This is a genomic window from Acinetobacter brisouisimilis (assembly GCF_000368265.1).
In the GTDB taxonomy this organism is placed as follows: Bacteria; Pseudomonadota; Gammaproteobacteria; order Pseudomonadales; family Moraxellaceae; genus Acinetobacter.
Map to the genome: position 1 here is coordinate 848454 of NZ_KB851219.1, position 57671 is coordinate 906124.

The following is a 57671-nucleotide window of genomic DNA, read 5'->3' on the forward strand; positions in this document are numbered from 1 at the left end:
CTTTTTTAAACTGCCTATATGGCAGTGAACCTGAACAAAGCATGTATAGAAGTATCGTTAAGTTTTTAAACTGCCTATATGGCAGTGAACTTTGAATTGTTCCAACATACTCAGCTGCACGCTTTTTAAACTGCCTATATGGCAGTGAACCATAAAAATATTAGAACAAGATCAGAAATAACAGTAGCTTAAACCCTAAAAGTAAAGAAATACTCAAATTTTTTAACTTAGTTATAACTAATTGATTTTATTAAACTGTTAAAGGGTCTTAAAAATATTGGGTCAAAATCATTCATCTGTCAAAGCAAAAATGATGCAAAATCCTTTTCTATTCAAATCTGAAAAGGTTTAAACATCATACAGGCATTAAAAATCAAGCTAAAACAGGGTAGAATACCGAGCATATAAATTTATAGATTTGGAGTTCTGAGTGGAGCGATTGACGATTAGCCCTGAAAGTTTGAAAGAAGCGGCTGAAAACTTAAGCACGATTCGTGATTTTATTCGCTTTGGGGTCACAGCACTGCGTCAATACGATGCTCATTTAGGGCAAGGTACAGAAGACTTTTTTGCAGAAAGCTCGGCATTGGTGCTGCAAACATTGTCTTTAGACTGGGCGGCAGACAACGAAATTCTCGATGCAAAACTACTACCAAGTGAAAAAGCAGAATTTTTAAGTCTTTTGGAACGCCGTATTAATGAGCGCGTCCCAACTTCTTATTTATTAAACCTTTCTTATTTTTGTGGTAAACCATTTTATGTCGATGAACGTGTGCTTATCCCACGTTCACCAATTGCAGAACTCATCGAACAGCGCTTTGCACCATACTGTTTGGATGAAAATGGGCAAATGCGTGAAGCATTAAACAACTTGCCTGAAAATGCAAACCCACAAACTCCACGCCGTATTTTAGATATGTGTACAGGTTCAGGCTGTATCGCAATTGCACTCGCATATGCTTACCCAGAAGCGGAAGTCGATGCAACTGATATTTCTCGTGAAGCACTTGAAGTGGCTGCAATTAATGCTGAACATCACAACATGCAATATCAGGTCGCACTATTAGAGTCAGATTTATTCTCTAAAATTCCTTCAGAAAATAAATATGATCTCATCATCAGTAATCCGCCATATGTGGATGCTGAAGATATGGCAGATTTGCCTGAAGAATTTTTGCATGAGCCAGAACTGGCGCTTGCTGCTGGTCAAGATGGTTTAGATTTAGTACGTAAAATGTTGGCACAAGCAGCAGATTATTTGACTGAAGATGGTCTGATTGTGATTGAAGTGGGCAATTCTGAATGGGCAATGCGTCAGAATTTCAATACAGTTGACTTCCACTGGTTAAAATTCCAAAAAGGTGGTTCGGGTATTTTTGCTTTGACCGCTGCACAATGTCGTCAATATCAACAATTATTTCAAGATTCAGTAAATGCATAAGGAATTGTCATTATGGCAGGAAATAGTATTGGGCAACTTTTTCGTGTGACAACTTGTGGTGAGTCGCACGGTGTTGGCTTAATGTCAATTGTCGATGGTGTGCCACCAGGTCTTGAATTGGTTGAAGAAGATTTACAAAAAGATCTTGATCGCCGTAAACCAGGTACATCTAAATTTGCGACTCAGCGTAAAGAACCTGACCAAGTTGAAATTATTTCGGGTGTTTTTGAGGGGAAAACCACAGGTACTCCAATTGGTTTATTGATTCGCAATACAGACCAGAAATCAAAAGATTACGGTAATATTGCCCAGACTTTCCGCCCTGGGCATGCTGATTATACTTACACACAAAAATACGGTTTCCGTGACTACCGTGGCGGTGGACGTTCAAGCGCCCGTGAAACTGCGATGCGTGTCGCTGCAGGTGCAATTGCTAAAAAATATTTGGCTGAGAAGTTTGGTATCGTGATTCGTGGGCATGTTACCCAAATCGGTACAGAAGTCGCAGAAAAACTGGACTGGAATGAAGTTCCAAATAACCCGTTTTTCTGTGGTGATGTCGATGCTGTTCCTCGTTTTGAACAACTTGTCACGTCACTGCGTGAGCAGGGAACAAGCTGCGGTGCAAAACTGGAAATTCTGGCTGAAAATGTACCAGTCGGTTGGGGTGAGCCTGTATTTGATCGTTTAGATGCCGACATTGCACATGCCATGATGGGTATTAATGCTGTCAAAGGTGTAGAGATTGGTGATGGTTTTGCCGTTGCAGGACAGTTTGGTCATGAAACTCGTGATGAATTGACTTCACAAGGTTTCTTGGCAAATCATGCTGGTGGTATTTTGGGTGGGATTTCAAGTGGTCAAAACATTCGTGTGGCGATTGCACTCAAGCCAACTGCGAGTATTACCACTTCAGGAAAAACCATCAACTTAAACCGTGAAGATACGGACGTATTAACCAAAGGTCGCCATGACCCTTGTGTTGGTGTTCGTGCTACACCGATTGCAGAGGCGATGCTTGCAATTGTGTTGATGGATCATTTCTTACGCCATCGTGCGCAAAATGCCGACGTAGTTGCACCATTTGCGCCTATAGCACCTTAAAAAACCAGCAAAATCGAGATGGCTTCATGAATATGAAGCCATTTTTTTTAAGTGCTATTTATTCAGGCGATTTATACATAAATAGCGTTTCATTTCTTATTTAAACCTGTTAAAACAAAAATAAAGCCTAAAGGAAATGAGTTGAAGACAATGAAAACTATAGTGAAATATATTGCGTTAAAAAATAAAGATTATCAGTTAGGTCATCCACTTTTTGAAGAAGAGCTTGAAGAAACAGGTGATTATTTTGAGCGTATTCCAAGCCATATTCAGTTTCAAAATGTACAGTTTAAAGTAAAATCTAAAGAACTGACGCGTAAACAAATATTCGATGACTTTGAGGAATCCCAAACAATTATTGTCAAGGTGATCGCAATGACTGAAGCCTAAGTCAATATTGATGCTGACTTAAATAGTAAAAATACATCACATGACACGATTCAAATCAAAGCAGGCTTATTACTGATTTATCGCGCTAAACTTAACTTTAAAGTGTGGTGAAAATGTGATGTAAGTTTAGTATATTCTTAAATTTATATTTAAAAACAATATTTTAAGATATGTGTATGGTTTCGGAATAAGCGATACAGTCTAATCTTGCGGTATCAAAAGGGTAAGGGGGAAATGAAATCGTAGAATATCATCCCTAATTGATTGATGTGATGTACAGGATATTTCCCTAGTTCTGTCGATTTAATTTTGAAATTGTCCGAATCAAAAAGAAGCGAACGCAGTGCTTCTTTTGCGCTTATGTATAGTTATTCTTAAAATAAGCAGATATTTCCTAAATTGGTTGGGTGGGGGAGTTTTGTGGAATCAAATAAGCAGACTCTAACCTGATGAGTATCTTGTTTTTAGTAAACAGTGACACTTGCAAAACAAGTTGAAAAAACGCATAGGATCTATCAGTAAACTCAAAGACTGATATGGGTTTTAAGCAGTTTAATAGTTTTATTGATACTTAAAATAAAACGCCCGATGAGGTTCATCAGGCGTTTTTAACTGAAATAAGAATAAGCTTATTAGGCAGGTTTCTTTTCTTCAGTTGCAGGCTCAAGTTGCTTTAACAAATGAGTCTCAAGATAGTGAATATCCATCGCTGTTTCACAGAAATCTTTATCTTGTAAGATCAGATCTTTGTGCAACGGAATATTGGTTTTCACGCCTGTGAGGATCATTTCATCTAGCGCTTGTCTCATACGTGCAATCGCAGTACTACGATCTTTACCATGCGCAATCAATTTTGCAATCATGGAATCATAATACGGTGGAATGCTGTAACCTGAGTAGATATGAGAATCTAGACGGATACCCGCACCGCCTGGCGCATAAAAAGTCTCAATGCGACCTGGAGACGGCAAGAATGTTGTTGGATCTTCAGCATTGATACGACATTCAATTGCATGACCACGAACTTCAATGTCTTTTTGCTCGAGGTTCAGACCTAAACCAGAAGCAATACGGATTTGTTGTTCGATAATGTCAACACCAGTGACCATTTCAGTGACAGGGTGTTCTACTTGAACACGTGTATTCATCTCAATAAAGAAGAATTCACCATCTTCAAATAGGAATTCAAATGTTCCTGCACCGCGGTATTGCATGAGTTTACACGCATGCACACACGCTTCAAGAATGTCTGCACGTGCTTGTTCTGGCAAGTCTGGTGCTGGCGCTTCTTCAAGAACTTTTTGATGACGACGCTGTAAAGAACAGTCACGGTCATATAGGTGAATGGCATGACCATTACCATCAGCCAAGATTTGAACTTCAACGTGACGAGGTGTTTGTAAGAAACGTTCCATATAGACCGTATCATCACCAAACCACATTTCAGCATCACGTTGAGCTGCTTGTACAGACTCAAGCAAAGTGTCGATGCGTTCAACAATACGCATACCACGACCACCACCACCTGAAGCTGCTTTAACAATCAGTGGAAAACCGATTTTCGCTGCTTCTTCTTTGGCATTCGCTGGAGTTACTGCATGTTGTGAACCTGGTACAGTAGGTACACCCGCTTTACGCATTGCTGTAATTGCAGAAACTTTGTTTCCCATGAGGCGAATATGCTCTGGGCGTGGGCCGATAAAAACATAGCCCGAAGTTTCGACCATTTCGGCAAATTCAGCATTTTCAGACAAGAAGCCATAACCAGGGTGAATGGCATCTGCACCTGTAATTTCAGCAGCAGTTAATAATGCTGGAATATTTAAATAACTTTCGCTTGTTGAGCCTGGACCAATACATACAGCTTCGTCGACAAAACGCAAATGCATCAAGTCTTTATCAGCGCTAGAATACACTCCAACGGTTTTAATCCCTAGAGCTTTACAAGCGCGGGTGATTCGCAAGGCGATCTCACCACGGTTTGCAATCAGTACTTTTTGCAACATTGTGAGTCCCTGTAATTATGCGCGGTAACGGAATAATGGTTGACCAAACTCAATCACTTCGCCATTTTTTACCAAGATTTCTTCAATCACGCCGCTTTGAGTTGCTTCAATCGGGTTCATAATTTTCATTGCTTCGATAATACCTAGAGTATCACCAGCAGAAACAGTTTGACCGACTTGAACAAATGGTGCTTCGCCTGGACTTGGAGCAGCATAATAGACACCAACCATTGGTGAAGTTTCAACAACGCCACGTGGAGTTTTTGCTTTTGGTGCAGATTCAGCAGACGGAGCAGGCATTGCAGCAACACCCATTTGAATTGGTGCTGGGCTGCGGCGGGTTAAAGCAATCGATTGATCACCTTCTTTTACTTCAATTGCCTGAAGATCAGATTCAATCATCAAATCGATGAGCTTTTTGATTTTACGAATATCCATGGTGTTCGTATTCCTTATGAAGATTAATGAGAAGGTTGAAGCTTAGAAACAGCATAATTGAGTGCAAAGTGATAACCTTGTGCACCTAAACCACAAATCACACCCACAGCTTTGTCGCTGAGATAAGAATGGTGGCGAAAGGTTTCACGGGCATGCACATTAGATAAATGCACTTCAATAAATGGGATATTGACCCCAAGCAATGCATCACGTAGCGCCACAGAAGTGTGGGTGTATGCAGCAGGATTAATGATAATAAATTGCACAGCTTGTTCTTGTGCTAAATGAATACGGTCGACAATCGCACCTTCATGGTTGCTTTGAAAAGTATCTAAGTCGCAATCTTGTTGTTTTGCTTGTTCAATGAGGCTTTGGTTGATGTCATTTAAGGTGAGGTGACCATACACTTCAGGTTCACGCTTTCCGAGCAAATTCAAATTTGGCCCATGAATGACCAAAATACGTGAAGTCATATAGTTCACTCCAATCTAAAATTGCAGTCATTTTCTGCAAGATCTTTACAAAGTTGGCGGATTTTTGCTTTGAATTCTGTAATTATTTTGCAAGTTGTACTTATCTATGCAGAATAAACAAATCAAATTATGCGTATATCTTGTAAATTTTTGGGAAAATTAACAATGTTAAAAAGTTCCATTTTAAAAACTTAAAACTTGCTTGGATTGACAGTTTTTCTTAAATTTCACTTGGTCTGGTCGCTGCTTACACTACCACTAAACAAATGCAATTGGAATGGATGATTTTATAATAAAGTCATAGAAATATGCGGGTTAAAGATACTTGCCAAATTTTTTGTGATTTTTATTTAATTGTATGAATTTAAACAATAATATAAATTATGAACAAAGATTTCTTTTGAAAAATTATACAGGTAAATTATGGTGATTACATGATATATTTTTCTTGAATAGCCTAAGTTTGACTACATTGTATGTGCGTAGATTAGATAAAAAACCGCATATAATTTGGTTTTCTTTGGGTGAAATTTGCAAAGAACAGTAAAAGGCATTGACCATTTTGTTCAGATTGGCAGAGGCTATAGAATAAAAACGCAATATAACTGCTTATAGAATACGCAATAAGTTGTTACATCTGAACTAAATTAGGTTCTTATATTGGATTAACTGATAGTTGTTTTAAATATATGGCTGATTTTTTGATAGATTTGAGCTATTACACTATAATTTTATAGTACAGGGTAAAATAAAAAGTATAGATTACTGATCGTTTACTTATTCCAGTTTTTTTGTATGTCTATATGTCATTGCAGGCAAGCACAGCGCTCGTGTTGCCTGTATTGAGCAAATCTTTAACTGGCTGAGAATTTTTTGGCATAGCTTACACAGCCAACCACCAATAAACTGGTGAGAAACATCGACCAGCCTACAGGTTCATGCAAAAGAATTGCTGATAAACCCAGACCCAAAAAAGGTTGTAACAACTGTAACTGACCGACAGCAACTACGCCGCCTGTGGCTAGGCCGTGATACCAAAAAATAAAACCGATAAACATGCTAAACAGTGAAACATAAAGTAATCCTAAAGAGGCGCTCAATGTGACATGGCTAAAGTCTTCAGGGTAATAATAAAAGCTAGCAAATAGCATGAACGGTAGGGTTAAGATAAGTGCCCATGAAATCACTTGTAAACCGCCTAAATCTCTTGATAATCGCCCACCTTCCGCATAGCCTAAACCACAAAGTAAAATTGCGATCAGCATGTATATATCGGCAGAAAAAGGATGTTGTTCCTGAGGTGACATGTAAATAAAAGCAATAATGCTGCTGCTCCCTAGCACGGCAAATAGCCAAAATTTATGCTGTGGTCGTTTTTCACCACGTAAAATTGCAAAAATAGCCGTCGCTAAAGGCAGTAAGCCAATAAATACAATGGAGTAGGCGGCACTCATCTGCTTGAGTGCCAATGCTGTAAATAAAGGAAAACCCAGTACGACCCCAATCGCAACCAGAGTCAATGATTTGAACTGAGAGATAGATGGTAAACGCTGCTTCATACAGAGTACCGTGCATAAAGCCAATATGCCTGCAATTAGGGCACGAATTGAGGTTAGGAATTCTGGGCTAAAGCCTGTTACAGCAATACGGGTTGCAGGCAATGAACCTGCAAAAATACAGACACCACATAAACCACTCAACCAGCCTCGCGAAATATTCAACATGTTTAGCACTCTTCATGGATCTAAGAGATTTATAAAGAATGCTGACTTGCTGAAACAGCTACAGGACAATACAATTTAATCAAACTGTTAGGGTGTGAAAAATAAAACTGTTATGGAAAAATCAGCACCATCAGGCAAAATTGAACGTGTGATTACTTTTGTTCAGCAACAAATTGATGATCGCGTCTTGGTTGCAGGCGCGCGTTTACCTTCGCTTCGTCAGCTTGCTCAGCAGTTAGAAGTATCTATTTCAACAGTTATAGAAGCCTATGCGCGGTTGGTCACGGCGCAGCGTATTGAGGCAAGAGCGGGCGCAGGCTATTTTGTCACAGGCATTCGGGCATCGTATGCCTTTACAGCCATTGCGCCACGTTTAGACCGAGAGGTCGATCCACTATGGATTTCTCGGCAGTCTTTAGAAGCCAATTCAACCCATTTAAAGCCAGGTTGTGGTTGGTTGCCTGAACACTGGATGCCAGAAGATTTAATTCGAAAAGCGTTAAGAGTTGTTTCGCGTTCCACAACGTCACATCTGGTGGGTTATGGTCAGCCTTTAGGTTTTGCGAAGCTGCGACATTTAATTGTACAGCGAATGCAAATGACAGGTGTCGTGGCACATCCTGATCAAATCTTACTGACCGATAGTGGCACACATGCAATCGATTTGGTTTGTCGCTTATTTTTAAATCCAAATGATGTGGTGCTGATTGATGATCCTTGTTATTTTAATTTTCATGCCTTACTCAAAACTCATCAGGTCAAGACGATTTCGATTCCTTGGACAACGACAGGACCTGATGTTGAAAAGTTTCGTGCGGCTTTGGCACATAAACCTCGACTGTATATCACCAATTCAGGCATTCATAACCCAACAGGCGGGCAGTTGTCGTTAGCAACAGCGTATCAAATTTTAAAAATGGTCGAGCAAACTGATTTGGTCATTGTTGAAGATGATATTTTTGCTGATCTTGAATATGTGCCTGCACCGCGTTATGCAGCACTCAACGGTTTTGCTCAGGTGATTCAAATTGGAAGCTTTTCCAAAACCCTTTCAGCATCTATACGCTGTGGTTATATAGCGACTCAAAATCAATGGATTGAACAGCTGATTGATCTAAAAATAGCGACCTGTTTTAACAATAATCAGTTAAATACAGAGCTGATTTATCATGCATTAACTGACAATGCTTATCGTAAACATGTCGAATGGCTGAAACAGCAGTTAGCATTGGCCGTGAGTAGAACCATACAAAATTTGCAACCACTGGGAATTGATCCTTGGATTATTCCTCAAGCTGGTATGTTTTTGTGGTGTCGTTTGCCTGATGGATACAGCGCTAAAGAAATTTCAAAAATATGTTTATCTCAAGGTGTGATTTTGGCGCCTGGAAATGCCTTTAGTACCCATCAATCTGCTGAACAGTTCTTACGTTTTAATGTGGCACAATCCGCAGATCAGCGTATTTATCAGGTCTTGCAACGTGCAATAAGGCAATTAAACTGATAGAAATCTAATCCCTACAAATGGTTAGCGTAAGAATAAACGGAAAATCAGTTTCTGTAGCCATGTGCCATACGGCGGGTAAATCAGTTTCATTAAACTGAATTTTGGACGGACAAAGACTGATTTGGCATGACTAAAAGTCAAGAAACCTTCATGTCCATGATAGTGCCCAATCCCAGAAGCTCCAACCCCACCAAACGGTAAATCATCCTGTGCGACATGTACCAAGGTTTCATTTAAACAGATGCCACCACTATGTGTATGCTTTAAAAAGTGCTGTTGTTCCTGTTGATCATAGCCAAAATAATACAGTGCCAATGGGCGATCATGCTGGTTGATGTAAGTCATGACTTCATCAATATTTTGGTAAGTCAAGATCGGTAAAATTGAACCAAAAATCTCATTTTGCATCAGCAGCATATCATCATTGATATCGCAAACCAGATAATGCCCAAAATGCGCTTCATCTTCAGGATAAATACAAATTACCTGTGCGCCTTTGGCTTGAGCATCATCTAAATACAATTTTAAGCGTTGTTTTTGGCGTTGATTAATGATTTGAGTGCAATCAGGATTATTGGATAACTCGGGGTAAAATTGACGAATGGTTTTAATATAAAGATCAATAAATTGTTGTGATAAATCTTGTGGCACAAAAACATAGTCAGGCGCGACGCAGGTTTGTCCTGAGTTAATGGCTTTACCAAAAACAATACGGCGCACAGACTCTTCTAACGGCGCATCTTTACCAATTACACTTGGAGATTTTCCACCAAGCTCAAGCGTTACAGGTGTTAAATGTTCCGATGCTGAACGCATTACTTGCCGACCAATTGATGTTGCACCTGTAAAGAGGAGATGATCAAAGGGCAGTGCAGAAAACTGCTGTGCAACATTATGATCACCTGTTACGACGCTAACTAAATCTTCAGGGAAAACCTGTGCAATTATTTTTTGGAAAAGCGCAGAAAAATGCGGGGTAAATTCACTCATTTTCAGCATGACCCGATTGCCTGCGGCCAATGCTTGACATAACGGACCAACGGCTAAAAATAATGGGTAATTCCACGGTACAATAATACCGACGACACCGAGTGGTTGATACATCACATAGGCTTGAGCAGGTTGAAACAGAATACTGACCTGACGGCGACTAGGTTTCATCCATTTTTTTAAGTGTTTGAGGGTATGTTGAATACCCATCACACTCGGTAAAATTTCAACCAAATGAGTCTCATCTGCACTACGATGCCCAAAATCTGCTGAAATCGCATCAATAATGTATTGCTGATGTTCAATTAACAGAGTTTTTAACTGTTTAAGCCACATACGGCGTTGTTGCAAGCTTGGATATTGGGTGGTTAAAAAAGCCTGTTTTTGTTGTTGTAGCAGGTGATTTAAATACTCGGCAGAATCAGTCATTAGTTTCTTTATTATTCCTTCAACGTTCAGACGTCATGTTAACTGAAAATTCTGAACTGCAAAATTTAAGTTGTGCATTTCACGGTCAATGATTTTGTTTGTAGCCAAAAAATACCAATCTTTGGTTTGTAAACATGATTTTAGACTAAAGTCGCAAAGCGTTCGCAGTTTCATCGCAACATGTTTCATTCGTTTTATATGTTTCTGATATATCAGTGTTATTTAAAAGACAAATGGCTGTATTGTTGTAGAGAATACAGGAAAATTAAAATAATATTGGTCAGACCATTATTAAAATATTCAGACCAATATTGATCTTTAAGTTGGCATTATTTACTATTTGATGACAAATAGGTGCTTTTTAATTTAAATTGGTATGACCATTTTATAAAAAAGCATTCTGGAATTCACGAAAAGTATCGCCGAAGCATTTCAAGGAGAAGAGAATGCTACAACAATGGCAACAAATTTATGACCCTATTGGTAATATCTGGCTATCTAGTTTGGTCGCTTTGATTCCAATTATTTTCTTCTTTCTTGCGCTCGCTGTATTTCGCCTGAAAGGCAGCGTGGCTGGAACGATTACTGTTGGACTGGCATTATTGGTATCGCTTTTTGCCTATCACATGCCAACCAGTATGGCTTTCGCATCAATTATTTATGGATTCTTTTATGGGCTTTGGCCAATTTCATGGATCATTATTGGTGCAGTATTCCTGTATAAAGTCTCTGTAAAAACAGGCCAGTTCGATGTAATTCGTTCGAGCATCCTATCTATTACGGAAGATCAGCGCCTTCAAATGCTATTGGTCGGCTTTGCTTTTGGTACTTTCCTTGAAGGTGCTGCAGGCTTTGGTGCGCCTGTTGCAATTACCGCAGCGTTGCTCGTGGGTTTAGGCTTTAAACCACTGTATGCAGCGGGTTTGTGCCTGATTGTGAACACGGCACCAGTTGCGTTTGGTGCAATGGGGATTCCGATTATTGTGGCTGGTCAGGTTTCAGGTGTAGAAACGCATGAAATTAGCCAAATGGTTGGTCGTCAATTACCGTTTGTTGTGCCAATCGTATTGATTTGGATCATGGCGATCATGGATGGCTGGCGCGGTGTGAAAGAAACTTGGCCTGCAATTTTGGTCGGTGGTGGTGCATTCTCATTGGCACAATACCTGACTTCAAACTTTGTCGGTCCTGAGCTTCCAGACATTACTGCGGCAATTTCTTCTTTGATCAGTTTGACGATTTTACTTAAGTTCTGGAAACCAAAACATATTTTCCGTTTCACTGATGAAGATGGTACGGTTATTGATAGTGCGGTTCTAGAGCAACAAAAGCAAAAACATACCGCAGGCCAAATCTTTAAGGCATGGTCTCCATTTATGATTTTGACTGCAATGGTCACTATATGGAGTATCAAACCATTTAAAAGTTTGTTTGCCAAAGATGGTACTTTGCATGACTGGATCATTGCGATCAAAGTCCCATACTTGCATCAATTGGTACAGAAAATGCCACCTGTAGTTGGAAAACCAACTGATTATGATGCTATTTTTAAATTTGACTGGTTCTCTGCAACAGGCACAGCGATTATTTTTGCGGCAATCATTTCAATTATTGTCTTAAAAATGCGTCCTGCTGTAGCTGTGGCAACTTTTGCGGAAACTGTAAAAGAGTTAAAAACACCAATTTACTCAATTGGTATGGTGTTAGCGTTCGCGTTTATTGCTAACTACTCGGGCATGTCTGCAACATTGGCGTTGGCATTAGCTCATACAGGTCGGGCATTTACCTTCTTCTCGCCATTTTTGGGTTGGATGGGTGTGTTCCTTACGGGTTCTGATACTTCTGCAAATGCGTTGTTTAGTGCTTTACAAGCCACTACAGCACATCAAATTGGTGTACCAGATGTGTTACTTGTCGCAGCCAATACTTCTGGTGGTGTGACAGGTAAAATGATTTCACCACAATCGATTGCCATTGCGTGTGCTGCCGTTGGTCTGGTTGGCAAAGAGTCAGATTTATTCCGCTTCACAGTGAAGCACAGTATCGCATTTACTGTGATGATTGGTATTATCATTACCCTTCAAGCCTATGTTTTTCCATGGATGATTCCATGATTGCAGATTGACCGAAGGAAAATGAGATGAAAATAGCCGATCGCGTAGTACAAAGTTTGTATGATTTGATAGAACAGCAAAGCATGCAGGTGGGTGATCGGCTGCCTTCGGAGCGTCAACTGTGTGAACAACTGAGTGTTTCGCGTTCATCGTTACGTGAAGCATTGCAAAAGCTCTCAAGTTTGGGCGTGGTTTCCAGTCGTGTAGGTGCAGGAACTTACCTTGCAAAACGCCCACAGAGCGACTGGTCTGACCAGTTTATTCTTCAACCGTTGAGTGACTTGATTGATCAAGATCCTTTATATCGTTTTGATGTTCAGGAAGCGCGTCTGATTTTGGAAGGTGGGACAGCATGGTACGCCGCCAAGCGCTCAACCGAAGAAGATCGTGCCAAGATTCATTATTTCTATGATCAGGTTTTGTATTTCCAGTCGATTGGCGATGCAGATAAGGCTTCGGCATCGGATGCCAACTTTCATTTGGCGATTGCGGAAGCCTCTCACAATATTGTGCTGACGCAAATGATGCGCAGCCTGTTTGATTTACTGCAATACAACGTCGTACTCGGTCGACGCAAAATCTATACCGATGTCCATCAGTTTGGGCAACTCCATTTACAACACTTTCAGGTGATGGATGCCATTGATCGACAAGATCCAGAATTGGCACGCTCATCGGTGTGTGACCATATCGAATTTATTATTCAACAAGTGCGTGCGATTGACGAAGCAGAAGCTCGTCTAAAACGCTCGTCTCGCTTAAAAAGGATCGATTTAAAATGATCATTTCTTCTTCTAATGACTATCGTGAAGCAGCACGCCGTCGTCTACCACCATTTTTATTTCACTATATCGATGGTGGTGCTTATGCAGAATATACTTTAAAGCGAAATGTAGAAGATTTATCGAAAATTGCGCTACGTCAGCGTGTATTAAACGACATGTCGCAGTTGAGCCTTGAAACCAAGATTTTTGATGAAACACTTTCTATGCCTGTCGCATTGTCACCTGTTGGTTTGACAGGCATGTATGCACGTCGCGGTGAAGTGCAAGCTGCGGTTGCTGCAGACAAAAAAGGCATTCCATTTACGTTGTCTACCGTATCGGTATGTCCAATTGAAGAAGTGACGCCTGCCATTCAGCGCCCAATGTGGTTTCAGTTGTATGTGTTGCGTGACCGTGGCTTTATGAAAAATGCTTTGGAACGTGCCAAGGCAGCAGGCTGTTCAACCTTAGTGTTTACGGTTGATATGCCAGTACCTGGCGCACGTTACCGTGATGCACACTCAGGTATGAGTGGCCCAAATGCTGCAATGCGCCGTTATTTACAAGCTTTTGCACATCCGCATTGGGCATGGAATGTGGGCTTACTCGGTCGTCCGCATGACTTGGGCAATATCTCTAAATACTTAGGTAAGCCAACAGGTTTAGAAGATTATATTGGCTGGTTGGGTACGAACTTTGATCCATCTATTTCATGGAAAGATCTGGAATGGATTCGTGATTTTTGGGATGGTCCAATGGTCATTAAAGGCATTTTAGACCCTGAAGATGCTAAAGATGCCGTACGTTTTGGTGCAGATGGTATTGTGGTGTCCAATCACGGTGGTCGTCAGCTAGATGGTGTGTTATCAACCACACGTGCTTTACCTGCAATTGCCGATGCTGTTAAAGGTGATCTGAAAATCTTGGTTGATTCAGGTATTCGCAATGGTTTAGATGTTGTGCGTATGCTGGCAATGGGCGCTGACTTATGTATGTTGGGGCGCGCTTTTGTCTATGCATTGGGTGCAGAAGGTGGGCAGGGCGTATTGAACTTACTGGAACTGATTGATAAGGAAATGCGCGTTGCCATGACCTTGACGGGCGCGAAAACCATTCAGGATATTAACTCAGACTGTCTTGTTCATTTAGATCATCTAGCCAAATAAAACTAAGAGAGCTCCTATGTCACAGGCAAAGCATAACAATACAATTCAGCAGTTAAAAAACATTGTTGGTGAACAGCACGTATTGACAGATGATCAGCATACGCGCATGTACCGTCAAGGACGCCGCTTTGGTGAAGGTAAGGTTTTAGCCGTAGTTGTGCCAGGGAACTTGCTAGAGCAGTGGCAGGTTTTGCAAGTCGCAGTGGATGCTGATTGTATTGTGATTATGCAGGCAGCCAATACGGGGCTAACAGGTGGCTCAACGCCTTATGGTGCAGATTATGATCGTCCTGTCGTACTCATTAGCACCCGACGTTTGGCAGGAATTCAGGTAATTAATCAGGGTAAACAAGTGATTTGTTTACCTGGCGCAACCCTTGATGCTCTGGAACGTGAACTGGCGCAATATAATCGTGAGCCACACTCGGTGATTGGCTCATCGTGTATTGGTGCTTCGGTTCTAGGCGGTGTGTGTAATAACTCAGGTGGTGCATTGGTACGCCGTGGGCCTGCCTATACCGAGCTGGCACTGTATGCGCGGGTGAATGAACAGGGCAAACTCGAACTGGTCAACCACTTGGGTGTCAATCTGGGGCAAACTCCTGAAGAAATTCTGACACGTTTACAGCAAAACAATTATCAGGCGACAGATGTTGAAAACTCGGAGCATCGCTGTGCTTCTGACCAGCATTATGTCCATGATGTATGTCAGGTCGATGAAGAAACGCCTGCACGTTTTAATGCTGACCCAAGTCGTTTGTTTGAAGCTTCAGGTTCGGCAGGCAAAGTCTGTGTCTTTGCAGTGCGTTTGGACACTTTTGAAAAGATCAAAAGTCAGGTGTTTTATATCGGTTCTAATTCAATTCATGACTTGACTGAAATTCGCCGTTACCTGTTGCAAGATTTGCCACGTATTCCAATCGCAGGTGAATATATCCACCGCGTTGCTTACGATATCGGGGCAAAATACGGTAAAGATACCTTTGTCTTTATTGAAAAATTCGGGACAGCTAAAGTCCCTCAAGCCTTTGCCATGAAAGACAAGGTTGATGGCTTTTTGGAAAAATTTGGTGTGCGCGGCTTGACCGATAAGGTCTTGCAAATGATGACGCATTTCTTACCAGATCATTTGCCAAAACGCATGAACCAGTTTCGTGACCTGTATGAGCATCATTTGATTTTACGTATTGAAGATCAGGATGTGGTTCAGGTTCAGAAATTTCTAGCGGACTACTTTGCTCAAAATACTTCAGGTAGCTATTTCTTGTGTGATGCTGATGAAGGTCGCAAGGCATTTTTGCACCGCTTTGCAGTGGCAGGTGCAGCAATCCGTTATCGGGATACGCATCGTAGTGAAGTGGAAGATATCGTGGCGTTAGATATAGCACTGCGTCGTAATGACCGTGAATGGCTAGAAACTTTGCCAGAGGAAATGAATCAGAAAATTATTCATAAGTTGTACTATGGGCATTTTTTGTGTCATGTATTCCATCAGGACTATATCGTGAAGAAAGGTGTTGATCCTTTAGATATGGAACATCAGATGTGGAAACTGCTGGATCATCGCGGAGCAGAGTATCCTGCAGAACATAATGTCGGGCATTTGTATGTGGCTAAGCCTGCATTGAAACAGCATTATCAAAAACTAGATCCGACCAATAGTTTTAATGTCGGGATTGGACATACCTCTAAGTTGAAATACTGGAAATCTTAAGCCTGAGAAAATAAAAAACCGAGTCTTGACTCGGTTTTTTATTATGGTTTTTTGAGATAGCCTGCTTCGGCGGATTTTGGATATTGTTTCAGTAGTTGCTGGCGATATAGGTTGGCAGAAACACTATTGTGGTCGACATTCTTGGCAATACTATAAAGCTGATATAGCGCTCGCGGTGCTTTGGCAGATTGTGGATATTGTTTATTCACAACCTCATAATTCTTCTTGGCTTCTGCATAATTGGCAGGTTCAATTGCTAAATAAAACTCGGCAAGCCAAAAGTGTGCATTACCAATATAGATGCTATTAGGATACTTTTTAATAAAATCCTGCATAGGCTTGATTGCCTGTTTAGCACCACCTTGTTTGTAAGCATCGAGTGCTAAGGTATAGGCATCCTTCTCATTTAACGGCTTTTTTGCCGGGGGTGCTCCCGTAGATGAGCTAGCCTCATCATTAGCTGGAGCAGACGGTGGTGGTGTGGTGCTATTGGTTGCTGTTCCAGACTTACTTGAAGCATCTTCGCTACTTGCAGTATCGGATGCTGCCGAGCCATCATCACCATCCACTTTTTGTTGAAGTAGCTGTAAACGCTGGTCTAGGTCGTTGTAGTGATTGTCTAGATCTTGGCGTTGCTGGTCAATGGTATGTTGCTGTTCTTCAATGACGCCACGTAAACTACGTACTTGATTTTCAAGTTGATCAACACGTTGCATTAGTTCCCAGTTGACATTGGTTGGAATGTTGCTACTTGGTGAATTGGTTGTTGTATTGTTGCTTGATCCGCTACTATTGTTTTGGCTAAGTGATACATTTTCAATGGGTGCAGCCAACGCAGCATATGTTGTTGTACATGCCAGCAATCCAAGCGCTAACTTTTTAAGCTTCATAATGAAGAACCTGAAGAAATCGAAATGAGAATGACAAGCCTAAGAGGTTTGTACAAGATTCTAGCGTTTATTTATCAACTTTACTTTGTTGAAAGCAAGCAAGCTTTACAATATTTCAGCATTTCTTCTGTAAATTTTCAAAGAAATTTTCTTGTAAGTGTCATGAATTGATCAAAATGTTTCTTTAATAATCAAACGCATCGCTTTTTATAGAAATCTCTTATTTTCATATTGCATGTTAAATAAAAATCTCTATACTTGTCCTTGCAATGGTAGCCCTGCTGGTAGCCTCGCAATTATACTCTGTGAACCCCGCCAGGACCGGAAGGTAGCAACGGTAGCAGATCTATGATGTGCCGAAGTTTTGCTAGTAGGGTTGCCACCATTATTCTTCTTGCGTTTCTCGACGCACTGCTTTTAAAATCACATTCATATCAAAACCACGATACTGTAAAAATCGAATTTGTTTTGCCTGTAACTTTGGGTCTCTTGTCACTTCAATTCCATATTTCTTGACTTTTAACTGATACGCTTGTTCTAACCAGTCAATCTCTTGTACCTGTTCTTGGATATAATCCTGATCCACCTGTTTTTGTTGTAAGGTTTGATAAATTCGTCGTGGCCCTTTGCCTTTACGCATTTGGCTCACAAGAACAAGTTCAGCAACGCGTTGATCACTTTGATATTGATACTGACCAAATTCTTCAAGTAGTTTTTCTACTTCTTCCGAGTCTAAAGCATAGCAATTTAACTTTTCGCGTAGCTCAGCTTTTGAGTATTCACGTTTACAGAGTAAGGCATAGGCATAACTACGCAAACGTGTGCCTGTTAATGTCTTTTTTACTTGTTGATCGGTCTCAATATTTTGCATAAAGGTTTTCCATAAAAATCAAAAAACGCCCCGTAGGGCGTTCTATTGTCTGGTGAATTAGCTTTCTAAAAGTTCTGCTGGTTCTTCAGTGTCCTGACTTGCAGGTGCATTAGAAGTCGTCAGTAACTGCTCGCGAATTATACGTTCAACTTCTTGAGCAATTGCAGTATTTTCTTCCAAATAACGGATCACGTTATTTTTACCCTGACCAATTTTATTGCCTTGATAAGAATACCAAGCGCCTGCTTTTTGAATGATTTCTTGTTGCACGGCAAGGTCAATGAGTTCGCCAAGCTGGTTCACGCCTTTACCATATAAAATCTGGAACAATGCTTCTTTAAATGGAGGTGCCATTTTGTTTTTGACGACTTTGACTTTGGTTTCAGAACCAATAATCTCGTCACCTTCTTTGACCTGACCAATACGGCGAATGTCTAAACGTATAGAGGCGTAGAATTTTAGCGCATTACCACCTGTTGTGGTTTCTGGGCTACCAAACATGACTCCAATCTTCATACGAATCTGGTTAATGAAAATCACCATGCAGTTTGAGCGTTTGGCATTACCTGTGATTTTACGCAAGGCTTGGCTCATCAAACGCGCCTGTAAGCCCATGTGAGAGTCACCCATTTCGCCTTCAATTTCGGCGCGTGGTGTAAGCGCAGCAACGGAGTCGACGACGATAAGGTCAATTGCGCCTGAACGAACCAGCATATCTGCAATTTCAAGGGCCTGTTCGCCATTGTCAGGTTGAGAAACCAAAAGATTGTCAATATCTACCCCAAGCTTACGGGCATATTGCGGGTCAAGTGCATGTTCGGCATCAATAAAGGCACAAGTGCCACCTACACGTTGACATTGTGCAATCGCTTGCAAGGTCATGGTGGTTTTACCAGAAGATTCTGGTCCGTAAATCTCGACAATACGCCCTTTAGGTAAACCGCCAATGCCTAGTGCAATATCTAAAGTCAGTGAACCTGTTGAAATCGCTTCTACTGCCTGTACGGTGTTGTCACCAAGGCGCATTACAGTGTTTTTACCGAACTGTTTTTCAATTTGGCTTAAAGCTGCATTGAGCGCTTTACTTTTATTCTCATCCATCTTACAACCTCAAAACGATGTAAATGTCACTATATACTCAAAGTGGATGTCTTTCATCAATCTCGTTTCCACAGGGTGCATAGTGACAGAAATAATCTGCATTTTCTATGTTAAATTACGATGCCGCGACATGGTATGTCGTGCTAGGCACCATCCTGATATGACCAGTATTCATCATAATGTTGATCATTTTCTTGTTTAAATTTACCAATTTGCCGCCGATCTTTTTTGTTGGGGCGATGATCTGGTCTTGCTAAGTTATTCATTTTTCGCTGGGCGGTAATCAGTTCCCGACGAGCAACACTCACAACTGTCTCTTCATAGAGTTGTTGTGCAATCGGTGCAGAACCGCGTGTTCCAGAAAGAGCAAGAACGACAACGGTTTTTTTATCAAAGCCTTGTTGAATGGTGAGTTCCATACCAGCTCTGATTTCTTTGGAAACTTTGACGCGTTCGCCTTGATGATGAACTTTACCACCTTCAATAGCAGCTTTGGCTAAAGAGCGGGTTTTAAAAAAGCGTGCGACCCAAAGCCATTTGTCAACACGCATACTGTCAGCAGGAGCAGTTTCATGCTGTTTTGTCATGGATATCCTTGTATGCATTTAATGAAAACAAATCCAGTAAATCAGGCAGGTGTTGAATGACTGGATAACCTAGTGTAGCACTCTCTCGTGCAGGCTCAAGACTAGAGGGTTGAGCAATGCTATACAGATGTTGAATTCCAAAGCGTTTGGCGCTGTCGAGGACGCGAACGGTATCATCAATAAATACGGTATGTTCTGGTGTGAAAGGGTACTGCTGTTGTAGAGTTGACCAAAATTCAGGATGCTCTTTTGGAAAACCGATACTTTCACTACTGATAATTTTTTGAAAATATTCACTTAATCCTGTCATTTGCATTTTAAGCGCAAGGCTTGAGCAATCGGCATTGGTCACAATCCAGCATTTTTGCTGATGCTGTTTTAAGGCTTTAAGTAGTTCATGGCAACCAGATCGAGGTTGAATCTTATGGCGAAACTGATGCTGTAATTGCATAACGTCACTGCCGACCACTTCAGACCAGAATTTGGATGAATACCAGTTGAGCGTATGCTGATGTTGCTCATAAAATTCATATAGCTGTGTTTGGCTTTCTTCTAGAGAGCATTGGTGTTGTGTCGCATAATGCTGTGGTAAATGCTCATTCCAGATAAATTGGTCAAAAGCTAAATCCAGTAAAGTGCCATCCATATCAAACATGAAGATGTTTTGATTCATTTAACGAACCTCAAGAGATTTTAAAGTTCAAAAAACCTCTATAAAAATTATGTTAGTTATTGAATAATAAAAGAATTGCTATAAATTTTAACTCTCAAGATTATTCAAAATCTAACTAAGAATTTCATGTTCCAAAGTTTTTTGTGTACATATTCGTGTACATATTTAAGCAAAGATATACCTGAATTCAAATTATATATCATTTCATTATGACAAAATTAATATGGCATTCAGGGCCGTTTGATTAAAAATGCATTACAGCAGAGGGTAAGATAAATACAAGCTGGTTGATAGATTTATATTGTGACTTTGGGCAGTGATTGCAATGCAGTCGTACAAGTTGTCTTGAGATTGATTGGAGGCTATCAGCAAGCTTCAACAATGTCAGAAATCAAATTTTTAAATATTAAGCTAACCAGATTTTCATCATGATTTTCTTGCATAGAAGGGTGTTAAATGAGCTGGTAATAAAAGAAATTCTAGTGAGGTGAAAGAAAATCTGAATTGTTAAATTTAAGAAATATTTATATGTGTGAGCCTGATATCAAACAGCTTTTATCATCGTTGATATACTCACTACTTTTCTTTGTTTTATAAAGATATTGATCATTTTACATATAGGTGATCCGATCTTTTTCAAAAAGATTTCGTGAGTTGGGTTTTTGTTGATTGAATTTAACCTTGTATAATTTTTTTTAAATTATTTTTTTTAAGAGTTAAATTGTGAGATGTGTATTATTTTTTCTTAAATGTCTAAAACATTCTACATGAGGTCTCGAGTTGATTTAGAGCATAAAAATATGATTTTTTTACGTTAAATAACTAAATTTAATTTTAAAAGAGTGAGTGAATTGTATACTATTTAATTAGGACTTTTTTGTAGGTTTTTTGACATGAGTAATATATTAATTGAATTAATTCAGCCAATCAAACATGAAAAAGAAGGCTATGAGCCGAAACTTTATGATCAAGGGACACTGTTAAAAGTAATTCATGAAGCACATGATACTTATTTGGTTAAAGGTGATGATGAATTTTCATTTTCTGTACGTAAAGCAGATGAAAATGTTAAATGGATTAAAATTTAAAAACACGTCAGATCAGCATTTTGACCCTTTATCTTGTATTGAGTTAAAGGGTTTTTTTGTGTCAATTATATTTTTATTTTTCTTATGAATTGTCGACAATCTTGGTTTTTAGATTGAATAAAATAAGAAAAAATCGTGTTTTATAGCACATTAGTCGTAGATAAAATTTATATTGTTGACAATAGTTTGATTTTTGCTAAAAAATAAGCACCATTCAGTGATCTTTGATAAGAATTGTCAACACTATGCAGAATTTGCTCGAAAATAATACAGCAAAAGTATATCAAACACTTACAGATCAGATTTTTTATAAAATCCAGTCTGCCATTATCTGTGGTGATCTTCCCGCAGGGAGTAAGATTTCTGAGCCTGAACTGGCGCGTGTTTATGGCATTAGCCGTGGACCATTGCGTGAAGCCATTCATCGTCTGGAAGGGCAAAAACTGGTAGAACGCACGGCGCATGTAGGTGCGCGTGTGGTGTCATTGTCTCATCAGCAGCTTTATGAGCTGTATCAGATTCGAGAAAGCCTTGAGGGGCTGGCTTGCCGTTTGGCAGCACAACATATCGATAAAAAACAAATCCTGATTTTACGAGACATTTTAAAGCGCCATGCCGAAGATGATGCTTTTAAAGCAGGTAAGGGCTATTTTTTGCAAGAAGGTGAAGATGATTTTCACTATTGCATTATCAAAACCAGTTGCAATAAAACCTTGGAAAAAATGCTCTGTGATGAGCTATACCACCTGATTCGAATGTATCGCATTCAATTTTCAAAAACCCCCAATCGTCCGCATCAGGCATTTAACGAACATATTCGCATTTTAGATGCAATTGCCGATGGCGATGCCGAACTTGCCGAATTACTGATGCGACGACATATCGCTGCATCGTATAAGAATATTGAATCCAACTGGATCCAAGCACAAGGAGAATCACATGTCTAATTTATCTGCGGGTCAGCGTTTCCGTGATGCCGTCGCGGCTGAAAAACTGTTACAGGTTGTCGGAACCATTAACGCTAACCACGCTTTACTGGCAAAACGAGCAGGCTATAAAGCCATCTATTTATCAGGAGGTGGGGTTGCCGCAGGCTCATTAGGTTTGCCTGATTTAGGCATTAGTAACCTCGATGATGTTTTGACTGATGTGCGTCGTATTACTGACGTATGCGACTTACCGTTATTGGTTGATGCCGATACAGGTTTTGGTGCATCAGCATTTAATATTGCACGTACGACCAAGTCTTTAATTAAGTTTGGCGCAGCAGCTATGCATATTGAAGATCAGGTTGGAGCAAAACGCTGTGGACATCGCCCAAACAAAGCCATTGTTTCTCAACAAGAAATGGTAGATCGTATTAAAGCCGCAGTCGATGCCCGTGGTGACGACAAATTTGTGATTATGGCACGTACCGATGCCTTGGCAGTGGAAGGTTTACAAGCTGCAATTGACCGTGCAAGTGCTTATATTGAAGCAGGTGCAGACATGTTGTTTCCTGAAGCTATTACTGAATTGTCGATGTACAAACAGTTTGCCGATGCCGTACATGTGCCAATTTTAGCCAATATTACCGAATTCGGTTCTACGCCGTTATTTACCACTGAAGAACTGGCTTCTGCCGACGTGAGCATTGCCTTGTATCCACTGTCAGCATTCCGTGCCATGAATAAAGCTGCGGAAAATGTTTACCAGACCTTGCGTAAAGAAGGCACACAAAAAAATGTGGTCGATACCATGCAGACTCGTCAAGAATTGTATGACCGTATTAACTACCATCAGTTTGAACAGTATTTAGATGCCTCATTCGTTAAAAATAAATAAGCATCTAACGGCTGAGCCATCCCAATCATTTTGACAATAATATGGAATAGACAAAAGGAAACTGTCATGAATACACAAGTTGAAAAAACAGAATTCAAACCAAAAAAATCAGTTGCGCTCAGCGGTCAAGTCGCTGGGAGCACGGCGCTATGTACCGTAGGACGCAGTGGTAATGATCTGCATTACCGTGGTTACGACATTCTTGATTTGGCAGTACATTGCCAGTTTGAAGAAGTGGCGTATTTGCTGGTACATGGAAAATTACCCAATACAGCAGAGTTAAGTGCTTATAAAGCCAAGCTTAAATCACTGCGTGGTTTGCCAGCAAGCTTAAAGACAGCATTGGAACAACTACCACCGTCTGCTCACCCAATGGATGTAATGCGTACAGGTGTTTCGGTTTTGGGCTGCTTAACGCCAGAACATGATGACCATAACTATGCAGGTGCACGTGATATTGCTGACAAGTTGATGGCAAGTTTGGGTTCAATGCTGCTGTATTGGTATCACTTTAGCCATAATGGAAAACGCATTGAAGTTGAAACTGACGATGACTCGATTGGTGCACACTTCCTGCATTTGTTACATGGTGAAAAACCGTGTGAACAATGGATTCAAGCGATGCATACATCTTTGATTTTGTATGCTGAGCATGAATTTAACGCGTCAACATTTACCTCACGCGTGATTTCGGGTACAGGTTCTGATATGTATTCGAGCATTGCAGGGGCGATTGGTGCATTGCGTGGACCAAAACACGGTGGCGCGAACGAAGTCGCATTTGTGATTCAGCAGCGTTACAACACTGCTGATGAAGCTGAAGCCGATATTCGTAAGCGTGTCGAAAACAAAGAAGTGGTGATTGGTTTCGGACATCCAGTCTATACCATCGCTGACCCGCGTAATGACGTGATCAAGAAAATTGCTTCTGAACTTGCCGATGTACAGCAGAACAAAAAAATGTATCTGATCGCGGAGCGTTTGGAAGCCGTGATGAAAGAAGTTAAAAACATGTTCCCGAACCTTGACTGGTTTAGTGCAGTGAGCTATCACCTTATGGGTGTGCCAACAGCAATGTTTACCCCATTGTTTGTAATTGCACGTACAGCAGGCTGGTCGGCACATGTGATTGAACAACGCCAAGATGGCAAGATTATTCGACCAAGCGCACATTATACAGGTCCAGAGAACCTTAAATTTGTGCCACTTGCGGAGCGTGATGCATGAACACCCAGTACCGTAAAAAGTTGCCCAATAGCAACTTAGATTATTTTGATGTGGTACAGGCAGTTGAAGACCTGCAAGCAGGTGCTTGGGTAAAACTGCCATATATCAGCCGTGTGCATGCTGAAAATATTGTGCGCTGCGCTGAACCTGAAAAAATCAAAGATTATTTGCTCCAGATTATACAAGGCAAACAGGAACTGGACTTTCCGTGGTTTCCTGCGCGCGTGGTTTGTCATGACATTTTAGGGCAAACTGCACTGGTTGACCTTGCAGGTCTACGTGATGCGATTGCCGATAAAGGTGGTGATCCCTCTAAAGTTAATCCTGTCGTGCCAACCCAGTTGATTGTCGATCACTCTTTGGCAGTGGAATATGGTGGTTTCGACCCTGATGCGTTTGCTAAAAACCGTGCAGTCGAAGATCGCCGTAACGAAGACCGTTTTCACTTTATTGAGTGGACAAAAACTGCCTTTAAAAATGTCGATGTAATTCCTGCGGGCAACGGCATCATGCACCAGATCAATCTGGAAAAAATGTCACCTGTCATCCAAGTGCGTGATGGCGTGGCATTTCCAGATACTTGTGTCGGTACAGATTCACACACGCCACATACCGATGCTTTGGGTGTAATTTCGGTGGGTGTCGGTGGCTTAGAAGCTGAAAATGTCATGCTTGGTCGCGCTTCTTGGATGCGCTTGCCTGACATTATTGGGATAGAGTTTGTTGGTCAGCGTCAAGCGGGCATTACTGCAACCGATATCGTTTTGGCACTCACCGAGTTTTTGCGTAAAGAGCGTGTTGTTGGTGCATATCTGGAATTCTTTGGTGAAGGTGCGGACAGTATGTCTGTTGGTGATCGTGCCACCATTTCCAATATGACCCCTGAATATGGCGCAACTGCGGCAATGTTCTATATCGACCAGAACACGATTGATTATTTGCGTCTGACTGGTCGTGAAGATGCACAAGTCGAGTTGGTCGAAACCTACGCAAAACAAGTGGGTTTATGGTCAAGCAGCCTAAAACAAGCCGAATATCCACGCGTTTTACGCTTTGACCTGTCTAAAGTGACCCGTAATATTGCAGGCCCATCTAACCCGCATGCGCGTGTGTCTACGAGTGATTTGAAAGAAAAAGGCATTGCAGGTGTGGTGGAGCATCGTACCGATGGTTTAATGCCAGATGGTGCAATTATCATTGCTGCGATTACCTCATGTACCAATACCTCGAATCCTCGAAATACAGTTGCTGCTGGTTTGTTGGCACGTAAAGCCAATGAATTGGGTCTAACCCGTAAACCGTGGGTGAAATCTTCTTTTGCTCCTGGTTCAAAAGCGGCTGCATTGTATTTGGAAGAAGCAGGCGTGTTGCATGACCTTGAAAAGCTCGGTTTCGGTATCGTGGCATATGCGTGTACGACCTGTAACGGCATGTCTGGTGCATTAGATCCTGTTATTCAACGAGAAATTATTGACCGTGATTTGTACGCTACAGCAGTGCTTTCAGGTAACCGTAATTTTGATGGTCGTATTCATCCGTATGCAAAACAGGCGTTCTTGGCATCGCCACCGTTGGTTGTTGCATATGCGATTGCAGGAACGATTCGCTTTGACATTGAAAAAGATGCATTGGGTACAGACAAAGACGGCAACCCGATTTATCTGAAAGACATTTGGCCAAGTGATGCTGAAATTGATGCCTTAGTTAAAGAAGCTGTCAAACCTGAGCAGTTCCGTAAAGTCTATATTCCAATGTTTAATTTGGGCGAAATTGAACAGGCGAAAAGCCCGCTGTATGACTGGCGTGCAAAAAGTACCTATATTCGCCGTCCACCATATTGGGAAGGAGCTTTGGCTGCACCGCGCACTTTGACTCACATGCGTCCGTTGGCAATTTTGCCTGACAACATCACCACCGATCATTTGTCTCCGTCTAATGCGATTGTGAAAAAATCGGCAGCAGGTGAGTACTTGGCAAAAATGGGTGTGCCAGAAGAAGATTTCAACTCTTATGCAACCCACCGCGGAGATCACCTCACTGCACAGCGTGCGACTTTAGCCAATCCGAAACTGTTTAATGAAATGGTGCTTAATGAAGATGGCTCAGTGAAACAAGGTTCACTTGCCCGTGTTGAGCCTGATGGTAAAGTCATGCGCATGTGGGAAGCGATTGAAACTTACATGAACCGCAAGCAGCCACTCATCATTATTGCAGGTGAGGATTATGGTCAGGGTTCTAGCCGTGACTGGGCAGCCAAAGGGGTGCGTCTGGCAGGTGTGGAAGCGATTGTTGCCGAAGGTTTTGAACGTATTCACCGTACTAACCTGATTGGTATGGGTGTGTTGCCATTGCAGTTTAAGGCAGGCACAACTCGCAAGACTTTAGTGCTTGATGGTACTGAAATGTATAGCGTGATTGGGAATATTGCGCCGCGTGCGACTGTGACTTTGGTGATTGAGCGTATTAACGGTGAAATCGTTGAAGTGCCTGTGACCTGTCGTCTAGATACTGAAGAAGAAGTGCATGTGTATGAAGCGGGCGGTGTATTGCAGCGTTTTGCACAGGACTTTTTGGAAGGTGAAGGTCAGGCAGCGTAAATGCCGAGTTTTAGTTAAAGTTTATTGATATTGTTTAAAAAAAGCCCTACTGTGAAGTGGGGTATTTTTTTGGAATTTATATGGAATTTAATATAGTAGTTTCAGATGACTTTATAGATATATGTTCGAATGAAAAAATTTTAATTAAAGAAAATAAAAAAGTACTTTCTTTTTTAAATGACTTTGAAGATGGTAAGTGGAGAACGAGTAAATTCAATAGCTTTATATGGGATAACATTGCTGAAACGGCTTTAAATTACCAAGAGAGGAAAGCTTTATTTGATAAAAGTCAGCAAAAGATGGTTGCAGCTGCAAAAAATCTAAGATTAGCAAGTGAGAGTGATGAAATAGGGCGGGGCAGTGAGATTGCGGAGATCATGCTTTATGCAATAATGAAAAATTATTATAAGGCTTTACCAGTTGTTCCTAAAATTTATTACAAACAGAATAGTCAGGATAATGCTAAAGGTGCTGATAGTGTTCATATAGTAGTTAATGGAGATGAATATAGCCTATGGTTCGGTGAGGCAAAGTTTTTTAATAGCTTAAATGATAGTAATTTTTACCAAATAACAAATTCTTTGTATAATGCATTGCAAACTGAGAAGTTGAAAAAAGAAAATTCCATAATTCTAGGAGTTCGAGATCTACAATATTCTGGCTTAGATGAGGATCTTATTGGTAGAATAACAAAAGATTTATCCTCACAAAATAGTATTGATAATATCAAAAAAATTATAAATGTACCAATTATGATTATACATGAGTGTGATATAACGAAAGGTGAAACTACTTATAATGAGGACTATATAGATGCAATCAAAAAAATGTATCGAGATAAAGCAAATTCATATTTTATTAAACAATTTAATAAGTTAAATGAAATACATTTATATAATTTGATTAATTTTCATTTGATATTATTTCCTGTACCTGAGAAAAAGAGAATTGTAGATAAATTTGTTAAACAAGTTGAATTTTATAAAGAAGAGGCTGAAGATTAATGGGGGCATTCGAAGAATTACATCTAATTAATGAGTTGTTGATAGAAGGTGATGAGGCAGGTGCAAGAGAAAAATTAATAAGGCTTATTGATTATCTTACAGAAGAAGAAAAAATAAGATTATTGCACCTTTAAATAACTTAATTAGACAAGTTGGTTTATACCCATATATGATTAAGGATAAAGCAACATGGCAAGAAAAGTTCTTACTGGAAGCTTTTACTGTGGATATTGGTGGTAAAGAAGTTGTACTGCATAGGGAACAATCCAAATTATTGTCTGGATTATTAGATGGAAAGAATTTGGCTGTTAGTGCTCCAACTAGCTTTGGTAAGAGCTTTATTGTAGACGCTTTTTTACAGTTGAGAAAACCAAATACAGTAATGATGATTGTTCCAACGATTGCCTTAGCTGATGAAATAAGACGGAGATTACAGCCTAAATTTGGTAAAAATTATAAAATTATAACTACAACAGATATTGAATTAGCCGAAAAAAATATATTAATCTTGCCTCAAGAAAGAGCTTTAAGCTATCAAGGTGTAGTAGATCATATTGATTTGTTAATAGTAGATGAGTTTTATAAAGCTAGTAAACAAGAAAAAGATAGTAGAAGTATAAGCTTGCAAAGAGCAATGCTTGAGTTTCAACAAATTGCAAAACAAAGATATTATTTAGCCCCGAATATAAATAGCCTTACAAGCAATATATTTACTAAGGGAATAGAATTTGTAAGTATTGATTGCAATACAGTTGCTTTGGATATTGATCATACCTATGAAAGAATTAATAGGAATTTTGATAAAAATACAGCTTTATTCGAAATATTAAGTAAAGCAGATGGGAAGACTTTGATCTATGTTAATTCGCACGCATCATTAAATGATGTTCTTACCTTGCTTTCAGAAAATAAAGATCCAATAGATCATGCTTTTTTAACTGAGTTTTCAAGATGGATCAAAAAAAATTATTCCAGTACATGGAGATTAGGTTATTTAATACAAAAGGGAGTTTGTACTTATAATAGTAACTTACATAGATCCTTATCACAAATACAATTAAATGTATATGAAAATGATTTTCCTTTAGATGTAATGGTTTCCACTTCATCAATTATTGAAGGTGTTAACACCAGTACAAAAAATATTATTTTATGGAGTAACAAACTAAGCACATCATTATTAAGTTTTTTCACTTATAAAAATATTATGGGTAGAAGTGGGAGGATGTTTAAATATTTTATTGGAAAAGCTTTTTTATTAGAAAAGCCTCCAGAGAAGACTGACTTGGAATTAGATTTGGTACTTCAAGATGAAGCATCTTTAATGGTTGATGACGAGTATCTCAGAGAGGAATTGAGTAATGATGAATTGCAAAGAATTATTACATTTAAACGTGAAATGGCAAATTTGCTTGGGGTAAAATATTCAGATTTAATTGCCTTACAGGACTTAGATGCATCAGATGCTTCTACATTACAAAAAATTGGCCATGCAATATTAGTGAAGAAATTTAGCTCTAAGAAATTGAATTTATTAAATGCAGATTCTAATTTTTGGGAAAGCCCTCTAAAAGATATACTTTTAAATGTCAGGCCTGCAGGTCTGGGTGGGTCATATACAGATATTATTCATTATATTTTAGTGGTTAAAGATAACTGGACTAAAAATATTCCAGAATTATTATTAGAATTGGAAGATTATGATTTGGGTATTGATGAGTTCTTTAAATTTGAAAAAATTATTTCTTATAACCTAGCTAGTATTTTGAAATCGTTTGAAACTGTTTATAATAAAAAGTATGGTAGTCAATTAAATATTAGTGGTTTTATTGATAGACTTTCACATGTTTTTCTTCCTAAAAATGTTTTCTATTTAGAAGAATATGGATTACCAAGGTTTATTTCAAAGAAAATAAATGACTTTAAATTGATAGATTTAGAAAATAATGAATTAGAAATTAATGAAATTATAGATCATTTTCTTCAGATAGGATATGAAAGAATAATTGATCAGATTGATAATTTAGATTTATTTGATGAGTATGTTTTAAAAACATTCTTTACAGGTATAGAAGTCAAAAAGTAAGTAAGCTTCCCTTATTCTCCAACTGTTTGCCAAAAAGACGTTAAATTGATCAGATTTGAAATGAATTTTACTTTAGGTCCTATTTGTAAAATAAAGCCTTCTGAGATCGGGCTTATTTGTATTAAAATTTAAGCCTTTCATCTTATAGCAAAAACACAGCATCAAATTCCCACTGATCAAGAAAAAATGGTTTTTGCGCATAAGTGCATTAAAAGTAAGAAGAATTGTCTAACGCAAGCAGGCTTCGGTTGTTCAAATTTAGCAATCCAGTATTTTTTTAAATTATATAGTAATTTTAATTGGAAATAGTGTGTAGACAAGCCACTCATTTTGTCTATACTTTGAACACCATTTCTAAAATCTATGGAGAACAAAGATGGTAACTGCTGGCTCTCAACCTGGAACAGGCTTCTATTTTTGTGTCCAATGCGGACATCGCGTTTACTTAGAAATTGGTACAGACCGTTTACCCCAGTGTACCAAATGCCTTGGCAATAAATTTAACAATAAAATTGCTTAAGGCTGCACATATAAAAACAGCTACTCTCTGTTTTTAAAAAAGCCCTATCGTGTGATAGGGCTTTTTACATTTGTGTACGCGCCAATAATAGTTAAGCTTTTGAAGCTTAATTATCCACTCATAGATTAAGCATAAACTATTAACACTCAATCGAATTGACTGCTAAACCACCTTTTGATGTTTCCTTATACTTATCTGACATATCTTTACCTGTTTCTTTCATGGTCTGAATCACTTTATCGAGTGAAATAAAATGTTCATCTTCATCATGCAACGCCATCTGTGCGGCATTAATCGCTTTCACCGCCGCTATTGCATTTCGTTCAATACATGGAACTTGCACCAATCCACCCACAGGGTCGCAGGTGAGTCCCAAATTATGTTCCAGTCCAATTTCAGCCGCATGTTCAACCTGATCTGGCGTACCACCTAAAATTTCGGTCAACCCCGCAGACGCCATTGAACACGCTGAACCGACTTCGCCCTGACAACCGACTTCAGCTCCTGAGATTGATGCTTTTAATTTACATAAAATACCCACCGCTGCCGCGCTCAAGAAAAAACGGACAATTTTTTCTTCGGACAAATCTTGTGAAAAAGTGACGTAATAATATAAAACAGCAGGAATAATGCCTGCCGCGCCATTGGTTGGCGCAGTCACCACGCGACCGCCTGCGGCATTTTCTTCATTGACTGCCAGTGCAAATAAATTGACCCATTCCATGGCTGTAAATGTCGTATCGATTAAATTAGAGTTTTTCTTTTGCAATAACTGTTGATGAATCTTTTTAGCACGGCGTTTGATATTTAACCCACCAGGGAGAATACCTTCATTTTGCAAGCCATTTTGAATGCACTCTTGCATAACCTGCCAAAGGCTTATAATTTTTGCCTGAATTTCAGCTTCGCTACGCCAGCTTTTTTCATTTTCTAGCATGAGTTGACCGACACTCAAGTTGTGCTGCTTGCATAGAGCTAAAAGTTCTTTGGCACTACTAAACGGATACGGAATCTGGGTGTCATCTGCGACCAATGAACCTTGCTGGATATTGCTTTCATCGACAATAAAACCGCCACCAACTGAATAATAGGTGTTTTTGTAGAGCACATTACCTTGATCGTCATTGGCTTCTAAGTTCATGGCGTTGGGGTGGTAGGCCAAAGGCTCATCGGTAAACATCACATCGGTCATATAGTCAAAAGCGACAGGGTGAGTCCCGTTTATGATCAGAGTTTTTTGTGCTAATGCTGTTTTTAATAAACCATCACTCTGTTGGGTATCTATGCTTTCAGGGTCAAAACCCATTAAACCCAGTAAAGTTGCTTTGTCGGTATTGTGGCCAATCCCTGTTGAGGACAAAGAACCATATAGATGAATGCTGATCTTTGAAACCGATGTTAAAAGTTGGTGTTTTTCGAGATATTGACTAAAGCTATATGCTGCCCGCATGGGTCCAACCGTATGTGAGCTTGATGGTCCTACGCCAATTTTAAATAAATCAAATACACTAAGCGCCATATATTACGTCCTTGCTGGCTTAAAATTGGGGAGAGAAAATTAACTTTAAAAATAGATTGTTAGCATGATTGTGATATGAAATCTATAGCATAAATATTGAATCTTTTATTTATCTTAAATAAAGATTTTGCAGCGTATAAACTTTGAACTGTGTAAGGAAAATATTCTTAATCTTGTAGGGTCTTGGGGATTCTGTAGCTAGGTTGTTGCACTGATCTTCAAACTGAGTTTGTTTTGCTCAATTAGATTACTCAGTAAAGTATGTTTTATAAAATCTAAGTAACAGTAGTGGTAAAAAAATGATAAATCAGGCAGAAATATGCAATGGAATGAAGATTAATTTTTCTAATATAAGAATAATTTCTTAAAATATTTTATTTTTCGGTAAAATTTTTCAAAAAATCTAAAAATGCGTTTATCTTAGAAAAACAATCCCATCATGATCTGACTAAACTGTGTTGCAAGGGTGTGATGGGGATCGAAAAGAGTAGCATGCACCGAAGCGTATAACGCAAGTGTGTACTCACCCAAAAGGTCTCGATTCGGCTTAGGACGCTATAAATCAAGAGTTTATAGGCATAAGGTCATCATTTATCAAGTCATGATTGTTGAAGTAAACCATAGAGTTTTCCCTTGACACCCTAAAAAATTCTCACATTCTAATAAATTTTCTATAGCTTATTTTTCTTCATCAAATTGCAATTCTTGAGATATTTCATTTTTCACATCTCTGTTTCTCTCATCGTCCTAAATATCTAAACACAGCTAAAATTCTGAATATTGAGCCTGTCTATGCTCAGATCATGACGACATGTGCATATCTAAAACCATAAAACAGTGGCTCAGTTACAAAAAAGTTTGGGCAAAAATGTAAATTATGCGATTTTAAAATATGTAAAAAATTGCGAATTTCATCTAATTTGTAGCCAATCTAATGAATGGTCAAGAAACAGTCTATTATTATAATTATTTCTAAATGATACCATCATGAAATTTGATACTTGGATCGTATAAAAGCTATAAAGTCATTACGACTATCGCATGGCTTTTTTTTAATAACAAAAACAGTAGATTAGAACACAGCGGGATTTTTTGTTTAAAAAAACGACAACGATCTGCTTTTTATTTTTTGGTATTCAAAGGATTAGAATATGAAGTTTTTAACAAATAGCGCAGTTGCTATTGCCGTTTATTTAAGTTTGAGCCATGCCTATGCGGTCGATTTAGACGCGGGGGATTATGACTATGCGCCAACAGGTACAAACCTCGCAATCTTGTATTATCAGCATGCTACCCGAGATGCTTTATATAGTGGTAGTGATAAAGTTGCAGGAAACTATAGCCTGACTTCCGATGTAGGTATTGCTCGTTATGTGCATTACACCGACATAGCAGGGATTCATGTTGCACCACAAATTTTGATTCCTTTCGGGCGTTTGGATGCAGGTAAAGATATTTCAGATCTAGGCTCAAGTAGTGGCTTGGGTGATATTATTTTAGCCAACACCTTCTTTTTTTATAACAATGCCAGCACACACAGCACCTTTGGTATTACGCCGTATTTGTTTTTGCCAACGGGTCAATATTCTTCAGACAAAGCACTTAATCTTGGGGAAAATCGTTACAAGTTGAATATACAGGCGGCTTATACCACACGTTTGACGCCAAAACTGGCGTGGGATGTATCTGCGGACATGACGATTTATGGTAAAAACACCGATGCAATCGGCGGTGACAAGAAGCAGGATACTGGCTATCAGGTACAAACCAATGCGCGTTACTTCCTGAATGATAAAGTCGATTTACGTGCAGGTCTTTCTTATAGCGATGCAGGGGATACCAAGCAGGCAGGTGTGACAACCAACGGGACACAGCAAACCAAATTTTGGGTAGGAACTGGAATTAACCCAACACCGACTACGCAAGTTATTGTGGCATATGGGCGTGACCTAAAAGTTGAAAATGGTTTTAAAGAAGACAATCGTATTAATTTACGTTTCTTAAAGGCTTTTTAAAAAGTAATTTAGCCTAAGCAAAAACGGCATTTCATATTTAGTGTAAATTCTCATCAAATATGGAATGCTAAAGAAATATTTTTAATATTTTATTTAAGACACTGTTTTTAATATTTTTATTTTTGTGGAATTAAACTTGTATTTTTATTTTCTGCTGATTTTTTGCGCTATCATATTAACTATGGCCCACAAAAATAAGGCACTCTCATGAGTTATGAAGCTATACGACAAGTTTTACTTTATGCCACTCTGATTAACTATGCCATTTTAATAATTTGGTTTTTACTATTTGTTTTTGCGCGCCAGTTTTTAAAATGCTTACAGAGTAGTTGGTTTAATTTACCAGACAATACGTTTGATGTGATTCATTATTCAGGTATCGCTTTTTATAAAATTGCAATCATCATGTTTAATCTGGTGCCGTGGATTGCGATGACGCTTGCAAGAAATTCATGATTTAGATAAAAGAAAGAAGGGTAAAGCAAACAATTCAACAGTTGCCATAAAATAGTCAAATCTTGCTATCATCATGGAGATAAGATTAAGAATATCGGGGAATTATGGACAATAATAGAAACACGATGCATCAATGTGCAGTATGCAAAAAACTGTTCCCCTTAAAAGATTTGACTCCGAGTGATACCATTCGTGATGTGATTGCCGATGCGATTTTTAAAGACTATCCAGAATGGTCTGAAAAGAGTTTTATTTGTCGTTCTGACCTAACGCATTATCGTATTCAATACGTACATTCATTACTCAAGTCGGAAAAAGGTGAGCTGACCGACTTGGAGCAAGAAGTCATTCTTAGCATGCAGAATCATGAGCTGATTACTAAAAATGTCGAGGTTGAGCTTGATGAGAACTGGACATTTGCAGAAAGGTTAGCCGATAAAATTGCCAGTTTTGGTGGAAGCTGGACGTTTCTGATTTTGTTTTTCATTTTTTTAGCAGCATGGATTGTTATAAATACAACAGTGGCGATGCTACATCCGATTGATCCGTATCCATTTATTTTTCTGAATTTAGTATTATCCTGTATTGCAGCCGTTCAGGCACCGATTATTATGATGAGCCAGAACCGTCAGGAAGCGAAAGACCGTTTGCGTTCCCAACATGATTATCAGATTAACTTAAAGGCAGAGCTGGAAATTCGACATTTACATGAAAAGATTGACCATTTACTGTCGCATCAATGGGAGCGCTTGGCACAGATTCAGGAAATTCAGCTCGATTTGCTTAGTGAAATGAATAAAAGGCGTTAGTTGTCAGTTGAGTTGACGCTGCAAAATTGACAGGTGAAAGTGTCATTGTTATGTTGTCTGCATTGTTTTTTGTTTGAATTGTATTATGTCTGCCGATGTTGCGTTTGTGTATCGCCCACCACAAGAACCATTACATACTATTTATGAAGATGATGATTTGCTGGTGATTAATAAGCCTGCGGGATTATTGTCGGTGATGGGACGTTTACCAGAACATCAGGACAGCGCATATTTGCGGATTTTGCAGCAACATCCACAAGCCAAAGTCACACATCGTTTAGATATGGCAACTTCAGGGCTGTTGATGTTTGCTAAACACCGTGATGCTGAAGTTGCAGTGAGTAAAATGTTTCAGGCACGTCAGGTCACTAAACATTATGTGGCATTGCTTCAAGGGGAAATTACAGCAGAAGGTTGTGTTGAAGTTCCCCTAATCACCGATTGGCCCAATCGCCCGAAACAAAAAGTTGATTTTGATGTAGGTAAACCTGCCAAAACATTGTATCAACGTATAGATTATGATCTTGAGTTGGATATCAGTCGTGTAAAGCTCACGCCAATTACAGGGCGTTCACATCAACTTCGTGTGCATATGGCACATATTGGGCATCCGATTATGGGAGATAACTTATATCACCCTAAACCGAGACAATTTTCTTTGCCACGCATGGCGCTTCATGCCGCATATTTGGCATTTAAGCAACCCTTAACTCAACATGAAATTGAGTTGGATGTACCTGCACCATTCTAGTCTGTCTATTTATGTTTAATAGTCATATTGTCGACAATATTTTTTGTTTGACATATCGTTAAACTGCAATAAAAATGGGTTAGGCTGTATTTTATAACAATAGCCAGCAGACAATAAGGACACAACAATGACACGCGATTATCAGCAATTCCCAGACGATGAAAATGGCAACTTGCTTTGGCAGATGGTTGAGGACGGTAGCGACCTCACCGAACCTCATGAAGTTGAATTTTCAATGGCTTTTGAACACAAGGAACAAGCAGAAAAATGTGCTTTGAATTTGTTGCATCAAGAGCAAAAAATTTCGTTATATCAAGAAGATCAGCATACTGATCAAGAAAATCTATGGATATTAAACGTACATATAAATATGATTCTGGAACATCAGGACGTGGTGGATCTGGAAGAATGGCTGACTAAAATTGCCAAAGAATTTGGTGGTCAATATGATGGTTGGGGATGTATGAGTTACTTGTTTGAATATGAAGAAGACGAAGAGTAATCCATCTGATTTAAACATCTGAACAGATAAAAAAGCCCAAGGTGAGTTAAAACTTGGGCTTTTTTATTGAGTAATTAAATCTAAAAGAGGTTTTTAAAAAAAAACCGAATTCCCCCATAGTCGAATAGAATTGTCGACAATTTTGATTCATGATGTCATTCAGATTCATGCAAGGTGAGTCGTTTTTAAATATAGAGAAGATAGGAAAATAAGGAAATGGCTGCCCAAAAACAAATGACGATTCCAGCAACGTATATGCGTGGTGGAACCAGTAAAGGTGTATTTTTTAACCTGAATGATTTGCCTGAAGCTGCACAGGTCGCGGGCGAAGCGCGTGACAAAATTTTACTGAGAGTCATTGGAAGTCCAGACCCGTATGGCAAGCAAATTGATGGCATGGGTGGTGCAACTTCAAGTACCAGTAAAACCGTGATTGTGGCAAAAAGCCAACAGCCTGAACATGACGTTGATTATTTGTTTGGGCAGGTGTCAATTGATCAGGCTTTTGTTGACTGGAGTGGCAACTGTGGCAATTTATCTGCGGCAGTAGGACCTTTTGCCATTCGTCAGGGATTGGTCGATGCCAACCGAATTCCTGAAAATGGAATTTGCACGGTACGCATTTGGCAGGTGAATATTCAGCAAACCATTATTGCCGAAGTTCCAATTGTTGATGGTGAAGTGCAGGAACTGGGTGATTTTGAACTCGATGGCGTGACTTTTCCTGCGGCTGAAATTTCACTGGCATTTTGTGAAGCAGTTGATCCTGAAGCAACCACAGGAATTTTTCCGACAGGAAAACTCAAAGAACAGCTTGATGTGCCTGAAATTGGCTCATTTGAAGTGACCATGGTTCAAGCAGGAATTCCAACAGTATTTTTACATGCTGAAGATTTGGGTTATCGCGGAACCGAGTTACAAGATGATATTAACAATGATCCACAAGCCTTAGCCAAACTTGAAAAAATCCGTGCTTATGCAGCAGTAAAAATGGGTTTAATTAGTGATATTGCAGAAGCTGCAACGCGTCAGCATACACCGAAAATTGCATTTGCAGCTCAATCTCAAGACTATGTCAGTTCAAGCGGGAAAGCTGTTGCCGCGACAGATATTGACTTGCTTGTTCGCGCAGTGTCTATGGGGAAATTGCACCATGCCATGATGGGAACCGCTGCTATTGCCATTGCAGCCGCAGCTTGCGTTCCAGGCACGATTTTATATGAAAAGCGTAGCTCAAAAACAGGCAATAAAGTCTGTTTTGGTCATCCATCGGGAACTTTAACTGTTGGTGCTGAACTCATTGAAAAACAGGGAGTATGGCAAATGCAACAGGCGATTATGAGCCGTAGTGCACGTATTTTAATGAAAGGTGAAGTGTATTTGCCTGCCAATACATTTTAATCTATTGAACTAAGTTCAAGGCAAGCATCAGAAATATGATCTCATGCTTGCTTATGAGATTATTTTGCGGTCGGAGCTTGATACAAACCGTGTTGAATCAAGTGCAAACGTAAAATCCGCCGTAACTCCAAAACTGCTTCAGGAGTTTCCTGAATAGAATGCCCCCCGTGAATAATTTTCTCTGACGCGGCACCCTCTAAATGAGCACTGCTATAAGGAACGATTCCATCAGTTATTTTTTGTAGATCATTGCTTTTGGTGTCATTACCAATAATTGAATGAAAAATAAACCCTTTAGGTGGATTTACATTTTTGGTAAGCGCAATGAATTTGGATTTGTAACTGAGGTCGCTAGGGCCATTTTGAATAATACTTTGATTGAGCTGTTTGATGGTGCCTTTGACATTCAGATCGCCCTCTAAAGTATCGCCAATTGCCCCCATAAAAACACTGGGTACACGAATGATTCGGCGCGCCATTTTCGTAAACCATAAATCAGCGAAAGCAGTGCCTTTGTTTGGAGAAGACAGGAAAATCGCCCGATCGAAGTTGGGAATAGGCTGGATATTGAAGCGCTCAAGTATCACAGGATCAGTTTTGTGTGCAAGTAAACTGTGGCTATTGTAAATTTTAAATGCGGCAGTACTCAAGTTCTGATTGCTGACCAGTAAGCGTGCAATAATTCCACCCATAGAATGACCGATCAGCACGGCATCACTATATGCAGGCGCTTTAGGGTCGACCAATGCAAAGGACTGTTTGAGTAGAGCATAAATTTGAAAGCGACTTTCAATGATTGGCATGTTGGTTGAATAAAATACTTGCCAAACCTGATAATGCTCACGCAAAACAGGATCACTCATAATATCATTCGTCAGGCGTACCCATGCTTCGGGGCTGCTGGCAAGACCATGAATCAGCACAATGACTTTCTTGTTCGGATTAAAGGGTTCCAGCATGTATAAATGCGGCATCACGATGTTTTTGTCACGATCAATCAGGCTTAAATAAGCCGATTTACCTAGATTATTTTGTGCTAACCACAATCCATAAGGTACAGAGAAATTTGCAGCCAATGGATAAGCGTTATGCTCAATACTGATTTTGTCATAACGATAGGGGTCATGTATCTTGACGACCATAGGTGAATTGTTCAGTAAACTTTGTAAACTGGTATTTTTTTCAGGCTCGATGGTAATGGTACTTGCAAGGTAACGCGGAGCATGAATATTTGGATTACCTCCAGTATTAAACTGGTAGCTTAGCGGATCTAAAATATACTGATTTTCCTCATGACGTTGCTTTTTTGGCAAGACCACCACAAATTCTGAGCCAAAGCCATCCCGTCGGTTAATGGAGCGTAGCCCTGAAAAATTCATATTGTAACTTGAAATATAGCTCTCAATTGGTTGATGCGCTAAATCTGGATAGTCGCTAAAGTCAATTTGATAAGTACTATTGCCAATCTTGATGCTAGCAGGTTGGCTCGTGGTTTGTTGTTCTATAGGCTGGGCAGGGTATGCAGAGGCAAGTTTAGCAATTGCCTGATTATAAAAGTCACGAACTTGAACTTGTCGGTTATCAAAAATACGTTGTGTAGGTTCTCGAGTAGAATGAAACAGATAGGCATAACTGTAACGAATACTTTTGTCGAGCATCTCACCTTCTTGTGTAATACAGCTAGAAAACAATTGTTGCTGCTGTTGATATTTTTCGGAAAGATGCTGCTTCGGCTTAGGTTTTTTCTTACAGGCCGATGAGTTTTCTAATAATTTGGCTTTTGCTAGATACAGCTCGCTGGCAGTGGAAAATAATTGCTCTTGTGGAATTTGTTGCATGTTTTTTAAACATGCTACGGGGCTTTCAATACAACTTTTGGCTTCACGTCCTGTCATGGACAAGACATTTAAACTGGCTTCGCTCAGTTGGTCGCGGGTGAGAATGCTGTCACGCTCATTGGAAATTGTTACATTTAAGGCTTGCCGTTTGACATTGACGACCTGACAGCCGCTTAGCATAAGGCTGGATAGACCAATCAATACAAATGTAGATTTCAACAGTTTTACATGCATAGTGCCTAAATCTGCAACAAAGAAAAGAGTTAAAAGAAGCATACGAAATTACGAGCGTTTTTCAATGCAAACAATATAAAAGGCGACCAAGACAGTCACCTTTCATATTGTTTAAGAGTATCCTGTCCTGATATGTATTTATATTGGAGTTTTATTTCAAGACGAAGAAAATCTGGGTTTAAAGCAGAGCGATAAAGATCCCTGCAAAAATAATCATACCGACCCAGCGATTATGCAAGAATGTTTTGAAACAACGCTGCGGATCACGCTGACGAGTTTGCATCCATTGATAAATATAGTCAGCGATTACAGCACACAGTGCAATCATGCCATAAGGATAGAATAACTCTTCTCGATATAATGCTGCACCAATTAATACGACACTGGCTGCCTGTAATAAATTAATAATCTGGATATCATAACGACCAAATAAAATAGCGGTGGATTTCACACCAATTTTTAGGTCATATTCACGGTCGGTAATTGCATACTGCGTGTCATATGCGACGGTCCAAGCCAGATTACCAAAGTAAAGTAGCCAGCAGGTTAAATCCAGTGGGCGTCCCATTGCAGTAAATGCCATAGGAATTGCCCATGAAAATGCTGCACCCAAAAACACTTGTGGCAAATGGGTATAGCGTTTCATAAATGGATAAATGAACGCCAAAATGAGTGCACCAAAAGAACAATAAAAGGTTGTGATTGGTAAAAAGAACAGCAGGCAGGCACTAGCAGCCACCAAAGCCAAAAACACCATGATGGCTTCAATCGGTTGAATGATGCCTGTGGCAAGAGGACGTTGCTTGGTACGTGCAACATGACCATCGACTTTACGGTCAGCAAAGTCATTAATCGCACAGCCTGCGGCACGCATAAAAATCACACCGAGAAACATTACAATAAAGGTTTTTAAATCAGGGAAACCTTTTGCAGCAATCCACAGTGCCCACATGGTTGGCCAAAGCACCAGCTCTGTGCCAATTGGTTTATCAAAACGGCACAGGTAATAATATGCTTGTAAGCGCTGTTGCCAGTTGGTGTGTTGTACAGTTGCCATGCCAGTCCTTCATCGCAATGTTTGAATAAAGCGTTCAAATGCAGGTAAAAAAGTTTCTTGAACAATAAACTTGCAGCCGTGCCAAGTATAACAACTTTGCCGTGTCCAGCCCTCATTCAAATGCAGTATCCGCCGTTCACAGTGCGGCGTCGTGCGTTGGAATAAGTAATGCCCAATTGGACGTTGACCCAAATGTCGAAAGCGTCGTGCTTTACCTTGCAGGCTTAAAATCGGAAAAATACTTTTAGCACGTACCCACGGCTCGGATTCACAGCCATATAAAAAAACTTCTCTTACCCATGCAGTATGTTGATGTGGCATATTTAACCATAAACTGTCTTGACGCTGCATGCGCTGAAAAGATTCTTGAAGTGGCTCTACTCGAAACTGCCCACCTGCAAGTTGAGTGAGTTGCTGAGTCAGTGAGCCTGAGGCATATAGCCAAGATTTTAAATGGGAATCAAGCCCTTGTGGATAATGCTGAGTCATATGCAGTGTCTTGTTGCGTGGTCAGTCGTGCAATTTGTTCGAAAGCCATTCACGTGGAGCAAACATTGTAATGTACCGATGCAAATTGATGAAGTCATAAATTTTAACTTGTTATAAATTATCATTATTTTATTTGAATTTTCCTGTAATTTGACGGCGTTTTTTCGCGCTAAGCATTGAATTTAAAAGTGTCGTTCTGCTTGAAATCGACCATATTGGAAAGAGATTAAAATTGAATCACAGAAAGCTAGGCGAGAAAGTTTATATAAACAAATATTATTTGCCTTGTTTAAAAATCAGAATAATGAATGGCTTAAAATAACTTGATTTGCAGTATCCAATGATTGTGCAAGGGAAGGTATAAACAGATAGCAGGATTGATCATTAAGGGAATTATGTTACGAGAAACTGCTTTAGTCATTTGCGAGAGTAATTCTGTATGAACGCTATAACTTATTGCATCCACAAATTATAAGTACTTAGTTAGCATGACTTATTAAAATTTATAATTCTTAAACTGCTGCTGACCTTGCGCATCAATCTCTAAAATCATGGCTTCGCCTGTTTTTTCGCGCCAGTCACCCAGTACAATACGCTGTTTATGATTAATTTCTGTATGAATCATGGGGCGGTGAGTGTGACCGTGAATTAAAACATCAACATCTTTGAGTGCAGCATCAACGGCTTGCTGATTGACATCCATCATATCGTAATGCTTTTCTTGTTTGGATTCGTTACTTTTTTGCCGAAAACCTTCCGCCAGTTTTTTGCGAAAACTTAAAGGTGTACGTCGCAAAATAAAGATTAAAACTGGATTGCGAATAATTTTTTTAAAGCGTTGATAAGCAACATCATCGGTACACAGGGCATCACCATGTTCAAGGCGATACAACTGGTTGTGAATCTTTAATGTCGCAATCTCAGGCAACAAATGACCTGAAAACTGATTTAGGAACTTTTGGCTTAATGCAAAATCACGGTTGCCGACTTGAAAATAAACCTGATTGCCCTGTGCAGTAAATTGTTGTAGCGCCTGCACAATTTCAGCAAGCCATACTGAGCGGTTATCATCGCCAATCCATGCATTGAACCAGTCACCCAAAATATAGAGCTGGGTTTGTTTTTGCTTATAGTCGTCTAATAAAGCTAAAAACCCTCGAACGAGTCGAGGGTGATTAGGTGACAAATGTAAATCAGAGATAAACAGGTAAGTCACAAAGGCATCCTAAAATTATTCAGCGATAATTTTAGCAGTTTCAATCACGACATTTTCTAAAGGAACGTCAGCGTGGTAACCACGGTTGCCTGTACGTACGCCTTTAATTTGTTCAACAACGTCCATACCTTCAACAACTTTACCAAACACGGCATAACCCCAACCTTGGGTAGTTTTGCCAGTGTGGTTTAAGAAAGAGTTGCTTTTTACATTGATAAAGAACTGTGCAGAAGCAGAGTGAGGTGCTTGTGTACGAGCCATAGCAATAGTGCCAGCATCATTGCTTAAACCATTGTCAGCTTCGTTTTCAATTGCATCACGAGTTGCTTTTTCTTTAAAGTTTTCGTCGAAACCGCCACCTTGGATCATGAAACCATCGATTACACGGTGGAAAATTACACCATCATAGAAACCATCACGCACATATTCTAAAAAGTTTGCCACTGTTTTAGGCGCTTTTTCGCTGTTAAGCTCAAGAACAATACGACCTTTATTGGTGTTTAATTCGACTTGAGGAAAACTCATTACATAATCTCCTAGGCATGGCAAAAAAAGCCACGGGTTTTTTTGTTGAGAGAAGCATAAGCAAACTGTAAACTAGATAGCAAGTATAAACGTTATTTTGTTTGAGAAAAGAGCCTGATAGCGTTTAAATTATCCTAAATTTTTAACCAAGAAGTGATTTATCCATTATGAAGCCGAATGATGCTGTTTCAAATCTGCCAAATATACCGACACCGAATAGCCAAGCCACTGTCGATGCTGCGCAGCAAGAACAACAGCCCGGCTTAGACTTTATCCGTCAAGTCATTACCGATGATGTTGCAGCAGGCCGCACTGCTACAGTTGTAACCCGTTTCCCACCTGAACCTAATGGTTATTTGCATATTGGTCACGTAAAAGCCATTTGCTTGAACTTTGGTGTTGCTGAAGAATTTGGTGGCTATTGTAATTTACGTTTTGACGATACCAACCCAGATGCAGAAGAACAAGAATATGTTGATGGTATTGCCAATGATGTGAAATGGCTCGGATTTAACTGGAAAGGCGAGCCATGCTACGCTTCGAGCTATTTTGATCAACTCTATACATGGGCTGTACAGCTGATCGAACAAGGCGATGCTTATGTTGATTTGCAAACGCCTGAAGAAATCAAGTTAAACCGCGGTAACTTTGTTGAACCTGGTAAAAATTCACCTTACCGTGATGCAACTGTACAAGAAAATCTTGAACGTTTTGAAAAAATGAAAGATGGTACATTTGCCGAAGGTCAGGCTGTTTTACGTGCCAAAATTGACATGGCAAGCCCAAATGTCCACATGCGTGATCCGATTTTGTATCGTATTTTGCACTCTGAGCACCATCAGACAGGTGATAAATGGAAAATCTACCCAATGTATGACTATGCGCATCCATTGTCAGATGCCATTGAAGCCGTTACGCATTCACTCTGTACTTTAGAATTCCAAGATCACCGCGCATTTTATGACTGGGTGATTGAGAAAGTTCATTCTGTTGCTGTACCGCGTCAGTACGAATCTTCGCGTTTAAACATTGATTATACGATTACCTCAAAACGTAAATTACGCCGTTTGGTTGAAGGTAACTTTGTTAATGGTTGGGATGACCCACGTATGCCAACCGTAGTCGGTATGCGGCGTCGTGGTTTCACTGCTGAAGGTTTACGCGATTTCTGTAAACGTGTGGGCGTGTCAAAAACTGACGGTGTGGTGGATGTTGCTATGCTGGAGTTCTGTATTCGCCAGTCGCTTGAAAACAGCGCAGCGCGTGGTATGGCAGTGCTTAACCCACTCAAAGTAACGTTAACTAATTTGCCTGAAGATATGGACTTGGCTCATGCACGCCATCCAAACGTAGACATGGGCGAGCGTATTATTCCACTGAGCAAAGAAATTTACATTGATCGTAAAGACTTTGAAGAAGTGCCACCAAAAGGCTTTAAACGCTTAGTACCTGAAGGCGAAGTACGTTTACGTCATGCTTATGTCATTAAGTGTGATGAAGTAATTAAAGATGAAAATGGTGAAGTGGTTGAACTGAAATGTTCGATCGACCCTGCAACTTTAGGTAAAAACCCTGAAGGTCGTAAGGTGAAAGGTGTCATTCACTGGGTATCTGCAAGTCAAGGTATTCCTGCTGAAGTACGCATTTATGATCGACTATTTAGTGTTGCAGACCCTGAGCAAGGTGAAGATTTCTTGGAAAATCTCAATCCAAATTCACTGACTGTACTGCAAGCGGTGATTGAGCCTGCTTTGGCACAAGCCAACCCTGAGGATCGCTTCCAGTTTGAGCGTGAAGGTTACTTCGTTGCAGATCGTTATGACCACAGTGCAGAAAAACCAGTGTTTAACCGTATTTTGGATTTAAAAGATAGTTTTAAACCTGAGAAAAAATAATTGATTTAAGATCAATGCTTTTTGCAAGATAGATGATCTTATCAGTCAAGCCCTTGGAGCAATCTGAGGGCTTTTCTTTTGGTGAAAGTTGCTATGGATTCGTATGGAAAATTCTTCAAAAACCTGAAAAGTAGATAATAAAGTTGGTTAAAAAACAATTAAAAAGAAAAAAATAAGTTTTTTTGTTTTATATATGAAAAATAATTCCAAAAAGATGCTAAATTAGAATCAATCAGGAAAATAATTCGAAATGACCGTTGCTATAGTACGAATCAGGGTGTGACGGGGATCGAGAAGATTGGTTAGCCAATATTGGGAGATAAGTGCTAACCTCGCTCACAAAGTATCGACTCGGCTTTTAGACACAATCAACCACAAGTTGCTTGCCAAAGACTTAATGTTAGCATCATTAAGTTGTCAAAAGTAAACATAAGTTTTCCCTTGACCCTTAAAAATTCTTGCCTGCAATGATAAAAATACATTTCTTATTATTTTTCCAAAATTAAATTATGGAAAAATCTCATGCAATTAGACCGTTATGACAAGCAAATTCTTGAAATTTTGACTCATGAAGATTTAAACCTTAATGAGTTGTCCGAGCGTATTAATTTATCTGTCAGTTCAGTACATCGCCGTATCAAACATCTGATTGAATCCAAGATTATGACCAATTTGAAGCGCGAAATTAATTACGCCAAATTGGGCTTTACCTTACATATTTTGCTGCAAGTCTCTCTGAATAAACATGATAGTGAAACATTTGATAGCTTCTTAGAGCAAATAGAAGCTATTCCAGAAGTGATCAATGCCTATCTGGTTACAGGGCAAAGTGCAGATTTTATTGTCGAGCTTGTAGCAAAAAATATGGAAGACTATAGCGAGATTTTACTACGCCGTATTGCCAAAATTGAAAATGTGGTCGCGCTGCATTCGAGCTTTGTGATTAAAAAATATGATGTTTTTAACTGTTATAATATGTTGAGCCGTGTTTAAGGCTCAACATAATCTGATTTTAAATTCGGTTAAAAACTGGTTTCAATAGCATGAATCATATTGACTAGAACCTGATTGACAGGCGTTGCCACATGGTATTTTAAACCCAATTGAATCACAGTTTCCCCAAAAATCGCCACCTCAGTTTTGCGTTTGGCTAAAATGTCCTGACACATTGAAGTATATGCCTGATCATTGAGCTGGAGCATCGGCGTAAGAATCTCTTTATGGTCTTGTTCAGTTAATGCAATACCTGCAACATGCGCAATATCAAGGACTTCTTGTGCCGCAGAAAACATGAGTTGCTGTACATAAGGATTTGTTTTGACTTGGCCATACGGAACTTTCAAAATCGCTGTGACCTGATTGGCCGCGACATTTAGCATAAATTTTTTCCAAAGTGCATATTGCATATCGACAGGGGTTTGATAGGGAATCTGTGCCTGCTCAAATAAATGCTGTACCTGTTGCACATCGGAGCTTGGTGTCTGGTTATTCTGCTCACCAAATACCAAGAAACCCGCTTTAGTGTAATTGACATGGGTATCTTGTCGAGTTGCATCCATGGCCACGCCATAAGCATAAAAAGGATGCTGTGGTCCTAAATGTTCGGCAATCATACTTTCGCTGCTAATACCATTGAGCAAGGAAATAATGCGGGTTTTGGGCTGAAGAATTTCACGACATAATTCAATTGCTTCATGCAATTGTGCAGCTTTAACCCCGATAATAATCAGGTCAGCTTTGGGCGCATGCTTACTTTGTTCAGGAGTAACATAGTTAAAATCATATTTTTTATTATTGACCCAGAAACCATCGCGTTCATAGCGCATTTTACGCTGTTCATCTAAGATGACATGCACAAGTTCAGGGTTATAGTCATAAAGTTTAGATGCGTAAAGCGCACCCATTGCACCCAGTCCAATCACATAAATATGTTGAATTTGATCTAGCATGGCAATTCCATTTTTAAGTTCAATATTTTATGGAATAGTGTATAAAAAAAGCCAAATAAATGCCTGATAAAAATGCATTGAGGGGTGTGCTTTGCTCGATTCGTAAGAGAATGTATTAAAAAAAGAGGTCAGCCACATGAAGTGACTGACCTTTAAAAGCGCGGGAGAGTTACGCAGAAGCTTTTGGTTGAATCATATTTTCAATTGCAAGAATTTCAGAAAGTTGCTCTTCAGATAACAACTTTTCTGCACGGATTAAATCCAGTACATTGCGGTTTTCAACATTTGCGGTTTTTGCAATACGTGTTGTATTTTCATAACCAAGGTACGGGTTCAATGCAGTCACGATACCGATTGAATTTTCTACCAAGTTTTTGCAATGTTCAGGGTTTGCAGTCACGGTGTTGATACATTTGTCTGTAAACATCAACATTGCTTTTGCAAGTAAATCAATTGATTCAAACAATTTGAACGCGATTAATGGTTCCATAGCATTCAATTGTAGTTGACCTGCGTCAGCTGCCAACGTTACTGCCAAGTCGTTTGCGATCACTTGGAAAGATGCCAAGTTAACTGCTTCAGGAATCACTGGGTTTACTTTACCTGGCATGATCGAGCTACCTGGCTGGCGTGGTTCAAGGTTAATTTCATTTAAACCTGTACGTGGACCACTTGAAAGTAAACGTAAGTCGTTGGCAATTTTTGACAACTTAGTTGCAGTACGTTTAAGCAAACCTGAGAATAAAACAAAGTCGCCCATGTCTGAAGTTGCTTCAACAAAATCAGGAGCAGCTTGGATGTTTTCTTTGGTGATTGCAGCTAATGCAGAAATTGCATACGGTGCATACGCCGCTTCAGTGTTAATCCCTGTACCGATTGCAGTACCACCAAGGTTGACATAGCCAAGCATGTCAGGAGCGATGGCATTGATTTTGTCGAGGTCTTTTTGCAAAGTGGTTGCAAAAGCTGCAAATTCTTGCCCCAAAGTCATTGGTACAGCATCTTGTAGCTGAGTACGACCCATTTTCAAGACATCTTTAAACTCAACCGCTTTGTTTGAGAACGCTTGGATTAGAGTTGCAAATGCAGTTTGTAAACCTTTCAAACTCAACAATAAACCGACACGAATCGCAGTCGGGTAAACGTCGTTGGTTGATTGTGACATGTTCACGTCATTGTTCGGGTGCAGGTGTTTGTATTCACCTTTTGCAAAACCCATGTGCTCTAATGCCACGTTTGCAATCACTTCATTGGCATTCATGTTGGTTGAAGTACCCGCACCACCTTGAAGCATATCGATAGGGAACTGGTCGTGATAATGACCATTGATTAACTGTTGGCAAGCAAACTCAATCGCTTGGTATTTTTCTTCGCTAAGTTTGCCTAGTTTGTGGTTGGCTTGCGCACAAGCCTGTTTAACCATTGCAAGTGCAATAATAAAATTTGGATGATTACTAATTTTGCTGTGTGTTAAGTTAAAGTTTTCAATAGCTCTAAGTGTCTGAACACCAAAGTAAAATTGGTTAGGAATATCACGATAGCCTAAAAGATCTTTTTCTGAGCGAACTGAAACATTAGTATTCATATTTGGTAACAATCAAGAGGAGATAGCCAAATCATAAAAACAAAAAAGCCAAATTGATAATGCATAAAATTCTTGAGATATGTATTTTTTGCATAGCATTCATCAAAAAATGGATATGTATTTTCCTCATAATCTATGCGTATAATTCAGCGCTTTAACATAGCAACCAATCAAAGTGATCTATGAATCTTGAAATTCGTTGGGCTCTTGATCTGATTACCCTAGATCAGGAACGTTCAATTTCAAAAGCTGCACAAAAAAGATATATTTCACAATCTGCGTTTAGTCGAAGATTACAACATCTCGAAGAAACTGTAGGTTTTTCGATTATTGATCGAAACAGCAAGGAAGTAAGTTTTACAGAATTAGGACAGGTTTTATTATCCACAGCAAATACTTTGCAAGCGCAATTAAATGAAAGTATGCAACTCATTTATGAGATTAAAAACACCAAAGATAACACCCTAAGATTTGCAGTTGTTCATTCTCTGGTAAATAGTTTCTTTGCCGATTATTTAAGGTTTGTTCCGATTGATGAACAAGCTATAAAATTTGAAATTATGGCAATTAATACAGGTGAAGGATTAAAACTTTTAAAAGAAGGTAAAATCGATTTTCTAGTTTCTTATGCTTCTAAGCATGAAATGAATCAAGGGAAGTTCGATGCATTATCTTCTGTGCGGGTCGGAGAGACGGAGATTATTCCAGTTTATGCAAAAACGACCAATAAAACATATGATTTAAATCAACATTTTCCATTATTGACCTATAGTAAAAATGCATATTTGAGAAATTTGGTTGATCATGTGATTCAAACCAATAATTTAGATTGCCATATTTTGTATGAAACTGATAATGCTGAAAATTTAAAACAGTTGGTGCTACAGGGTGTTGGAGTAGCATGGTTGCCAAGAATTACCATTATGGATGAACTGGCAGAAAACAAACTAATCGAATTATCAACATCACAATATGTGGTAAATCAGAGTATTTATATTTATAAAAGTAAATTAAATAATAATCCATTAACTCAATTTGTTTTTGAGCATTTTAAAGAGCTTAAAAATAAATAAAATAAAAACGATGCTGATATTTAAATATCAGCATCGTGATTTGATTTAAAATAACCTAAGTTAATATAATAATTAAATTAAAGAATACGTTTTAAACGCTCAATAACTTGTTCGCATTGTGCGATATCTGCAACGAGTGCCATACGTACATGATTTTCACCTGGATTACCTTGTTCCGTATCGCGGGATAAATAACGCCCTGGCAAAACTTTAATATGAGCTTTTTCCATCAGCATACGTGCGAATTGTTCGTCATTATCGACTTTTAACCAGTAATAAAACCCTGCATCTGGTTTTTGTAATGGCAATAAATGTCCAAGCTCAGACTGAAATAAATCAAATTTAGCACGGTAGAGTCTACGGTTTTCTTCAACGTGTTGCTCATCATTCCATGCAGAGATAGAGGCAATTTGATGCTGTACTGGCATTGCCGCACCATGATAAGTACGGTATTGCAAATACGGTTTGAGCAAACTTGCATCACCTGCAACAAAACCTGAACGCATGCCAGGAAGGTTTGAGCGTTTAGACAATGAGTGGAAAACCACACAATTTTTGTAGTCATGACGACCGATTTCTGCACAAACTTCCAATAAACCCGTTGGTGCTTCATCAAACCAAAGCTCCGAATAACATTCATCTGAAGCAATCACAAAGTTATACTGATCTGAAAGTGCGATTAATTTTTTAAATTTTTCTTTAGATAGTACTGCGCCTGTCGGGTTACCAGGTGTACATACAAACAATAATGCGGTTTTTTCCCAAACTTCAGCAGGAACAGCATCGAAGTCACCTAAATAACCATTTTCTTCAGTACAGTTAATGAAGTACGGTTTTGCTCCAGCCAAGATGGCTGCGCCTTCATAAATTTGGTAAAACGGGTTTGGCATGACCACATAAGGTGCATCTTCACGGCGTACCAAAGCTTGTACAAATGAAAATAAAGCTTCACGTGTCCCTGAAACAGGTAAAATTTCATGCTCTGCGCTGATTTGTTGAAGCTTGAAACGCTGTGTTAGCCAGTTAGCGATACTTTGACGTAACTCAGGCACACCTTTACTGTTTGGGTAGGTTGATAGATGTGCAAAATTGTCAATGATAGCTTGTTTGACAAACTCAGGTGCAGGGTGTTTCGGTTCACCAATTGAAAGTGGAATCAGAGGTAAATCAGCAGGCTGAATGTCCTGAAAAAGACGATTCAGCTTTTCAAAAGGGTAAGGATGTAAAAGAGATAAACTCGAGTTCATTGGGTTAACTACCAAAATTAATGTTGCACAATCACTTGACTAGAGGCTTCATCTAAAGCCGCTTTCAGCTGTTGTGCTAAGGTTGAAGCTTCTGTATCCGACATCGGGATATTATTTTTCTTTGTCACAAAGAAAATATCTTCTGCACGTTCACCTAAAGTGGCAATTTTTGCAGAGTGAATGTCCAAGCCCTGCATCATAAACAAACCACCTACTCGCGCCAGTAGACCTGGCTGGTCAAGGGTTGAGATTTCCACCATGTTTTGGTTGAGTACAGGATTAAGACTAATATCGACCGTATTTTCAATATCAAAGTGACGTAACTGGCGTGGAATACGGCGTTGCATCAGACCTGGATATTTGTCTGAATGGCTCAATGCATCTATCAGAGATTCTTTCACGGTGATTTCACGTTCAGGATCGGTCAACAGTGTGCCAAAACGATCGAGGACAATATAAGTGTCGAGGCTAAATGCTTTGATCGCTGTGATAATACGAGCATCTTGTACATCGAGATTCATACGGTCAAGAATGGCAACTGTCGTTGCAAACAGGTTAGGTTTATCTTGTGTATAAATAAAGATCTGAATGGCATCGGGTGCAGATTTACGGTGTGCACGTAACTTGACCAGTGGCGCTGGGTTTTCACCATGTTCCAAGATTGCACGGGTATGCCATGCAATATCTTCGGCAGATTCTTTCAGGAAGTAATCATCACCAAGTTCTTGCCACACCCGTTCTACATCTGTTAATGAAAATTCATTAACCAGCAATTCACTTGCAGCAAACTTGGTGTCTTCAACTAGCATTTGATAGTCAACAGGACGGTCAAGCCCTAAACGAATTACATCACGCGCTTGAGTATAAAGTTGACGCATCAGTGATGAACGCCATGTATTCCAAAGATTTGGGTTGGTCGCGTTAATATCTGCAACGGTCAGGGTATATAAATAATCCAGATGCTCCATGTCACCTAATTTTTCAGCAAAATCCTTAATGACAGTTGGGTCTGAAATATCTTTTTTCTGTGCTGTCAGTGACATGAGCAAGTGGTTTTGGATTAACCATGCAATGAGTTTGCCTTCACGCTCGGTAAAACCGTGCATACGACAGAACTCCATCGCATCTTCAGCACCCAGTTCACTGTGGTCACCGCCACGACCTTTGGCAATGTCATGGAATAACGCAGCAATCATGACAATGTCACGGCGTTGCAAACGCTGATAGACTGAACTGACTACAGGGAACTGTTTGGCAAATTCAGGTTCTTTAAAGCGGCTGAGATTACGCAGTAACAGTAAAGTATGTTGATCTACGGTGTAAATATGGAACAGGTCATATTGCATCAGCCCCATAATTTGCCCAAACGCAGGTAAATAGCTACCTAAAATGCCATAGCGTTTCATTGCAGACAGTGTTTCGTACAAACGTCCTGATGTACGAATAATTTCCATAAACAATGCCTGATGTTCAGGTTTATTACGAAAAGTCTGGTCAATGCCTTTCGCTGCAAGCGTGAGCAAACGTAAGGTACGGGCACGAATACCCTCAATTTCAGGACGGGTTGCCAATAAATAGAAAATTTCTAAAATGGCACTTGGGTTTTCAGCAAAGACCTTATGGTGCTGCACCGCAATTTTATGATCGACCAGCTTAAAATGAGTATTGATCTGTTCGATTTCACGTTCATAATGCGGCAGTCTTGGAGTAATGACCGATTCATTGAAATATGCCAATAAGATTTCATTGAGCGTTGAAACCTGTTGAGCAGTACGATAATAACGCTTCATGAACTGTTCGATTGGATAATTCGGCGATTTACCTTCTTCACGTTCATAGCCAAACTTGGCAGCAATTTCACGTTGATAGTCAAACAACAAACGGTTTTCATCGCGCTTGGTCAAACGGTGCAAATGATGGCGAATTTCCCAGTAAAAACTTTCTGCTTCTTCTAAAACATTCAGTTCGAACTCGGAAATAAAGCCCAAATGTACTAAGTCATAGACACGGTTAACACGGAAATGACGTTTGGCAATCCAGCCAATCTGGTTCATATCACGAATGCCACCTGGTGCGTTTTTAATATCAGGTTCTAAATTACTTTCGGTATTATTGTGTTGAGCATGGCGTTTAACTTGCTCTTGCATCTTCGCATCAAAAAAGGTCTGATCTGTCCATGTTTCGGCGACAATGCGACGTGGCCATTTACTGAGCTGTACGTTGCCAATCAGTATACGCGCTTCGATCAGTGTGGTGGCAATTGTCAAGTCATGACGAGCCTGATCGATACAACTGACAATCGAACGAACACTTACCCCTGGTTTAAAGTTACCGACATCCCAAAGTGATGCGATAAAACGAGACACCTGCTTTTCCTGTTCTTCTGTCAACTCATGTTCTGATAAAATCATGATGTCAACATCAGAATATGGCAGCATTTCACGGCGACCATAGCCACCGACCGCAAACAGACCCAATTCGCTCTGTTCTAGACCCGCATGCTTCCATAAAAAAGTTAGGGCTTCATCAATCATGTTAGAACGTGCAAGTACGATTTGACGAATGCTATAGCCTTCTTCAAAAAACTGTTCGAGTTGCTGTTCAACATCATTGCGCCATTGATTAATCGCGCGAATGTCTTGGTTATCTTTCACATAATCCAACAGGGGCAAGGTTTCAATCATGGTTTTTTGGCCTATGTGTCCAGTTTACTTTAATGGTTTTGTTGCACAGCTACGCTTTGTGCTGCCTGTTGTGCAATATCACGTGCCTGATCAGTGTTTTCTGCACGTGCAGTGACAACACCCATGCGGCGGCGTTTAAAACCTTCTGGTTTGCCAAAGAGGCGAAGGTCGGTATTTGGTTGGGCCAATACATTTTGCAAGTTACCAAAAGACAGGTTGCTATCATCAACCCCTGCGTAAATGACTGCACTGGCAGCAATGCTATGGCGAGTTGTGTTGACAGGTAAGCCTAAAATTGCGCGGGCATGTAGTTCAAATTCACTTTGGAACTGTGATGCCAAGGTCACTAAACCTGTGTCATGTGGGCGTGGAGAAACTTCACTAAACCACACTTGATCACCTTTGACAAATAGCTCAACACCGAAAATGCCACATCCCCCTAAAGCCGTTGTCACTTTATCGGCAATTTGCTGAGAGGTTGCTAAAGCAATCGCAGACATTGGTTGAGGCTGCCAGCTTTCGACATAGTCACCAGAGTCTTGACGGTGTCCAATTGGGTCACAGAAGTGTGTTTCAATCGCACCAGTTGCTGAGTTCTTGGCACGAACAGTCAGGAGCGTAATTTCAAAATCAAAATCGATTTGTGATTCTACAATGACTTTACCCTGATTGACACGACCCGCCTGTATTGCATATTCCCATGCAGCATCGACTTCATCAAAGCTTTTCACACGTGACTGACCTTTACCTGATGATGACATGACAGGTTTTACAAAGTTTGGATAACCAATATCGTCACATGCGGCACGGAAACTTTCTAAAGAATCGGCAAAACGATAAGTTGAGGTGGGTAAGCCTAGCTCTTCAGCGGCTAAACGGCGAATACCTTCACGGTTCATGGTCAAGTTTACGGCTTTCGCTGAAGGAATAATTGTGGTTTGTTGTTTTTGTTCAATCTCAACCAAGACTTCAGTCGCAATCGCTTCAATTTCAGGAACAATTAAATGTGGTTGAACTTGATCAATCAGTTGTTGTAGCTCTTGGGCATTTGCCATGTTGAGCGTGTAGGAGAAGTGTGCAACTTGCATGGCTGGTGCGTGATCATATCGGTCTGCGGCATGTACTTCTACACCCAGGCGTTGCAAAGAAATGACGACTTCTTTACCAAGTTCGCCAGAGCCTAAAAGCAACACTTTAAATGCTGAAGATTGAAGAGGAGTACCGATAGAGACGCGCATGCAATTCATCCTTATTTCAGGTGGACTTTTAGCATAACAGAACTCGAAGTGCTGTTTTGCCTATGGAAGAAGAAAAATTAAATTTTATTTAAAAATAAGTAAATGGAAATGATTTATTCACATTATAGCGGGTAAATAAGTGTAACTGATGCCATAAATTAGTGCAGCTAGTAGAGTTGCCATGACCATGCGCCGTGTTTTTAAATACAATACTGTAAGCGTAATAAAACCTAAACTCATGGCAATGATTTTGTCGGGTGTGGCAATTAATGGGGGTAATGTTGCAACCATGAGCATGGCACTAATCGCTGAAATTCCAATACAACCCAAAGCAATTCTGAGCCAGATTGCACCACGCCGTTGTTCGTGTTGCTGGTATTTTTGAATAAACCACAGAGGCATAAAGCGTGAGCTAAAGTTGGCAATTCCAACAATAATCCCGATCAGGAGAATGGATAAATTCATAAATGATGCTCATCCTGCTGCTTCAAAATATAATGTTTAAACAGTCCTGCACCAATCCCTGCCAATATTCCCAAGAAAATTGCAGCGGAAAGGTTAATCAGATAACAAGCCAAACCCGCCACAATTAGCGTTACTGCAACCACTAGCGTATGACGTTTTTCAAAGGCAGCCAGTAAGAAACTTAAAAACAGGGCAGGTAATAAGAAATCGAGAGAAGCCTGTAGAAATTTGGGAAGAAGATGCATTTGGTTAGCAAATAAGCCACCTAAAAAGCTGCCCAGCGCCCAAGAGAACCAACTCGAGAGACTCACGCCCAGCATCCATGATTCACTCCAGTCCTGACGGCGCTGTGATAATTGAATCATAGCGCGGGCAAATACTTCGTCAGTCAGTCCCCAGCCCCAAATTGCAGTCTTTTTAAGGTTCAGCTTTTGTTGAATAAGATGCTGTAAAGCAGGGCCATACAATACATGACGAATATCTAAAGCGATCACGGTAATGGCTGCTAGCCAAATAGAAGAACCACTGGCCAGTAATGCAACTACTAAAAACTGGCTGGCTCCAGCATACATGGTACAAGACAGAAATAAGGCTTCAAAGGCAGAAAAACCAAATTTGGCAGCAGAGACACCAAAAGCAAAAGAAACAGGCAAATAAGTCAGCATAATGGCTTGACTGTCTTTAAAACCTTGCCAAAAACTTGCATGAGATTGAGACATATTTTTCAGTTTGGGTGCATTGCACCAAAATATCTACTAGAATTCTAAAAACGTTATTGTAAATGAAATCATGCAGCTCAGCGCTGAAATATTTTGAATGAGGCAACCTTATGTTGTTGAAAAAACATCAAGTCGCTTATCTAATGACGGCATGTCTATGTTTAGGCTTGCAAGGTTGTGACCGATCATCTTCGGAGAAGAAGGTAGAAATTAAACCCGCACCAAAACTTACCAATGATGCAACCACCTATGCACATAAAGCATGGGCGCTGATCAATCAGGTCGAACCGATTGTTGCGCAAAAGCAACTCACAAAAATTGAAACAGATGTTCGTAAACCTTTACGTGAGCTAGGTGTTGCGTGGCGTATCAATGTAAAAATGACGGACTCTGTGACTGAGGGGAAATATGCATTATGTCGTAAAGCCATGACCAGCCTAGATTCATGGGCAAGAGCAACGGCAAATCAGGATTCAGATCTTGCACAAACCTATACAGAGTACACACGAGATAAAGCTTTGTGTAAAGATGCGATTGATCATCCAAATCTAGGTAATACGCCCGCCAATTAGAAAAAGTAGTAGGCATAAAAAAAGCGGTGATAAACCGCTTTTTTTTATGCCTAAAAATTATGCTTTAGGCTTGTTTGGTACTGGTGTATTGTTCATTTTTTTCTCTGGCATTTTAGCAGGAGTTTTCTTTTGGACTTTGTGTACCATTACACATTTACCACCTTTATGTTTTGGGCCTGTACCACCCTGTAAAGTTGTACCTTTAGGACATGCCATCGCATTGGCACTTAAAACAGCAAAAGTTAGAGCAATAGCAGAAGTTAGAATTTTTTTCATCATGAACCTTTATGATTAATCTAGGTAAAATTACCTATACATCATCATACTGAATTTAATTGGTTAAATAATGTAGTGAATTTGCATCTTTTTTTATTATTTTAATATACATTTTTTTGATTGGACTTTTAGTCAAAATATCGAGGTTAAGTGGATATAAAAAAACTGGATATCAATCCAGTTTTTTTCGAATTATTGCTTACGGAACCTATGATCAATGACTGCCCACAGCGCGAAGGCGAGTGATACAACAAGTGCATATAAAAAGTATGCAGGTTTTAGATTTCCTGTAATAACGCCTTCAAATGTTAGGGTTAACATGAGTGCTAGTGTAGTAAAACAATACGTCAATGCTTGCTGATTATGTTTTACTGCATTGTTAATGAAGATTAGTTTGTTCATTGAAATCATCCTCACTTCTCCTGTCT

At 39.6% G+C, this 57671-nt stretch carries 52 protein-coding genes and 1 other RNA gene; 28 read left to right on the forward strand and 25 right to left on the reverse strand.

Features of this window, described 5'->3' with window-relative positions; translation table 11 throughout:
- The first annotated feature begins 430 nt into the window (after positions 1-430).
- The 3 genes from prmB to F975_RS07760 all read left to right on the forward strand — a co-directional run bounded on the left by prmB (position 431) and on the right by F975_RS07760 (position 2935).
- On the forward strand, positions 431-1441 hold the full coding sequence (prmB, locus tag F975_RS07750) for a 50S ribosomal protein L3 N(5)-glutamine methyltransferase (RefSeq protein WP_004751994.1): 1011 nt from the start codon (positions 431-433) through the stop codon (positions 1439-1441).
- 12 nt (positions 1442-1453) lie between these two features.
- A complete protein-coding gene (gene aroC, locus F975_RS07755) occupies positions 1454-2545 on the forward strand; it encodes a chorismate synthase (protein ID WP_004751996.1) in 1092 nt (363 codons plus the stop codon).
- A 150-nt stretch (positions 2546-2695) separates the two neighbouring features.
- On the forward strand, positions 2696-2935 hold the full coding sequence (locus tag F975_RS07760) for a hypothetical protein (protein ID WP_004751998.1): 240 nt from the start codon (positions 2696-2698) through the stop codon (positions 2933-2935).
- Positions 2936-3567: 632 nt separating this feature from the next.
- Here F975_RS07760 and accC read toward each other — a convergent pair.
- The 4 genes from accC to F975_RS07780 form a co-directional block, all read right to left on the reverse strand.
- A complete protein-coding gene (gene accC / locus F975_RS07765; RefSeq protein WP_004752000.1) occupies positions 3568-4941 on the reverse strand; it encodes an acetyl-CoA carboxylase biotin carboxylase subunit in 1374 nt (457 codons plus the stop codon).
- A gap of 15 nt (positions 4942-4956) precedes the next feature.
- Positions 4957-5379 (reverse strand): acetyl-CoA carboxylase biotin carboxyl carrier protein, encoded by a 423-nt coding sequence (gene accB / locus F975_RS07770; RefSeq protein ID WP_004752002.1) that lies wholly within the window; start codon positions 5377-5379, stop codon positions 4957-4959.
- Positions 5380-5402: 23 nt separating this feature from the next.
- On the reverse strand, positions 5403-5852 hold the full coding sequence (gene aroQ / locus F975_RS07775; protein ID WP_004752004.1) for a type II 3-dehydroquinate dehydratase: 450 nt from the start codon (positions 5850-5852) through the stop codon (positions 5403-5405).
- 854 nt (positions 5853-6706) lie between these two features.
- Complete coding sequence (locus tag F975_RS07780; protein ID WP_004752006.1) at positions 6707-7576, reverse strand: DMT family transporter; 870 nt, start codon at positions 7574-7576, stop codon at positions 6707-6709.
- Between the two features lie 112 nt (positions 7577-7688).
- On the opposite strand from F975_RS07780, the gene F975_RS07785 reads away from it, so the two are divergent.
- Positions 7689-9080 (forward strand): aminotransferase-like domain-containing protein, encoded by a 1392-nt coding sequence (locus F975_RS07785; protein ID WP_004752008.1) that lies wholly within the window; start codon positions 7689-7691, stop codon positions 9078-9080.
- A gap of 24 nt (positions 9081-9104) precedes the next feature.
- On the opposite strand, the gene F975_RS07790 is transcribed toward F975_RS07785, so the two are convergent.
- Positions 9105-10502, reverse strand: a complete 1398-nt coding sequence (locus F975_RS07790; protein WP_004752010.1) for a coniferyl aldehyde dehydrogenase — start codon at positions 10500-10502, stop codon at positions 9105-9107.
- A gap of 446 nt (positions 10503-10948) precedes the next feature.
- On the opposite strand from F975_RS07790, the gene lldP reads away from it, so the two are divergent.
- From lldP to dld, 4 genes are read left to right on the forward strand one after another with little or no spacing between them, the layout of a single operon-like run.
- Entirely contained in the window at positions 10949-12616 is a 1668-nt protein-coding gene (lldP, locus tag F975_RS07795) for an L-lactate permease (protein WP_004752012.1), read from the forward strand.
- 26 nt (positions 12617-12642) lie between these two features.
- Positions 12643-13398 carry a transcriptional regulator LldR gene (gene lldR, locus F975_RS07800; RefSeq protein ID WP_004752013.1) on the forward strand — a complete coding sequence of 252 codons (756 nt, stop codon included), beginning with the start codon at positions 12643-12645 and terminating at the stop codon, positions 13396-13398.
- Positions 13395-14546: an FMN-dependent L-lactate dehydrogenase LldD gene (lldD, locus tag F975_RS07805; protein ID WP_004752015.1), complete on the forward strand. Its 1152-nt coding sequence runs from the start codon at positions 13395-13397 to the stop codon at positions 14544-14546. The genes lldR and lldD overlap by 4 nt, the downstream gene beginning before the upstream one ends.
- Before the next feature lie 16 nt (positions 14547-14562).
- Positions 14563-16260, forward strand: a complete 1698-nt coding sequence (gene dld / locus F975_RS07810; protein WP_004752018.1) for a D-lactate dehydrogenase — start codon at positions 14563-14565, stop codon at positions 16258-16260.
- 41 nt (positions 16261-16301) lie between these two features.
- Here dld and F975_RS07815 read toward each other — a convergent pair whose 3' ends face one another.
- Positions 16302-17150: a YbgF trimerization domain-containing protein gene (locus F975_RS07815; protein WP_004752020.1), complete on the reverse strand. Its 849-nt coding sequence runs from the start codon at positions 17148-17150 to the stop codon at positions 16302-16304.
- A 279-nt stretch (positions 17151-17429) separates the two neighbouring features.
- Here F975_RS07815 and ffs point away from each other — a divergent pair.
- Positions 17430-17526, forward strand: an RNA gene (gene ffs, locus F975_RS15470) — signal recognition particle sRNA small type.
- Between the two features lie 9 nt (positions 17527-17535).
- On the opposite strand, the gene F975_RS07820 is transcribed toward ffs, so the two are convergent.
- From F975_RS07820 to F975_RS07835, 4 genes are all read right to left on the reverse strand, one after another.
- Entirely contained in the window at positions 17536-18021 is a 486-nt protein-coding gene (locus F975_RS07820; RefSeq protein WP_004752022.1) for a regulatory protein RecX, read from the reverse strand.
- Positions 18022-18078: 57 nt separating this feature from the next.
- A complete protein-coding gene (gene recA, locus F975_RS07825; RefSeq protein WP_004752024.1) occupies positions 18079-19122 on the reverse strand; it encodes a recombinase RecA in 1044 nt (347 codons plus the stop codon).
- A gap of 143 nt (positions 19123-19265) precedes the next feature.
- Complete coding sequence (locus F975_RS07830) at positions 19266-19709, reverse strand: RNA-binding S4 domain-containing protein (protein ID WP_004752025.1); 444 nt, start codon at positions 19707-19709, stop codon at positions 19266-19268.
- Positions 19693-20382 (reverse strand): HAD-IA family hydrolase, encoded by a 690-nt coding sequence (locus tag F975_RS07835; RefSeq protein WP_004752028.1) that lies wholly within the window; start codon positions 20380-20382, stop codon positions 19693-19695. The genes F975_RS07830 and F975_RS07835 overlap by 17 nt, the downstream gene beginning before the upstream one ends.
- Before the next feature lie 893 nt (positions 20383-21275).
- Here F975_RS07835 and F975_RS07840 point away from each other — a divergent pair.
- The 9 genes from F975_RS07840 to F975_RS15700 all read left to right on the forward strand — a co-directional run bounded on the left by F975_RS07840 (position 21276) and on the right by F975_RS15700 (position 30728).
- The gene (locus F975_RS07840) at positions 21276-21470 is read left to right on the forward strand and encodes a hypothetical protein (RefSeq protein WP_004752029.1); all 195 of its coding nucleotides are present in this window, start codon (positions 21276-21278) and stop codon (positions 21468-21470) included.
- 245 nt (positions 21471-21715) lie between these two features.
- Positions 21716-22417: a GntR family transcriptional regulator gene (locus F975_RS07845; RefSeq protein WP_004752031.1), complete on the forward strand. Its 702-nt coding sequence runs from the start codon at positions 21716-21718 to the stop codon at positions 22415-22417.
- Complete coding sequence (prpB, locus tag F975_RS07850; protein ID WP_004752033.1) at positions 22410-23294, forward strand: methylisocitrate lyase; 885 nt, start codon at positions 22410-22412, stop codon at positions 23292-23294. The genes F975_RS07845 and prpB overlap by 8 nt, the downstream gene beginning before the upstream one ends.
- 66 nt (positions 23295-23360) lie before the next feature.
- Complete coding sequence (prpC, locus tag F975_RS07855; RefSeq protein ID WP_004752034.1) at positions 23361-24521, forward strand: bifunctional 2-methylcitrate synthase/citrate synthase; 1161 nt, start codon at positions 23361-23363, stop codon at positions 24519-24521.
- Positions 24518-27118 (forward strand): Fe/S-dependent 2-methylisocitrate dehydratase AcnD, encoded by a 2601-nt coding sequence (acnD, locus tag F975_RS07860; protein ID WP_004752036.1) that lies wholly within the window; start codon positions 24518-24520, stop codon positions 27116-27118. The genes prpC and acnD overlap by 4 nt, the downstream gene beginning before the upstream one ends.
- 80 nt (positions 27119-27198) lie before the next feature.
- Positions 27199-28122 (forward strand): HamA C-terminal domain-containing protein, encoded by a 924-nt coding sequence (locus tag F975_RS07865; RefSeq protein WP_004752038.1) that lies wholly within the window; start codon positions 27199-27201, stop codon positions 28120-28122.
- Entirely contained in the window at positions 28122-28256 is a 135-nt protein-coding gene (locus F975_RS16080; protein ID WP_004752039.1) for a hypothetical protein, read from the forward strand. Before F975_RS07865 ends, F975_RS16080 begins: the two co-directional genes overlap by 1 nt.
- 35 nt (positions 28257-28291) lie before the next feature.
- Positions 28292-30208: a DEAD/DEAH box helicase gene (locus F975_RS07870; RefSeq protein WP_004752041.1), complete on the forward strand. Its 1917-nt coding sequence runs from the start codon at positions 28292-28294 to the stop codon at positions 30206-30208.
- Between the two features lie 376 nt (positions 30209-30584).
- Positions 30585-30728, forward strand: coding sequence for a zinc ribbon-containing protein (locus F975_RS15700; RefSeq protein ID WP_004752043.1), 144 nt, complete (start codon positions 30585-30587; stop codon positions 30726-30728).
- A 139-nt stretch (positions 30729-30867) separates the two neighbouring features.
- On the opposite strand, the gene F975_RS07875 is transcribed toward F975_RS15700, so the two are convergent.
- On the reverse strand, positions 30868-32247 hold the full coding sequence (locus tag F975_RS07875) for an L-serine ammonia-lyase (protein ID WP_004752045.1): 1380 nt from the start codon (positions 32245-32247) through the stop codon (positions 30868-30870).
- Between the two features lie 1151 nt (positions 32248-33398).
- On the opposite strand from F975_RS07875, the gene F975_RS07880 reads away from it, so the two are divergent.
- The 6 genes from F975_RS07880 to prpF all read left to right on the forward strand — a co-directional run bounded on the left by F975_RS07880 (position 33399) and on the right by prpF (position 38181).
- Positions 33399-34262 (forward strand): transporter, encoded by an 864-nt coding sequence (locus F975_RS07880; RefSeq protein ID WP_004752047.1) that lies wholly within the window; start codon positions 33399-33401, stop codon positions 34260-34262.
- Positions 34263-34469: 207 nt separating this feature from the next.
- Entirely contained in the window at positions 34470-34718 is a 249-nt protein-coding gene (locus F975_RS07885) for a DUF6868 family protein (protein ID WP_004752049.1), read from the forward strand.
- 104 nt (positions 34719-34822) lie between these two features.
- Positions 34823-35527 (forward strand): DUF1003 domain-containing protein, encoded by a 705-nt coding sequence (locus F975_RS07890; protein ID WP_004752050.1) that lies wholly within the window; start codon positions 34823-34825, stop codon positions 35525-35527.
- Positions 35528-35612: 85 nt separating this feature from the next.
- Positions 35613-36278, forward strand: a complete 666-nt coding sequence (locus F975_RS07895) for a pseudouridine synthase (protein WP_004752053.1) — start codon at positions 35613-35615, stop codon at positions 36276-36278.
- 127 nt (positions 36279-36405) lie between these two features.
- Positions 36406-36780 (forward strand): ribonuclease E inhibitor RraB, encoded by a 375-nt coding sequence (locus F975_RS07900; protein WP_004752054.1) that lies wholly within the window; start codon positions 36406-36408, stop codon positions 36778-36780.
- Positions 36781-36996: 216 nt separating this feature from the next.
- A complete protein-coding gene (gene prpF / locus F975_RS07905) occupies positions 36997-38181 on the forward strand; it encodes a 2-methylaconitate cis-trans isomerase PrpF (RefSeq protein WP_004752056.1) in 1185 nt (394 codons plus the stop codon).
- A 59-nt stretch (positions 38182-38240) separates the two neighbouring features.
- On the opposite strand, the gene F975_RS07910 is transcribed toward prpF, so the two are convergent.
- The 5 genes from F975_RS07910 to F975_RS07930 form a co-directional block, all read right to left on the reverse strand.
- Complete coding sequence (locus F975_RS07910) at positions 38241-40253, reverse strand: esterase/lipase family protein (RefSeq protein WP_034425881.1); 2013 nt, start codon at positions 40251-40253, stop codon at positions 38241-38243.
- 178 nt (positions 40254-40431) lie between these two features.
- Positions 40432-41310 (reverse strand): 4-hydroxybenzoate octaprenyltransferase, encoded by an 879-nt coding sequence (gene ubiA, locus F975_RS07915; RefSeq protein WP_004752060.1) that lies wholly within the window; start codon positions 41308-41310, stop codon positions 40432-40434.
- Positions 41311-41319: 9 nt separating this feature from the next.
- On the reverse strand, positions 41320-41799 hold the full coding sequence (locus F975_RS07920; protein ID WP_004752062.1) for a chorismate--pyruvate lyase family protein: 480 nt from the start codon (positions 41797-41799) through the stop codon (positions 41320-41322).
- Positions 41800-42295: 496 nt separating this feature from the next.
- The gene (locus tag F975_RS07925; RefSeq protein ID WP_004752064.1) at positions 42296-43015 is read right to left on the reverse strand and encodes a UDP-2,3-diacylglucosamine diphosphatase; all 720 of its coding nucleotides are present in this window, start codon (positions 43013-43015) and stop codon (positions 42296-42298) included.
- Between the two features lie 15 nt (positions 43016-43030).
- A complete protein-coding gene (locus F975_RS07930) occupies positions 43031-43540 on the reverse strand; it encodes a peptidylprolyl isomerase (RefSeq protein ID WP_004752066.1) in 510 nt (169 codons plus the stop codon).
- A gap of 167 nt (positions 43541-43707) precedes the next feature.
- Between F975_RS07930 and F975_RS07935 the strand changes: the two genes are divergently transcribed.
- Both F975_RS07935 and F975_RS07940 read left to right on the forward strand, forming a co-directional pair.
- Positions 43708-45435 (forward strand): glutamine--tRNA ligase/YqeY domain fusion protein, encoded by a 1728-nt coding sequence (locus F975_RS07935; RefSeq protein ID WP_004752068.1) that lies wholly within the window; start codon positions 43708-43710, stop codon positions 45433-45435.
- Positions 45436-45957: 522 nt separating this feature from the next.
- The gene (locus F975_RS07940; protein WP_004752070.1) at positions 45958-46428 is read left to right on the forward strand and encodes an Lrp/AsnC family transcriptional regulator; all 471 of its coding nucleotides are present in this window, start codon (positions 45958-45960) and stop codon (positions 46426-46428) included.
- Between the two features lie 29 nt (positions 46429-46457).
- Here the strand turns inward: F975_RS07940 and F975_RS07945 are convergent, their stop codons facing one another.
- A complete protein-coding gene (locus F975_RS07945) occupies positions 46458-47384 on the reverse strand; it encodes a ketopantoate reductase family protein (protein WP_004752072.1) in 927 nt (308 codons plus the stop codon).
- A gap of 169 nt (positions 47385-47553) precedes the next feature.
- Positions 47554-48969 carry an aspartate ammonia-lyase gene (locus F975_RS07950; protein ID WP_004752073.1) on the reverse strand — a complete coding sequence of 472 codons (1416 nt, stop codon included), beginning with the start codon at positions 48967-48969 and terminating at the stop codon, positions 47554-47556.
- A 182-nt stretch (positions 48970-49151) separates the two neighbouring features.
- On the opposite strand from F975_RS07950, the gene F975_RS07955 reads away from it, so the two are divergent.
- Complete coding sequence (locus F975_RS07955) at positions 49152-50042, forward strand: LysR substrate-binding domain-containing protein (protein WP_004752074.1); 891 nt, start codon at positions 49152-49154, stop codon at positions 50040-50042.
- Between the two features lie 77 nt (positions 50043-50119).
- Here F975_RS07955 and dapC read toward each other — a convergent pair whose 3' ends face one another.
- The 5 genes from dapC to F975_RS07980 form a co-directional block, all read right to left on the reverse strand.
- Positions 50120-51289, reverse strand: coding sequence for a succinyldiaminopimelate transaminase (gene dapC, locus F975_RS07960; protein ID WP_004752076.1), 1170 nt, complete (start codon positions 51287-51289; stop codon positions 50120-50122).
- A gap of 17 nt (positions 51290-51306) precedes the next feature.
- Entirely contained in the window at positions 51307-53973 is a 2667-nt protein-coding gene (gene glnD, locus F975_RS07965; protein WP_004752078.1) for a [protein-PII] uridylyltransferase, read from the reverse strand.
- A 29-nt stretch (positions 53974-54002) separates the two neighbouring features.
- On the reverse strand, positions 54003-55211 hold the full coding sequence (purT, locus tag F975_RS07970) for a formate-dependent phosphoribosylglycinamide formyltransferase (RefSeq protein WP_004752080.1): 1209 nt from the start codon (positions 55209-55211) through the stop codon (positions 54003-54005).
- Positions 55212-55328: 117 nt separating this feature from the next.
- Positions 55329-55676 (reverse strand): L-valine transporter subunit YgaH, encoded by a 348-nt coding sequence (gene ygaH / locus F975_RS07975; RefSeq protein ID WP_004752081.1) that lies wholly within the window; start codon positions 55674-55676, stop codon positions 55329-55331.
- Positions 55673-56395, reverse strand: coding sequence for an AzlC family ABC transporter permease (locus F975_RS07980; protein ID WP_004752083.1), 723 nt, complete (start codon positions 56393-56395; stop codon positions 55673-55675). Before F975_RS07980 ends, ygaH begins: the two co-directional genes overlap by 4 nt.
- Before the next feature lie 110 nt (positions 56396-56505).
- Here F975_RS07980 and F975_RS07985 point away from each other — a divergent pair, with 110 nt between their 5' ends.
- Entirely contained in the window at positions 56506-56967 is a 462-nt protein-coding gene (locus F975_RS07985) for a hypothetical protein (protein ID WP_004752085.1), read from the forward strand.
- Positions 56968-57024: 57 nt separating this feature from the next.
- Here the strand turns inward: F975_RS07985 and F975_RS16175 are convergent, their stop codons facing one another.
- Both F975_RS16175 and F975_RS07995 read right to left on the reverse strand, forming a co-directional pair.
- Positions 57025-57243, reverse strand: coding sequence for a hypothetical protein (locus F975_RS16175; RefSeq protein ID WP_004752087.1), 219 nt, complete (start codon positions 57241-57243; stop codon positions 57025-57027).
- Positions 57244-57435: 192 nt separating this feature from the next.
- Positions 57436-57654 (reverse strand): hypothetical protein, encoded by a 219-nt coding sequence (locus F975_RS07995; RefSeq protein ID WP_004752089.1) that lies wholly within the window; start codon positions 57652-57654, stop codon positions 57436-57438.
- Positions 57655-57671: the final 17 nt, after the last annotated feature.

Coding starts and splice junctions, on each gene's coding strand:
- aroC (WP_004751996.1), top strand. CDS start 1,454: ATGGCAGGAAATAGTATTGGGCAACTTTTTCGTGTGACAACTTGTGGT.
- F975_RS07760 (WP_004751998.1), top strand. CDS start 2,696: ATGAAAACTATAGTGAAATATATTGCGTTAAAAAATAAAGATTATCAG.
- accC (WP_004752000.1), bottom strand. CDS start 4,941: ATGTTGCAAAAAGTACTGATTGCAAACCGTGGTGAGATCGCCTTGCGA.
- accB (WP_004752002.1), bottom strand. CDS start 5,379: ATGGATATTCGTAAAATCAAAAAGCTCATCGATTTGATGATTGAATCT.
- aroQ (WP_004752004.1), bottom strand. CDS start 5,852: ATGACTTCACGTATTTTGGTCATTCATGGGCCAAATTTGAATTTGCTC.
- F975_RS07780 (WP_004752006.1), bottom strand. CDS start 7,576: ATGTTGAATATTTCGCGAGGCTGGTTGAGTGGTTTATGTGGTGTCTGT.
- F975_RS07785 (WP_004752008.1), top strand. CDS start 7,689: ATGGAAAAATCAGCACCATCAGGCAAAATTGAACGTGTGATTACTTTT.
- F975_RS07790 (WP_004752010.1), bottom strand. CDS start 10,502: ATGACTGATTCTGCCGAGTATTTAAATCACCTGCTACAACAACAAAAA.
- lldP (WP_004752012.1), top strand. CDS start 10,949: ATGCTACAACAATGGCAACAAATTTATGACCCTATTGGTAATATCTGG.
- lldR (WP_004752013.1), top strand. CDS start 12,643: ATGAAAATAGCCGATCGCGTAGTACAAAGTTTGTATGATTTGATAGAA.
- lldD (WP_004752015.1), top strand. CDS start 13,395: ATGATCATTTCTTCTTCTAATGACTATCGTGAAGCAGCACGCCGTCGT.
- dld (WP_004752018.1), top strand. CDS start 14,563: ATGTCACAGGCAAAGCATAACAATACAATTCAGCAGTTAAAAAACATT.
- F975_RS07815 (WP_004752020.1), bottom strand. CDS start 17,150: ATGAAGCTTAAAAAGTTAGCGCTTGGATTGCTGGCATGTACAACAACA.
- F975_RS07820 (WP_004752022.1), bottom strand. CDS start 18,021: ATGCAAAATATTGAGACCGATCAACAAGTAAAAAAGACATTAACAGGC.
- recA (WP_004752024.1), bottom strand. CDS start 19,122: ATGGATGAGAATAAAAGTAAAGCGCTCAATGCAGCTTTAAGCCAAATT.
- F975_RS07830 (WP_004752025.1), bottom strand. CDS start 19,709: ATGACAAAACAGCATGAAACTGCTCCTGCTGACAGTATGCGTGTTGAC.
- F975_RS07835 (WP_004752028.1), bottom strand. CDS start 20,382: ATGAATCAAAACATCTTCATGTTTGATATGGATGGCACTTTACTGGAT.
- F975_RS07840 (WP_004752029.1), top strand. CDS start 21,276: ATGAGTAATATATTAATTGAATTAATTCAGCCAATCAAACATGAAAAA.
- F975_RS07845 (WP_004752031.1), top strand. CDS start 21,716: ATGCAGAATTTGCTCGAAAATAATACAGCAAAAGTATATCAAACACTT.
- prpB (WP_004752033.1), top strand. CDS start 22,410: ATGTCTAATTTATCTGCGGGTCAGCGTTTCCGTGATGCCGTCGCGGCT.
- prpC (WP_004752034.1), top strand. CDS start 23,361: ATGAATACACAAGTTGAAAAAACAGAATTCAAACCAAAAAAATCAGTT.
- acnD (WP_004752036.1), top strand. CDS start 24,518: ATGAACACCCAGTACCGTAAAAAGTTGCCCAATAGCAACTTAGATTAT.
- F975_RS07865 (WP_004752038.1), top strand. CDS start 27,199: ATGGAATTTAATATAGTAGTTTCAGATGACTTTATAGATATATGTTCG.
- F975_RS16080 (WP_004752039.1), top strand. CDS start 28,122: ATGGGGGCATTCGAAGAATTACATCTAATTAATGAGTTGTTGATAGAA.
- F975_RS07870 (WP_004752041.1), top strand. CDS start 28,292: ATGATTAAGGATAAAGCAACATGGCAAGAAAAGTTCTTACTGGAAGCT.
- F975_RS15700 (WP_004752043.1), top strand. CDS start 30,585: ATGGTAACTGCTGGCTCTCAACCTGGAACAGGCTTCTATTTTTGTGTC.
- F975_RS07875 (WP_004752045.1), bottom strand. CDS start 32,247: ATGGCGCTTAGTGTATTTGATTTATTTAAAATTGGCGTAGGACCATCA.
- F975_RS07880 (WP_004752047.1), top strand. CDS start 33,399: ATGAAGTTTTTAACAAATAGCGCAGTTGCTATTGCCGTTTATTTAAGT.
- F975_RS07885 (WP_004752049.1), top strand. CDS start 34,470: ATGAGTTATGAAGCTATACGACAAGTTTTACTTTATGCCACTCTGATT.
- F975_RS07890 (WP_004752050.1), top strand. CDS start 34,823: ATGGACAATAATAGAAACACGATGCATCAATGTGCAGTATGCAAAAAA.
- F975_RS07895 (WP_004752053.1), top strand. CDS start 35,613: ATGTCTGCCGATGTTGCGTTTGTGTATCGCCCACCACAAGAACCATTA.
- F975_RS07900 (WP_004752054.1), top strand. CDS start 36,406: ATGACACGCGATTATCAGCAATTCCCAGACGATGAAAATGGCAACTTG.
- prpF (WP_004752056.1), top strand. CDS start 36,997: ATGGCTGCCCAAAAACAAATGACGATTCCAGCAACGTATATGCGTGGT.
- F975_RS07910 (WP_034425881.1), bottom strand. CDS start 40,253: ATGCATGTAAAACTGTTGAAATCTACATTTGTATTGATTGGTCTATCC.
- ubiA (WP_004752060.1), bottom strand. CDS start 41,310: ATGGCAACTGTACAACACACCAACTGGCAACAGCGCTTACAAGCATAT.
- F975_RS07920 (WP_004752062.1), bottom strand. CDS start 41,799: ATGACTCAGCATTATCCACAAGGGCTTGATTCCCATTTAAAATCTTGG.
- F975_RS07930 (WP_004752066.1), bottom strand. CDS start 43,540: ATGAGTTTTCCTCAAGTCGAATTAAACACCAATAAAGGTCGTATTGTT.
- F975_RS07935 (WP_004752068.1), top strand. CDS start 43,708: ATGAAGCCGAATGATGCTGTTTCAAATCTGCCAAATATACCGACACCG.
- F975_RS07940 (WP_004752070.1), top strand. CDS start 45,958: ATGCAATTAGACCGTTATGACAAGCAAATTCTTGAAATTTTGACTCAT.
- F975_RS07945 (WP_004752072.1), bottom strand. CDS start 47,384: ATGCTAGATCAAATTCAACATATTTATGTGATTGGACTGGGTGCAATG.
- F975_RS07950 (WP_004752073.1), bottom strand. CDS start 48,969: ATGAATACTAATGTTTCAGTTCGCTCAGAAAAAGATCTTTTAGGCTAT.
- F975_RS07955 (WP_004752074.1), top strand. CDS start 49,152: ATGAATCTTGAAATTCGTTGGGCTCTTGATCTGATTACCCTAGATCAG.
- dapC (WP_004752076.1), bottom strand. CDS start 51,289: ATGAACTCGAGTTTATCTCTTTTACATCCTTACCCTTTTGAAAAGCTG.
- glnD (WP_004752078.1), bottom strand. CDS start 53,973: ATGATTGAAACCTTGCCCCTGTTGGATTATGTGAAAGATAACCAAGAC.
- purT (WP_004752080.1), bottom strand. CDS start 55,211: ATGCGCGTCTCTATCGGTACTCCTCTTCAATCTTCAGCATTTAAAGTG.
- ygaH (WP_004752081.1), bottom strand. CDS start 55,676: ATGAATTTATCCATTCTCCTGATCGGGATTATTGTTGGAATTGCCAAC.
- F975_RS07980 (WP_004752083.1), bottom strand. CDS start 56,395: ATGTCTCAATCTCATGCAAGTTTTTGGCAAGGTTTTAAAGACAGTCAA.
- F975_RS07985 (WP_004752085.1), top strand. CDS start 56,506: ATGTTGTTGAAAAAACATCAAGTCGCTTATCTAATGACGGCATGTCTA.
- F975_RS16175 (WP_004752087.1), bottom strand. CDS start 57,243: ATGAAAAAAATTCTAACTTCTGCTATTGCTCTAACTTTTGCTGTTTTA.
- F975_RS07995 (WP_004752089.1), bottom strand. CDS start 57,654: ATGATTTCAATGAACAAACTAATCTTCATTAACAATGCAGTAAAACAT.